52 protein-coding genes (2 of these 52 running past the window's edge) are annotated in these 56,400 nt (G+C 66.3%); 21 read left to right on the top strand and 31 right to left on the bottom strand.

The features are described from left to right. Together mgtA and J2T23_RS13525 are read left to right on the top strand one after the other, a co-directional pair. Positions 1 to 2,460: the 3' portion of a magnesium-translocating P-type ATPase gene (mgtA, locus tag J2T23_RS13530; RefSeq protein WP_307360703.1), read on the top strand. It extends 267 nt beyond the left edge of the window; the window shows 2,460 of its 2,727 coding nt (coding positions 268–2,727); its start codon lies beyond the left edge, outside the window; the stop codon is at positions 2,458 to 2,460. A 114-nt stretch (positions 2,461 to 2,574) separates the two neighbouring features. Beyond that, positions 2,575 to 4,254: a GAF domain-containing sensor histidine kinase gene (locus J2T23_RS13525; RefSeq protein WP_307360716.1), complete on the top strand. Its 1,680-nt coding sequence runs from the start codon at positions 2,575 to 2,577 to the stop codon at positions 4,252 to 4,254. Positions 4,255 to 4,267: 13 nt separating this feature from the next. On the opposite strand, the gene J2T23_RS13520 is transcribed toward J2T23_RS13525, so the two are convergent. The 3 genes from J2T23_RS13520 to J2T23_RS13510 form a co-directional block, all read right to left on the bottom strand. Beyond that, positions 4,268 to 4,954 carry a response regulator gene (locus tag J2T23_RS13520; protein WP_141161270.1) on the bottom strand — a complete coding sequence of 229 codons (687 nt, stop codon included), beginning with the start codon at positions 4,952 to 4,954 and terminating at the stop codon, positions 4,268 to 4,270. 75 nt (positions 4,955 to 5,029) lie between these two features. After that, a complete protein-coding gene (locus tag J2T23_RS13515) occupies positions 5,030 to 5,368 on the bottom strand; it encodes a hypothetical protein (protein WP_210418905.1) in 339 nt (112 codons plus the stop codon). 22 nt (positions 5,369 to 5,390) lie between these two features. Further along, on the bottom strand, positions 5,391 to 5,927 hold the full coding sequence (locus J2T23_RS13510; RefSeq protein ID WP_307360698.1) for a hypothetical protein: 537 nt from the start codon (positions 5,925 to 5,927) through the stop codon (positions 5,391 to 5,393). A 316-nt stretch (positions 5,928 to 6,243) separates the two neighbouring features. Here J2T23_RS13510 and J2T23_RS13505 point away from each other — a divergent pair, with 316 nt between their 5' ends. Further along, positions 6,244 to 6,948 (top strand): LiaF transmembrane domain-containing protein, encoded by a 705-nt coding sequence (locus J2T23_RS13505; protein WP_307360696.1) that lies wholly within the window; start codon positions 6,244 to 6,246, stop codon positions 6,946 to 6,948. Between the two features lie 84 nt (positions 6,949 to 7,032). Here J2T23_RS13505 and J2T23_RS13500 read toward each other — a convergent pair whose 3' ends face one another. Both J2T23_RS13500 and J2T23_RS13495 read right to left on the bottom strand, forming a co-directional pair. Continuing rightward, a complete protein-coding gene (locus J2T23_RS13500) occupies positions 7,033 to 7,803 on the bottom strand; it encodes an alpha/beta fold hydrolase (RefSeq protein WP_307360693.1) in 771 nt (256 codons plus the stop codon). 85 nt (positions 7,804 to 7,888) lie between these two features. Then, positions 7,889 to 8,281, bottom strand: a complete 393-nt coding sequence (locus J2T23_RS13495) for a TfoX/Sxy family protein (protein WP_141161268.1) — start codon at positions 8,279 to 8,281, stop codon at positions 7,889 to 7,891. Positions 8,282 to 8,515: 234 nt separating this feature from the next. Between J2T23_RS13495 and J2T23_RS13490 the strand changes: the two genes are divergently transcribed. The 6 genes from J2T23_RS13490 (at position 8,516) to J2T23_RS13465 (ending at position 12,745) form a co-directional block, all read left to right on the top strand. Next, on the top strand, positions 8,516 to 9,016 hold the full coding sequence (locus J2T23_RS13490) for a hypothetical protein (RefSeq protein ID WP_141180978.1): 501 nt from the start codon (positions 8,516 to 8,518) through the stop codon (positions 9,014 to 9,016). Positions 9,017 to 9,026: 10 nt separating this feature from the next. After that, positions 9,027 to 10,253 carry an Nramp family divalent metal transporter gene (locus tag J2T23_RS13485; protein WP_141180979.1) on the top strand — a complete coding sequence of 409 codons (1,227 nt, stop codon included), beginning with the start codon at positions 9,027 to 9,029 and terminating at the stop codon, positions 10,251 to 10,253. Then, the gene (locus J2T23_RS13480) at positions 10,250 to 10,660 is read left to right on the top strand and encodes a hypothetical protein (protein WP_141161265.1); all 411 of its coding nucleotides are present in this window, start codon (positions 10,250 to 10,252) and stop codon (positions 10,658 to 10,660) included. Before J2T23_RS13485 ends, J2T23_RS13480 begins: the two co-directional genes overlap by 4 nt. Further along, complete coding sequence (locus tag J2T23_RS13475; protein WP_141161264.1) at positions 10,647 to 10,994, top strand: PRC-barrel domain containing protein; 348 nt, start codon at positions 10,647 to 10,649, stop codon at positions 10,992 to 10,994. The genes J2T23_RS13480 and J2T23_RS13475 overlap by 14 nt, the downstream gene beginning before the upstream one ends. 202 nt (positions 10,995 to 11,196) lie before the next feature. Then, a complete protein-coding gene (locus J2T23_RS13470) occupies positions 11,197 to 11,400 on the top strand; it encodes a cold-shock protein (protein ID WP_015936345.1) in 204 nt (67 codons plus the stop codon). A 430-nt stretch (positions 11,401 to 11,830) separates the two neighbouring features. Next, on the top strand, positions 11,831 to 12,745 hold the full coding sequence (locus tag J2T23_RS13465; protein WP_307360686.1) for a plastocyanin/azurin family copper-binding protein: 915 nt from the start codon (positions 11,831 to 11,833) through the stop codon (positions 12,743 to 12,745). A gap of 79 nt (positions 12,746 to 12,824) precedes the next feature. On the opposite strand, the gene J2T23_RS13460 is transcribed toward J2T23_RS13465, so the two are convergent. Beyond that, entirely contained in the window at positions 12,825 to 13,436 is a 612-nt protein-coding gene (locus J2T23_RS13460; protein WP_307360683.1) for a gluconokinase, read from the bottom strand. After that, the gene (locus tag J2T23_RS13455; RefSeq protein ID WP_141161262.1) at positions 13,436 to 14,842 is read right to left on the bottom strand and encodes a GntT/GntP/DsdX family permease; all 1,407 of its coding nucleotides are present in this window, start codon (positions 14,840 to 14,842) and stop codon (positions 13,436 to 13,438) included. Before J2T23_RS13455 ends, J2T23_RS13460 begins: the two co-directional genes overlap by 1 nt. A 220-nt stretch (positions 14,843 to 15,062) precedes the next feature. Here J2T23_RS13455 and J2T23_RS13450 point away from each other — a divergent pair, with 220 nt between their 5' ends. Next, positions 15,063 to 15,926, top strand: coding sequence for an SDR family NAD(P)-dependent oxidoreductase (locus tag J2T23_RS13450; protein ID WP_141161656.1), 864 nt, complete (start codon positions 15,063 to 15,065; stop codon positions 15,924 to 15,926). Positions 15,927 to 15,939: 13 nt separating this feature from the next. Here the strand turns inward: J2T23_RS13450 and J2T23_RS13445 are convergent, their stop codons facing one another. The 4 genes from J2T23_RS13445 to J2T23_RS13430 all read right to left on the bottom strand — a co-directional run bounded on the left by J2T23_RS13445 (position 15,940) and on the right by J2T23_RS13430 (position 21,031). Beyond that, complete coding sequence (locus tag J2T23_RS13445) at positions 15,940 to 16,473, bottom strand: hypothetical protein (protein ID WP_307360677.1); 534 nt, start codon at positions 16,471 to 16,473, stop codon at positions 15,940 to 15,942. A gap of 245 nt (positions 16,474 to 16,718) precedes the next feature. After that, positions 16,719 to 18,404, bottom strand: coding sequence for a phospholipase C (locus J2T23_RS13440; protein ID WP_442439575.1), 1,686 nt, complete (start codon positions 18,402 to 18,404; stop codon positions 16,719 to 16,721). A gap of 65 nt (positions 18,405 to 18,469) precedes the next feature. Further along, the gene (locus J2T23_RS13435) at positions 18,470 to 19,489 is read right to left on the bottom strand and encodes a DUF6454 family protein (protein ID WP_141180984.1); all 1,020 of its coding nucleotides are present in this window, start codon (positions 19,487 to 19,489) and stop codon (positions 18,470 to 18,472) included. Between the two features lie 129 nt (positions 19,490 to 19,618). Then, positions 19,619 to 21,031 carry an aminotransferase-like domain-containing protein gene (locus tag J2T23_RS13430; RefSeq protein WP_141180985.1) on the bottom strand — a complete coding sequence of 471 codons (1,413 nt, stop codon included), beginning with the start codon at positions 21,029 to 21,031 and terminating at the stop codon, positions 19,619 to 19,621. Between J2T23_RS13430 and J2T23_RS13425 the strand changes: the two genes are divergently transcribed. Both J2T23_RS13425 and J2T23_RS13420 read left to right on the top strand, forming a co-directional pair. Continuing rightward, on the top strand, positions 21,030 to 21,956 hold the full coding sequence (locus tag J2T23_RS13425) for a DMT family transporter (protein WP_307360670.1): 927 nt from the start codon (positions 21,030 to 21,032) through the stop codon (positions 21,954 to 21,956). The genes J2T23_RS13430 and J2T23_RS13425 overlap by 2 nt on opposite strands. Positions 21,957 to 21,974: 18 nt before the next feature. Then, positions 21,975 to 22,595, top strand: coding sequence for an FMN-binding negative transcriptional regulator (locus J2T23_RS13420; RefSeq protein ID WP_141180987.1), 621 nt, complete (start codon positions 21,975 to 21,977; stop codon positions 22,593 to 22,595). A gap of 21 nt (positions 22,596 to 22,616) precedes the next feature. Here J2T23_RS13420 and rlmC read toward each other — a convergent pair whose 3' ends face one another. Then, a complete protein-coding gene (gene rlmC, locus J2T23_RS13415) occupies positions 22,617 to 23,744 on the bottom strand; it encodes a 23S rRNA (uracil(747)-C(5))-methyltransferase RlmC (RefSeq protein WP_307360668.1) in 1,128 nt (375 codons plus the stop codon). Between the two features lie 92 nt (positions 23,745 to 23,836). Then, positions 23,837 to 24,358, bottom strand: coding sequence for a hypothetical protein (locus tag J2T23_RS13410; RefSeq protein ID WP_307360666.1), 522 nt, complete (start codon positions 24,356 to 24,358; stop codon positions 23,837 to 23,839). 237 nt (positions 24,359 to 24,595) lie between these two features. Here J2T23_RS13410 and J2T23_RS13405 point away from each other — a divergent pair, with 237 nt between their 5' ends. Both J2T23_RS13405 and J2T23_RS13400 read left to right on the top strand, forming a co-directional pair. Further along, entirely contained in the window at positions 24,596 to 27,556 is a 2,961-nt protein-coding gene (locus tag J2T23_RS13405; RefSeq protein WP_141180990.1) for an AfsR/SARP family transcriptional regulator, read from the top strand. Between the two features lie 104 nt (positions 27,557 to 27,660). Continuing rightward, the gene (locus J2T23_RS13400) at positions 27,661 to 28,011 is read left to right on the top strand and encodes a DUF3846 domain-containing protein (protein WP_141180991.1); all 351 of its coding nucleotides are present in this window, start codon (positions 27,661 to 27,663) and stop codon (positions 28,009 to 28,011) included. On the opposite strand, the gene J2T23_RS13395 is transcribed toward J2T23_RS13400, so the two are convergent. After that, positions 28,008 to 28,562 (bottom strand): dihydrofolate reductase family protein, encoded by a 555-nt coding sequence (locus J2T23_RS13395; protein WP_141180992.1) that lies wholly within the window; start codon positions 28,560 to 28,562, stop codon positions 28,008 to 28,010. The genes J2T23_RS13400 and J2T23_RS13395 overlap by 4 nt on opposite strands. A gap of 220 nt (positions 28,563 to 28,782) precedes the next feature. Between J2T23_RS13395 and J2T23_RS13390 the strand changes: the two genes are divergently transcribed. Continuing rightward, complete coding sequence (locus J2T23_RS13390; RefSeq protein ID WP_246857381.1) at positions 28,783 to 29,148, top strand: hypothetical protein; 366 nt, start codon at positions 28,783 to 28,785, stop codon at positions 29,146 to 29,148. A gap of 18 nt (positions 29,149 to 29,166) precedes the next feature. Here J2T23_RS13390 and J2T23_RS13385 read toward each other — a convergent pair whose 3' ends face one another. Both J2T23_RS13385 and J2T23_RS13380 read right to left on the bottom strand, forming a co-directional pair. Beyond that, positions 29,167 to 31,335: a putative bifunctional diguanylate cyclase/phosphodiesterase gene (locus J2T23_RS13385; protein WP_307360662.1), complete on the bottom strand. Its 2,169-nt coding sequence runs from the start codon at positions 31,333 to 31,335 to the stop codon at positions 29,167 to 29,169. Between the two features lie 155 nt (positions 31,336 to 31,490). Next, positions 31,491 to 31,760, bottom strand: coding sequence for a GlsB/YeaQ/YmgE family stress response membrane protein (locus J2T23_RS13380; RefSeq protein WP_141161250.1), 270 nt, complete (start codon positions 31,758 to 31,760; stop codon positions 31,491 to 31,493). 198 nt (positions 31,761 to 31,958) lie between these two features. On the opposite strand from J2T23_RS13380, the gene J2T23_RS13375 reads away from it, so the two are divergent. Beyond that, a complete protein-coding gene (locus J2T23_RS13375; RefSeq protein ID WP_141161249.1) occupies positions 31,959 to 32,822 on the top strand; it encodes an HAD hydrolase family protein in 864 nt (287 codons plus the stop codon). Positions 32,823 to 32,844: 22 nt separating this feature from the next. Here the strand turns inward: J2T23_RS13375 and J2T23_RS13370 are convergent, their stop codons facing one another. Both J2T23_RS13370 and J2T23_RS13365 read right to left on the bottom strand, forming a co-directional pair. After that, complete coding sequence (locus J2T23_RS13370) at positions 32,845 to 34,212, bottom strand: UDP-glucose dehydrogenase family protein (RefSeq protein WP_307360659.1); 1,368 nt, start codon at positions 34,210 to 34,212, stop codon at positions 32,845 to 32,847. Next, positions 34,209 to 35,366 (bottom strand): glycosyltransferase family 4 protein, encoded by a 1,158-nt coding sequence (locus tag J2T23_RS13365; RefSeq protein WP_307360656.1) that lies wholly within the window; start codon positions 35,364 to 35,366, stop codon positions 34,209 to 34,211. The genes J2T23_RS13370 and J2T23_RS13365 overlap by 4 nt, the downstream gene beginning before the upstream one ends. A gap of 259 nt (positions 35,367 to 35,625) precedes the next feature. Here J2T23_RS13365 and J2T23_RS13360 point away from each other — a divergent pair, with 259 nt between their 5' ends. Continuing rightward, the gene (locus J2T23_RS13360; RefSeq protein ID WP_307360653.1) at positions 35,626 to 36,468 is read left to right on the top strand and encodes a PRC and DUF2382 domain-containing protein; all 843 of its coding nucleotides are present in this window, start codon (positions 35,626 to 35,628) and stop codon (positions 36,466 to 36,468) included. 440 nt (positions 36,469 to 36,908) lie between these two features. Next, on the top strand, positions 36,909 to 38,225 hold the full coding sequence (locus tag J2T23_RS13355; RefSeq protein ID WP_307360650.1) for a cell division protein PerM: 1,317 nt from the start codon (positions 36,909 to 36,911) through the stop codon (positions 38,223 to 38,225). 13 nt (positions 38,226 to 38,238) lie between these two features. Here the strand turns inward: J2T23_RS13355 and J2T23_RS13350 are convergent, their stop codons facing one another. Then, positions 38,239 to 38,670, bottom strand: a complete 432-nt coding sequence (locus J2T23_RS13350; protein ID WP_307360648.1) for a hypothetical protein — start codon at positions 38,668 to 38,670, stop codon at positions 38,239 to 38,241. 39 nt (positions 38,671 to 38,709) lie between these two features. Between J2T23_RS13350 and purN the strand changes: the two genes are divergently transcribed. Further along, on the top strand, positions 38,710 to 39,291 hold the full coding sequence (gene purN / locus J2T23_RS13345) for a phosphoribosylglycinamide formyltransferase (protein WP_307360645.1): 582 nt from the start codon (positions 38,710 to 38,712) through the stop codon (positions 39,289 to 39,291). Positions 39,292 to 39,427: 136 nt separating this feature from the next. On the opposite strand, the gene J2T23_RS13340 is transcribed toward purN, so the two are convergent. Continuing rightward, the gene (locus tag J2T23_RS13340) at positions 39,428 to 40,780 is read right to left on the bottom strand and encodes an MFS transporter (protein ID WP_307360642.1); all 1,353 of its coding nucleotides are present in this window, start codon (positions 40,778 to 40,780) and stop codon (positions 39,428 to 39,430) included. A 143-nt stretch (positions 40,781 to 40,923) separates the two neighbouring features. On the opposite strand from J2T23_RS13340, the gene purH reads away from it, so the two are divergent. Beyond that, on the top strand, positions 40,924 to 42,609 hold the full coding sequence (gene purH / locus J2T23_RS13335) for a bifunctional phosphoribosylaminoimidazolecarboxamide formyltransferase/IMP cyclohydrolase (protein ID WP_307360640.1): 1,686 nt from the start codon (positions 40,924 to 40,926) through the stop codon (positions 42,607 to 42,609). A 76-nt stretch (positions 42,610 to 42,685) separates the two neighbouring features. On the opposite strand, the gene J2T23_RS13330 is transcribed toward purH, so the two are convergent. After that, positions 42,686 to 42,856, bottom strand: a complete 171-nt coding sequence (locus tag J2T23_RS13330) for a hypothetical protein (protein ID WP_168225762.1) — start codon at positions 42,854 to 42,856, stop codon at positions 42,686 to 42,688. Next, a complete protein-coding gene (locus J2T23_RS13325; RefSeq protein WP_307360638.1) occupies positions 42,840 to 43,808 on the bottom strand; it encodes a trypsin-like serine peptidase in 969 nt (322 codons plus the stop codon). Before J2T23_RS13325 ends, J2T23_RS13330 begins: the two co-directional genes overlap by 17 nt. A 328-nt stretch (positions 43,809 to 44,136) precedes the next feature. Between J2T23_RS13325 and J2T23_RS13320 the strand changes: the two genes are divergently transcribed. Next, a complete protein-coding gene (locus J2T23_RS13320; RefSeq protein ID WP_141181001.1) occupies positions 44,137 to 46,356 on the top strand; it encodes an NADP-dependent isocitrate dehydrogenase in 2,220 nt (739 codons plus the stop codon). Positions 46,357 to 46,445: 89 nt separating this feature from the next. Here J2T23_RS13320 and J2T23_RS13315 read toward each other — a convergent pair whose 3' ends face one another. The 9 genes from J2T23_RS13315 to mmsB all read right to left on the bottom strand — a co-directional run. Beyond that, a complete protein-coding gene (locus J2T23_RS13315) occupies positions 46,446 to 46,955 on the bottom strand; it encodes a hypothetical protein (protein ID WP_307360636.1) in 510 nt (169 codons plus the stop codon). Continuing rightward, positions 46,952 to 48,160 (bottom strand): serine/threonine-protein kinase, encoded by a 1,209-nt coding sequence (locus J2T23_RS13310; protein ID WP_307360633.1) that lies wholly within the window; start codon positions 48,158 to 48,160, stop codon positions 46,952 to 46,954. Before J2T23_RS13310 ends, J2T23_RS13315 begins: the two co-directional genes overlap by 4 nt. A 285-nt stretch (positions 48,161 to 48,445) precedes the next feature. Next, entirely contained in the window at positions 48,446 to 49,702 is a 1,257-nt protein-coding gene (locus J2T23_RS13305; RefSeq protein WP_307360632.1) for a hypothetical protein, read from the bottom strand. A gap of 89 nt (positions 49,703 to 49,791) precedes the next feature. Then, the gene (locus J2T23_RS13300) at positions 49,792 to 50,649 is read right to left on the bottom strand and encodes a hypothetical protein (RefSeq protein ID WP_307360630.1); all 858 of its coding nucleotides are present in this window, start codon (positions 50,647 to 50,649) and stop codon (positions 49,792 to 49,794) included. Between the two features lie 277 nt (positions 50,650 to 50,926). Continuing rightward, a complete protein-coding gene (locus J2T23_RS13295; protein WP_307360629.1) occupies positions 50,927 to 51,997 on the bottom strand; it encodes a Gfo/Idh/MocA family protein in 1,071 nt (356 codons plus the stop codon). Positions 51,998 to 52,116: 119 nt separating this feature from the next. Continuing rightward, positions 52,117 to 52,824: an ABC transporter ATP-binding protein gene (locus J2T23_RS13290; RefSeq protein WP_141181007.1), complete on the bottom strand. Its 708-nt coding sequence runs from the start codon at positions 52,822 to 52,824 to the stop codon at positions 52,117 to 52,119. Between the two features lie 2 nt (positions 52,825 to 52,826). Then, the gene (locus J2T23_RS13285) at positions 52,827 to 54,266 is read right to left on the bottom strand and encodes an ABC transporter permease (RefSeq protein ID WP_307360625.1); all 1,440 of its coding nucleotides are present in this window, start codon (positions 54,264 to 54,266) and stop codon (positions 52,827 to 52,829) included. 199 nt (positions 54,267 to 54,465) lie between these two features. Continuing rightward, entirely contained in the window at positions 54,466 to 55,560 is a 1,095-nt protein-coding gene (locus tag J2T23_RS13280) for a substrate-binding domain-containing protein (protein WP_141161233.1), read from the bottom strand. A gap of 49 nt (positions 55,561 to 55,609) precedes the next feature. Continuing rightward, positions 55,610 to 56,400, bottom strand: partial view of a multiple monosaccharide ABC transporter permease gene (gene mmsB, locus J2T23_RS13275; protein WP_018761952.1) — the 3' portion only. Its footprint extends 493 nt past the window's final position; the window shows 791 of its 1,284 coding nt (coding positions 494–1,284); its start codon lies off the right edge, out of view — the gene reads right to left on this strand; its stop codon occupies positions 55,610 to 55,612.

Here is a 56,400-nt window from a genome sequence, read left to right as displayed (position 1 = left end):
GACGCCACCAATTCCATCGTCATCGGTGTGATCCTGCTGGCCAGCGTCGGCCTCGGCTTCACCAACGAATACCGCGCGGAACGCGCCTCCGAGGCCCTGCATGACCGCGTGACGCACCGTGCCGTGGCGCTCCGTGGGGGAAGCACCAGGGAAGTGGACGTTACCGCCCTGGTACCGGGCGACGTCGTGCATCTCTCCCTGGGTGCCATCATCCCGGCGGACATCCGGCTTCTGACCACCAACAACCTTCTCTGTGATGAAAGCATCCTCACCGGGGAGTCCCAGCCTGCGGCCAAGGAAGCTGCTCCCGTCGCTGCCGGTTCAGCACTGGGAGACCTCACCTCCTGCGTGTTCATGGGCACGGTGGTCCAGTCAGGCGGCTGCACCGGGGTGGTGGTTGCCACCGGCGGCCGTGCCGAATTCGGGCGCATCGCACTGGGCCTTGGCGAGAGGCAGCCGCAGACCGAGTTCCAGCTGGGACTCAAACGGTTCTCCTTCCTGCTGCTCCAGGTAGCAATGGTGCTCACCTCCCTGATCTTCGTGGCCAACCTGCTGCTGCAACGTCCGCTCATCGAATCCCTGCTGTTCTCGCTGGCCATTGCGGTCGGCATCACCCCGCAGTTGCTCCCCGCCGTGGTAAGCACCTCCCTGGCCACCGGCACCCGGCAGCTGGCCAAGCGGAAGGTGCTGGTCAAACGCCTGGTGTGCATCGAGGACCTGGGGGACATGGACATCCTGGTCACCGACAAGACCGGCACCCTGACGGAGGGCAGGATCAGCTTCACCGGTGCGCTGCCGGCTTCCCCGGAGACGTCCGACGACGGCCTGCTCACCCTGGGCCTGCTGGCCACCGAGACCGACTACAGGGATGCCAAAAATTCCCCGGCCGGGCAGAACCCGCTGGACGCCGCCCTGTGGGGCAGCCCCGGGGCGTCCGGTTTCGACCCCGGACGCTTCGAGCGGGTGGACCTTATCGGCTTCGACCACCAACGCCGCCGCACCACAGTGCTGGTCCGGGACAACGGCGGCCCCGCGCAGCTGGTCACCAAGGGCGCCCCGGAGGACATCCTGGCCCTCTGCGGACCCACCCCGCCTGCCGTGCAGGCCCTGCTGGACGAACAGTTCGACGCCGGCTCCCGTGTGGTTGCCGTCGCCACCCGCCCGGCCCCGGAGCTGGACAGGCTGACCCCGGCGGACGAGCGCAACCTGGCCCTGGCCGGTTTCCTCGTCTTCCTTGACCGCCCCAAAGCCAATGCCCGGCAGTCCCTGGACCTCCTGGAGGCACTGGGCATCTCGGTGAAGATCGCCACCGGGGACAACGCCAAGGTGGCGGAGAAGGTCTGCGCCGACCTGGACGTGGTCTCCGGCGGCACCCTCACCGGGGCCCAGGTTGAAGCCATGTCCGACGCCGACCTCGCCGCCGCCGCCAGGACGGCAACGATCTTCGCGCGCGTGTCGCCCGAACAAAAAGCACGCATCATCACCCTGCTGCGCCTCAGCGGCGGGTCCGTGGGCTTCATGGGTGACGGCGTCAACGACGCGCTGGCACTCCACAAGGCGGACATCGGCATCTCCGTCGATACCGCGACTGACGTTGCCAAGGACGCGGCCGACGTCGTCCTCCTGGACAAGGACCTGGGGGTCCTGGCGGAGGGCGTGATGGAGGGCCGGCGGATCTTCGCCAACACCATCAAATATGTACTGATGGGCACCTCCAGCAACTTCGGCAATATGTTCAGCGCGGCCGTGGCCTCGGTGGTGCTGAGTTTCCTGCCCATGCTGCCGGGCCAGATCCTGCTGAACAACCTGCTCTACGACTCCGGGCAGCTGGCCATTCCGGGGGACCGGGTGGACAAGGAGCAGTTGCGGGCGCCATCGCACTGGGACATTGCCTTCATCCGGCGGTTCATGCTGCTCTTCGGGCCGATCAGCTCTCTTTTCGACTTCGCTACGTTCGCGCTGATGCTGTTCGTGTTCACCGCCGCGCCGGGGGAGTTCCGCGCCGGCTGGTTCATTGAATCCATCGCCACCCAGACGCTGATCATCTTCGCCATCCGGACCCGGCGGGTCCCCTTCCTGCGGAGCCGGCCCTCAGCAGGCCTGATCGCCGCCTCGCTGGGAGTGGTGGCCGTGGGCATCTTCCTGCCGCTGTCACCGGTGGCCGCAGTGCTGGGCTTCGACCCCTTGCCGGTGCCGTTCTTCCTGGCCCTGCTGGGCATGGTGGTGGTGTACCTGGTGCTGGTGGAGGTGGCCAAGCAATGGTTCTTCGCACGTGACGCCCAGCAGCTGGCCGCCCCGCCGCCGCCCGTCCGGCGCCGCAAGGATACGCACCACATTGCCCGGCGGGCCTTCCGGTTCAGCATCCCCGTCAAGGTACCCCCGCTTTCGGTCCCTGCATCCCGGAAGAACCTGCTGGGGGGCAGAAGGGCACGGCGGGCGGGCCCCGTCCGTAACCTTTAGCGCGTGCAGTGCCGGGCGTTGTTAGCATGGGAAAGGAGACGCTGGGGGCTTTCAAATATCGGATCCGGGGTGATGCAGCCCGCCGTGGATGCGACCGATTTCGGAGCGTTTTTCATGTGGCGTGAACCTATAAGGCGACGGACCCGGGAACTCCTGCGGGAGTTCGTAGAGCGGGCTGATGATCTTGTCCGGGCACAGGAACACGTCGAGGGGCTGCTCGGCGCAGTTGTCTCCATGACGGAGGACCTGAGCCTGGAGGCAGTCCTGGACCGCTTGGTGCAGTCTGCCTGCGAACTGGTGGGGGCGCGGTACGGGGCCCTGGGCGTCATCGGCGACGACCAGCAGCTGAGCCACTTCATCACCGTGGGCATCGATGACGAAGGTGCCCGCGTGATCGGCGACCTGCCCACCGGGCATGGCGTGTTGGGCCAGCTGATCCGCGAACCCAAGCCGTTGCGGCTCCATGACCTGGGCGAGCACCCCATGGCGGTGGGCTTTCCTCCCAACCACCCGCCCATGGGCACCTTCCTGGGCGTCCCGGTCCGGGTCCGGAACGAGGTCTTCGGGAACCTTTACTTGACCGAAAAAATCGGTGGGCAGGATTTCACGGGGGAGGACGAGGACCTGGCGGTTGCCCTGGCGGCCGCCGCCGGTGTGGCCATCCAGAACGCAAAGCTGTTTGATGACAGCAGGCGCCGCCAGCGCTGGCTGGAAGCGGGCATGGAGGTCAGCGACCGCCTGAAGGACCAGCCGCGCTCGGACACCGAGAACCTGGACATGATCGCCGAACGCGCCCTGAACGCCTCTTCCTCGGTCCTGTCCCTGATCGCATCGGTGGGGCCCGACGGAACGATCAGGTGCCGGACCTCCGTGGGTGCCCAGTCGATGCCCGGCGGCCAGGAACTGCCCGCCGCCGCCATCCTGTCCGAAGTGCTGGAGACGGGGGAGTCCAAGGTCCTGACGGACCCGCTCCTGGTGTTCGATCCGACGTCGGCCGAGAAGCTGGGCCCGGTCCTGGTGGCCGCGCTGGGCAGCAACAGTGACGGCCACCGCGACAGCGTCCTGGTCCTGGCCCGGGGCGTTGGGGGCGTCCGGTATACGGACGTAGATGCTGAGCAAAGCGCAGTGTTTGCCTCCCGGATCGGGCTGACGCTGGACCTGCTCAAGGCGAACCAGTTGCGCGAAGAGCACGCCCTGTTCATCGACCGGGAACGGATCGCAGCGGACCTTCACGACCTGGTGATCCAGCGGCTCTTCGCTGCCGGGCTGAGTATCCAGGGACTGCGCCGCTACACCGCGGACCCGCCTGCCCATGAACGGCGCATCGCCGGGATCACCGCAGAACTGGATGACTGCATCCACCAGCTCCGGGACACCATCTACTCCCTGCAGGCCCGTGAACCCGACAAGGAACTCCTGAGCGGGCGCGTGCTGCGTGCCGTCCAGGAAGCAGCTAACGCTTCCGGTTTCCTCCCCAGGATCCAGTTCTCCGGGCCGGTGGACGACGCCGTAGGCGACGAGGTCGCCGCACAGTTGCTCCCGGTACTCCACGAAAGCGTCAGCAATGCCGTCAGGCATTCGGGATCAGAGGACATCGCCATCCTGCTCGCCGTCCAGGATAACGACGTGGTCCTCACGGTCCGCGATACCGGGCGCGGGTTCAAGGATCCGCAGCGGGTCAGCGGCCTGACCAACATGAGGAACCGGGCCACCCGCCTGGGGGGTGAGTGCATCATCGACAGCGTCCCCGGCAAAGGCACCAGTGTGACGTGGAGAGCGCCCGCTACCGGCTGACCGCCGTACTTGGTCAGTGCAGCAGTTCCCACGCCCGGGGGATGGGCGCGGGTATCAGGTGGACCCGCCGCCGGAAGCCGAGCTTCTGGAGCACGGCGGAAACGCTGGCGCCGACGACGGCCTCGGTCATGACCAGCTCCTGCCCGATCTGGTGGTTGCTCAGCCCGCGTGCCATGAGGGCGAGCACGCTCCGCTCCGTCCGTGTCATGGCTGTGAGCCACGGCGCGGAAGCGGTGGCGTAGAGGCTTTCGGCCACCCGCTCCCTGACCCCAGGACCCATGGGCTGTATGCCGGCGGCGGTGACGCGGAGGCAGTTGATCAAAGCGTCATGGTCTCCGATCCGCTTGAGCACATACCCTGACGCGCCCGCCAGGACCGCTGCGCGCACCGCATGCTGTTCGTCCCAGCCGGTAAGGATCAGGCACTTCACGTCCGGGTCGGTGGAGCGCAAATTCCGGCACACCTCGATGCCCGTGCCGTCCGGCAGCCTGTCGTCGAGCACCACGATGTCAGGCTGCAGGATGTGGATCAAGCGGCCCGCCTCCGCAGCCGATCCGCTTTCGCCAACAACATCGAATCCGGCGTGCTCGAGCAGGTCCGCCAGGCCACGGCGGACCATCTCGTGGTCATTGAGGACGAACACCCGGACGGGCAGGGCCGGGAACGCGGCCCCTCCAGTGGGGTCTGCAGGTGTGTTCATTAAGACGCTCTCATCGGTTCGACGCCCTCCCCGGCTGCCCTCTCCCTGCAGCCGCCCCTCTGGAAGGAACCACATTTATTCATCCAGCACTTGTGGCCGCCACTCCATGCCCGGCGCTGTGACGGTGGATTCCGGAGCCTCCCGGGGGATGCTGCAGACAACGCAGATGGTGTTGTGTTCCGGACCAGTCACCCATTGGTGGGACTCCTCCAGACGGTATTCATACCGTCCGCCGAGCTCCTGGAGCCGGTTCAGCGCCACGCTGGCATTTTCCCATGAACTCCAGAAGCCCACTAGCCCGCCGTCATCCCTGGAAATGGCGTTACACCCGCCGTCGCCCAGCCGGGCCGCGGCGCCCAGGCCTGCCGGGTAGTCACCGCCATACACCGCCCTGTATTCGTCCTCGGTTGCCATGTACTCACCACCCCGTCCCGGATCAGGCGGCCTTCTTTTGCGGTGCGAGGAATACCTCCAGCGCCTGGAGCGTGGCCACGGCATCATGGAACGCCGGGTTTTGGTGCGGGTGCAGGCGGTCCAGCAGGCCGGCGTTGTGCTGCAGGCGGCGCCGCGCGGTGCGGACGGCGCGGACGGCGAGGTCGAGGTCTTCCGGCCGCCGTGGCAGGGCGATGTTCATGCACTGGATCGACGCAAGGGCAACGGCCAGGACGTTCGCGTCGAGCTGCTGCCCGGCTGCGCGGTGGCCGCGCAGCCGGGAGGCAAATGCGTCCCAAATGTCCCGCGCTGCCGTCCGTGCCACCTCTGTCCGGGCCTGGTTCGCCGGCAGCCCCTGGTCCAGGAACTCCTGATAGAGGGAATCGAACCGGACGGCCAGCTCTTCGGCTTCCTTCCCGGACCCACCGGCAGGAGCTGATTCGGAGATGAAGTTGGAAGGGTGGAGCAGCATCGCGCGCCGTCGCGCCGCTTCTGCCTGCGGCAATCGGGCGGGACGGAACGTGAGGATGTGAGCGGACATGGCGGTCCTTTCAAAATCCAGGCGGCCGGATGCGGCTGCGCACCGGCGGGCATCCCAGCGGATGCCTCCGGCGGAAAGTCACTGGGGGTACGACGGGCTGCTCCCGCCCCGCACTGAGGGGACTTGGATGCTGCCCCCACCAGAATGCCAAGCGACCGCAGCCCGGCTATAGGGCTGAAGGTCCTGTTATCGCAGGGAGTCCCGCGACCAATCAGGGCGGACGGGGGCTTAGTGCCCTGTTGTGGGCTTTGGGGCCGCCCTAGCCTGAGATGGGCGGCGCGGTGCACGGCCGCATGCCGGAACCGGGAGGTGCACGGTGAAATCTGCAAACACCAGCGTCATCGCGGGCGTGATCCTCATTGCCCTGGGCGTGCTGTTGCTCCTTGACCGGCTGGGCGTCATGGACACCGCGGCATTCACGGCGCCGCTGATCTTCACGGCCGTGGGGGTTCTGTTCCTGTCCCTGTTCATCCGCCGCCGGGACAACTGGTGGGCGGCCATCCCCGGATCCGTGTTCCTAGGCCTGGCAGCGGTTGTCGCGGCCACCGAGCTCACAGGGGGTGCATGGGGGGCCGCTTTCCTGTTCCTTTTCATGGGTGCCGGATTCGTGGCCGTTTTCGTGCGCGAACGTACCAACTGGTGGGCACTGATACCTTCCGGCGTCATGTTTACGCTGGCGCTCATCGTGGGCCTCCCGCCGCAACTGCAAGGAACGCCTACCGCAGCCATCCTCTTCCTCGGCCTGGCCGCAACTTTCGGGCTGCTGTCAGTAGTCCCGGTCCACACCACGGACATCGCCGGCAGCCACGCGGAGCGGATGAGGTGGCCATTGATCCCGGCCGGCATCCTCGCCGTCATGGGGCTGATCTTCGTTCTCCAGGCAACGGCGCTGCTCATTCCGGTGGACGTTGCCTTCCCTGCGGTGATGATCCTCGCCGGCCTCGCCCTCATGGTGTACGCGTACCTGGCTCACCGCGACGGGCGGCAGAAGGCGCACCGCCCGGGACCGCGCGCAGGCTAGAGGACCCGCCCCGCCAGATGGCAGGTCCCGGCAGTCCCGGGCAAGCGCATTGCCGCCAAATGCCATCTCGCGGGTCAGTGCGGGCTAGGAAAGTGCCTGCGCCTCTGCCCGGTCCCAGTGCGTTCGCAGCAGCGCCGCGACCCGTTCGGGTTCCGCACGGTGCGGGGGATCGAAGTGGTGCCGTCCGGGAAATACCTCCAGCCGGTAATCGGCGAAGACGCGGGACAAGCGGGCGGCGTTGTCCCCCTGCTCATCCGGGCTGCTCATGCCGCCGAGGACAAAGAGCACCGGCTTTTCGAAGGCAGCCAGCCGGCTGCGGTCCAGGTCATATGTTTCGAACGCGTGCAGGAACGCGCTGATGCCCGCCGGCCGCTTGGCCATCCATGGCGGGGGTGGGCCGGGCGGCGGAGGCGGCAGGACGGCGTCGGGCTTCACCTGCAGCCGCATGAAGGATGCCATGAATTGCTCCGGCGGAAGGGCCGCCAGTTCACCGTACCGGTGCCACAGCCGCGTGTGCTCGGGGCTCCAGTCCCAGGCGCCCGCCCAGGCCGGCTCCAGCAGGGCCAGGCTCAGCAGCCGTTCCGGGTGCCGGGCTGTGAGCGCCAGGGCCGCTGCACCGCCACCCGAATAGCCCAGCAGGTGGAAGGCATCCCAGCCGCGGGCGTCCGCCTCGCGGAGCACGCCGTCTCCCTCTGTGTCCAGGCTCCAGCCAGGCGGTGGCGCGTCATCTCGGTAGAGCTCCAAGTCCTTGGCCACGGCATCAACGCTTTCTCCCAGGGCTCCCAGCAGCGCGCCATAGGCAGGACCGGCGGGCAGGACACTGCCGGGAAGCAGGATCACGCGGTACGGTTCCACGACAATGGCTCCTTCAGGCGGCCCGTCAGCCGCGCGCTGCCAGATGTGCTGGTTTCCTCCCGGGGTGTTGCCGGGGTGGACACGGCTACCCGCCCGTCCGGGGCGGCCGGGTAGCGCGGGCCTTGGGCTCCTTGGCCGGCAGGGAGCCGACGTAAGCCAGCGCCTTTTCGGCCCATGCCCGCGCCCGGGTTTCGTCGCCGTCGCCCTCTTCATTCCACACTTCGGGCAGGCCGGTGTACCCGCCCATCGGTCGCTCTGCGGGCCCAAACGGCACGGTCCGTTCGGAGGACTCCAGCACTTCCTTGTCCTCCCGGGAGAGCTTCACGCCAATGGTGGATCCGAACAGCCCGGCGAACATGTTGCCGTTGACGAACGCTCCCAGGTTGCCGAACATCGGCTTGACCACCACTCCGGGATGGTCGGGGACCACGCGGCGGAACCGCGCTTTTTCTTCCTCGGTTGCCTTGGGCATCTCCATGGCTTTGCCTCCCGTCGGCGGGGTTTGTCCGCAGGATCTGGATGCAGGATATGCCCGTTTGGCGGTGGGGTCGAGGGGCCGTTCACGGAGGTCCCCGGCAGGCAACAAATCCTGCTCTGAACAGGTCAAACTTCCCGGGCCGGTGCTATACCTGACCATAGGCAACTAATTGGAGCTGCCTGGCGAAGGGCGGATTCCGAGGACCCGGTCTTTCCCGGAAGGTTGGAGGCAACGGTGCTGGCAAATCCAGCTCCGGGGCCGGCCGGGCGCAGCACGCACCCGGGCCGGACGAACGTGGGCGCGCTGGCCCCCGCCGCGTCCGCCCTCCTCGGCGTGGCCCTCCTCACCGGCTGCAGCAGCGGCATCACCGAGTCGGTGTCCACGGCCGTCAAGGACAGCTCCTCCGCCGTCGCCACCGCCCGGATCGCCCTCCGCCAGGACATGGCCGGCAAGCTGACGCGTGCCGCCACCTCCACCACGCTTGACGACGGTCTCAAGGAACTCCAGTCCAGCCGCAGCACCGTCCTGAAGCTCTCCCCGGCCACCACGGTGGACCGCGGCACCCAGAGGCAGGCATTGGATGCGCTTGACCAGTGCGCCGCCGGCTTCGCCACGGCGCGTGCGGCGTTGGCAGCGGGCGACGGCGGCACCCCCTCCCTCGCGGACGGTGACAAAGCGCTCGCGGATGCCCAGGACGTCCTGAAGCAGCTCGAAAGCACGGTGGCGTCCCCGTGAAGGCCCACCCATGAAACGGCTCCTCCGCGTCGCACTCGGGATCCTCACCGCGATTGGCGGGTTCGTGGACATCGGAGACCTGGTAACCAACGCCGTCGTGGGCTCCCGCTTCGGCCTGTCCCTGGTGTGGGTGGTGGCCCTCGGCGTGCTGGGGATCTGCCTTTTCGCCAACATGTCCGGCCGGGTGGCTGCCGCGTCCGGCCGGGCCACGTTTGAGGTGATCCGCGAACGGCTCGGCGCCCGGGCCGGGCTGGCCAACCTGGCGGCGTCCTTCCTGATCAACCTCATGACCGTGACGGCGGAGATCGGCGGCGTTGCCCTGGCGCTCCAGCTGGCCAGCAGCGTCTACTACCTGCTCTGGATTCCGGTGGCGGCGCTGGCCGTGTGGCTGGTGGTATGGCGCGTCCGGTTCTCCATCATGGAGAACGTCACAGGCCTGCTGGGGCTGACCTTGGTCATCTTTGCGGTGGCACTGTTCCTGCTCAAGCCGGACTGGGGCTCGCTGGCCGGGCAACTCACTCCCGCGGTGCCGGAGCAGGAAACGGTGTGGACCTACAGCTACTACGCCATCGCCCTGTTCGGCGCCGCGATGACCCCGTACGAGGTGTTCTTCTTCTCCTCAGGCGCTGTGGAGGAGGGGTGGACGGTGAAGGACCTGCTCCAGGAGCGGATCAACGTCCTGGTCGGATTCCCGCTTGGCGGCTTGTTGTCCGTGTCCATAGCCGCGTGCGCCGCCGTCGTCCTGTTGCCCGCCGGCATATCGGTGACGTCGCTGTCCCAGGTGATCCTGCCTGTGGCGGAGGGCGCAGGAAAGATCGGCCTGGCGCTGGTCCTGCTGGGGATCGTGGCGGCGACTTTCGGCGCAGCCCTGGAAACCACGCTTTCCAGCGGCTACACCCTGGCCCAGTTCTTTGGCTGGTCCTGGGGCAAGTTCCGCCGCCCGGCGGAGGCCGCCCGCTTCCACCTGTCCATGATTGTGTGCCTGCTGGTGGGCATCGCGGTGCTGGCCACCGGGGTAGACCCCGTGCTGGTCACCGAGTACTCGGTGGTGTTTTCCGCCATTGCGCTGCCCTTGACCTACCTGCCCATCCTCATCGTGGCCAACGATCCGCAGTACATGCGCGAGCATGTGAACGGACGGGTGGTCAACGCGCTGGGCATGGTCTACCTGGTGATCATCCTGGTGGCCTCCATAGCCGCCATCCCCCTCATGATCGTGACAGGAGCTGGCGCATGACAGCCCAGCCTGGCCCGCTGCGTCCCGCGCCGAAAGTGGCCGGGCGGATCCTGGATGCGCAGCTGCACCTGCTGGACCGGCAGGTTTTGGACCACGACGGCGTTCCGGTCACCACCGTCGACGACCTCGAACTGGCAGGCCCTGCCGTGGATGATGCCATTGAGCCCGGAACACCCGCGCCTGTCCTTAGTGCGCTGCTGACCGGGCCGGTCCTGGGGACGCGCGTCTTCGGCGGCAGGCCGCCGTCGTCCCGGCTGATCCGCATTCCCTGGAAAGACGTGGCGGAGGTGGGCGTAGTGGTTCGGCTGGGCGTCAGCGGAGAGTCGCTGGATGCAGGCTGGGTGGAACGTTGGGTACGGGACAAGATCATTGCGCGCATCCCGGGAGGCCGCCATGATCCTCGGTGACCTGCTGGGCAATACCGTCCAGGATGCCGACGGCGGGTGGCTGGGCCGCGTGGCCGACGTCCGGTTTGCGTTGGACGGCACCGCGCACCAGCTGATGGCCGAGCCGCGGCTGCTGGGCCTGGTCATCAGCCCGCACAGCGCGGCATCTTTCCTGGGCTATGAACGGAACGGACTCACCCGGCCGTGGCTGCTGGCTCGAATGCTCCGGTGGCGGCACCGCGGCGCGTTCCTGGTGCTTTGGGAGGACATAGCGGTGGTAGGCGCAGGCTCCGTCCGGCTCCGTCCCGGGTACACCCGCTACAGCACGGCACTGCAGGATGCGGCGGAGGCGTGATCCGGACCCGGCAGGCATGCAATTAGGTATGCGTCAAATCTCCTGTAGTGTAGATCCTGTTGTTGTGTTTATGCAGTTGGTAGTTCAGGCAGTACGCGCGGTCGAAAGTCCGTGTTCTTCTGAAGTAGCGGTTTTTGAACACCCCACGCCGGAGGGCCCGAAAGTCGGGACGTTCCCTCCACCTTCACGAAGGACAAAATTAATGGCTACTGGTACCGTCAAATGGTTTAACGCTGAAAAGGGCTTCGGCTTCATCTCCCCGGACGACTCCTCGCAGGACGTGTTCGCGCACTACTCCGCGATCAACTCCTCCGGCTTCCGCTCCCTCGAAGAGAACCAGAAGGTTTCCTTCGACACCGAGCAGGGCCCCAAGGGTCCCCAGGCCACCAACATTCAGGCTCTCTAATTTCCTAGGGATCCGGGACCGTTAGGTTTCCAAGCAGGGCTTGCCGTTCATCGGCAGGCCCTGCTTTTTGTTAAACCGGCAATGGCATCCGGCTAATATTTCCTCCTCGACAAAGGACTGTTGAAGGAGCAATCTATTAGGTGCGTACGTACGCAGCGTGCCAATCCCACGCCTACGGCGGCGTTTGGAAAACTCCAATGACGCGGCACCAGATGGGGTGGTGCATGTCCGGCACGTAAGTCGGCCGGCACCAGCTGACCGCGCTCCCCGGCATCGGCAGCTGGCACCTTCACTCCGAAAACAGCGGCCCGTCCGGCCAGTTGTCCACTGCGTTGGACCGGCTGCAGCTGTTCATCGCCTCTGGCCGATGGCAGTTCGAGAAAGCATTCCTATGAAGAATAATCGGGGAATCAATCCAAGATTCAAGATATTGTCGTTCATCGTTGCATTCGCTGTTTCACTGCTGGCCTCCATGGCCGTCGCGGGACCGGCCTCGGCCGGCGAGGGGGGCCACCGGACCTGGCACGTGCAAGTGGGCTCTGAGTCCAGCGACCAGGAAATCCAGGGGATGGCGTTCCTTCCCTCGGAGATCTTCATCAACGAGCGGGACACCGTCATGTGGCACGCAAACGCTGCGGAGATCCACACGGTGACCTTCCTGGCGGCGGGCCAGCCGCTGACGGACTTCAATCCATTCGATCCCAATGAACTGGGACCAGTCGGTGGGGCTTCCTACGACGGGACGCACTATTACAACTCGGGCATCATGGCCAACGTGGACGTACCGGGCTTCCCGGCCGTCAAGGACTACAGCCTGACGTTCCCGCGCGAGGGTAACTTCACCTACTATTGCCTGGTCCACGGAAAGATGATGAAGGGTACCGTCCACGTGCGCGACCGTGGCACCGATTACCCCTACAACCAGGGTGACTACAACAGGGCATCCAGGGTACAGGCGCAGTCCATCATTCGTGACGGCGAACAGCTCGACGAGTCGCTGGCCGAGCAAGCAAGCAACCACAAGGTCATGGCGGGCGGTGACGACGGCGTGGCGATGGTCATGCGCTTCGTCCAGCCAACAGTGACGGTGCACCGTGGTGACTGGGTGACTTTCGCGAACACTGGCACGGGCGCTCCCCATACCGTCACTTTTGGCAACGAGCCGGCGAACATTTTCGCCCCGTCCGGCGACCCGACGGATTTCTCGGGCGGCGACCTCAGTTCGGGAATCCTGCTGCCGGGCGCGGTTTTTAAGGTGAAGTTCCAAACGGAGGGCACCTTCAAGTACATCTGCGCACTCCATGACTACATGGGCATGGTGGGCAAGGTGGTTGTCGTCGACTGAGAAATCTGGTTACGTGCCCGGCTGGAGCATTTGTTCCAGCCGGGCACGCCGGTGTTGCCGCCTGCCGGCGCGGACAGGCCTACGCGCCGGCGGTGTCCCCGGGCTGTCCTGCCGCGGATGACCGGCCGGGGTGGGGGTGGCCCAGTGCGCTTGAACCGGACGCCGGTGAGAGGCCCAGGCGCCTGACGACTTCTGCGGCTTCTTCGGCGGGAGTGCGCCCGACATCCACCACGATGGTGTTCTCGTCCGGCCCCGGCGGCTCAAGCGTGGCGATCTGCGAATCCAGCAGGGACGGGGGCATGTAGTGGTCCATCCGCGCCGTCAGCCGGCGGCCGATCTGTTCCTTGGAACCGGACAGGTGCACGAAGACGACGTTTTTCTCGCGGAGCCGGTCCCGATAGATCTTTTTCAAGGCCGAGCAGGTGATGATGCCGGGGATGCCGGCCATCGTGTGCTCGATGATCCACGAGGCAATCGTGTCCAGCCAGGGCCAGCGGTCCTCGTCCGTCAGCGGGATCCCGGAAGCCATCTTCGCCACGTTTTCGGCCGGGTGCAGGTCATCTCCTTCCTCCAGGTCCCAGCCGAGCTGGCCGGCCAGGATACCCGCCACCGTCGACTTGCCGGACCCGGATACGCCCATGATGACCAGGACCGGCTGCTGGACGGAGCCGGGAGTGATCGCGGCGTCCATCAAGGGATCACCACGGACAGGATCATGACCAGCGCGAACCCGACCACGGAGATGAGGGTTTCCATGACGGACCAGGTTTTGAAGGTCTGGCCAACGGTCAGGCCGAAGAGTTCCTTGACCAGCCAGAAGCCGGCATCGTTCACGTGGGAGAGGAACAGGGAACCGGCGCCCACAGCGAGGACCAGCAGGCCTGCGTGCCCGGGGGAGAGGCTTGCTGCGAGGGGCGCTACGATGCCTGCCGCCGTCACCGTTGCCACCGTGGCTGAACCGGTTGCGAGCCGGATAGCCACTGCGATGAGGAAGCCCAGGACCAGGACGGAGATATTGGCTCCGGTGGCCCATTTGGCAACCGCATCGCCCACTCCGGCGCCGATGAGGGTCTGCTTGAAACCGCCACCTGCGCCCACGATCAGGATCACGGCTGCGATGGGGCCGACGGAGGCGCCGATCTTGGCTCCGATTTTGGTGCCGGTGAAGCCGACGGCGTAGCCGAACGTCACCAGGGCCAGCAGGACCGCCAGGGTCATGGCAACCAACGGTTCACCGATGAAGTCGAAGAAGACGCGGGCCGCGCTTGGGTTCTTGGCGTTGGGGTCAACAATGTCCACCACGGCCTTGAGGAGCATCAGCACCACAGGGAAGACGATGGTCAGCAGGGTGATGAGGAATGTGGGCTGGCGCTTGACGTCGGGGTCGGCCTGGGTATGTTCGGTATCGATGCCGCCGGCCACCTTCGGGGCATCCACCGGGACCCAGCGCGCAGCGTAAATGGCGAACAGCGGGCCGCAGATGATGACCGTGGGAATGGCGATCAGGAGCCCTAGGGCCAGGGTGATGCCCAACGGGGCGTTCAGGCTGGAGATGGCCACGAGGGGGCCCGGGTGCGGCGGGACGAGGCCGTGCAGGACGGAGAGGCCGGCGAGGGCCGGGATGGCTACGCGCATCAGCTTCCGGCCCGACCGCTGGGCCACCAGGACGATGACCGGGAGCAGCAGCACGAGGCCGATTTCGAAGAACATCGGCAAACCGATGATGACGGCGACCAGGGCCATGGCCCAGGGGAGGACCTTCGGGGAGACTTTGCCGAGCAGGGTGTCCACGACGCGGTTGGCGCCGCCGGAATCTGCCAGGAGCTTGCCCAGCATGGCGCCGAGCGCGATCAGCAGGCCAACTTCTTTCAGCGTGCCCCCCACGCCGTCTTCGAAGTTGCTGATGACCTTCCCTAGTTCAACCCCGGACGCGAGGCCGACGAACGCCGATCCGAGGACCAGCGACAGGAAGGGATGGAGCTTGAGTTTTACGATCAGGAATACGATCAGCGCAATGCCGATGGCGGCGACTACGACCAGTTGGGTGTCGTGTCCGTTCCACGGCTCTGTGGCGGCGGGAAGGAGAAGGGATTGCATGTTGCTTCCTCGATATGGGGTAGGGCGGCCAACGAAACTGGTGGCTGCCGCAATAAGTATGACGTATGACACCCCAAAAGTGAATAAGTAGGACATTTGCTCCTGCCTGCAGGTGCGCCGGACTGCCCTTCCAACGTGCCGCGACGCCGCCGCGGGGCGGCGGGGAGGCCAGCGCACGGGAACACCTGCCGTCCCGCCGTCGTTATCCCCTTGGCGTGCCATGCCGGCGCGCCGCCGGCCAACCAAAGGACACCCCGTGACTGCTCCACGCACCATCGTGATTACCGGCGCCAGCGACGGCATCGGAGCCGCAGCCGCGCGGACGCTGGCCAGGGCGGGGGAGCAGGTGGTCGTGGTAGGCCGTTCCGCCGAGAAGACCCGCGCCCTGGCCGGGGACATCGGCGCCGACTACTACCTGGCCGATTTCGCCCAGCTGTCACAGGTCCGGGACCTTGCTGCGAAAATCAAGGACAAGTACCCGCGCATCGATGTCCTGGCGAATAACGCCGGCGGGATCATGGGCAAGCGGACGCTCACCGTGGACGGCAACGAGTCGACGTTCCAGGTCAACCACCTGGCGCCGTTCCTCCTGACCACCCTTCTCATGGACACCCTCACTGCCAGCAGCGCCAAGGTGATCAACACGTCCAGCGCCGCGAACAACTTCGGCAAACTGGACCTCTTCGACCTCAATGCCGAATACGGATACAGCACCAACCGCGCCTACGGCACGGGCAAGCTCGCCAACATCCTCTTCACTTCCGAACTGCACCGCCGCTTCCATGACCAGGGAATCACGACGGCGGCATTCCACCCGGGCGTGGTCCGCACCAACTTCGCAGCGGAGTCCGGGAGTCCGTGGCGGCACGCCTACACCACCTTGCTGAACCGCTTCATGCTGAGCCCGGACCAGGGGGCCGACACCATGCTCTGGCTCATCAACGGCACCGCAGGAACGGACTGGATCTCCGGCGCCTACTACGCCAAGCGGGCCCTGGCCAAGGCTTCCGCCCAGGCCTACGACGCCGAACTGGCGCGCGGGTTGTGGGAGAAGAGCGAAGAACTGGTCAAGGTCCGCGCCTGAGTCGCTGCGGGTCCTACCGCTCGCAGCCGACTCCGTCGTGGTCCGCGTCCAAGCCGTAGATATCGCGGCCAATGACCTGGACGGGCCCGCGCACATACGCGGGCCCGTTGCCGCTACCGCCGGCGCAGTCCACATCTGAAGCGATGGGCACGCACCCTGAGTAGTTGGGGTCGCAGCCCGGATTCGTCCCCGGCACGGGCTGGGCCGCCGGCGCGGGAGGGGCGGCGGCCTTGGCGGCCGCTTCCGCTGCGGCCTTTGCAGCGGCCGCGTCCTGGGCTGCCTTGGTTTCGGCGGCTTGCCGGGCTGCAGCCTCTGCAGCGGCTTTGTCTGCGGCATCCTTGTCCGCCGCAGCTTTGGCAGCAGCTGCCTTTTCTGCCGCTGCTTTCGCTGCCTGTTCGGCTGCTGCCTTGTCGGCGGCCGCTTTCGCGGCAGGAGTTGCCGTGGCGGTTTCACTGGCGGGGCCGGCAGCTAGGGACAGCGAAGCCTGGGTTGAGCAGCCGGCCAGCAGGAGGACGACGGCAGCCGCGGCCCCGACGCGCAAAGTCACCTGCCGGTGCCCTGCCGTGGCAGGCGCCTTGTCCCTTCGGTACGGGCGGAAAGGCAACGGACAGTTCCGGAAGGCAGGCATGCGTCCCCCAATGGCGTGTGCTGGATGCGGATGGCACGGCCAGCGTAGCTTCGCCTTCTGGCGGAGAACGGATTAAGCGCAAATCTTGAGCCATTAACGGAGGAAGCGCTGCCCGGCTCCTGCCGGGCAGCGCTTCCGCCGTTCATGCTGTGAAGAGGGTTATGTCATTGGCCCGCGGGGTGCCCGTTGTGGGTGATCGAGGCGACCGCGCCTGTCTGCTCGTTGAGCAGGACCTTGTCGTTGCGCTCGTGGTGGAAGTTGAACATTGCCTCCATTGACCCGGCGGTCGCATCGGCCGAGGAGTCGCCGACCTGTCCGGTGTGCCAGTTGTCCTCAATGAACTTCAGGATCGAGGCCTGGTCTGTTTCAGTGTGGTCCACGAAGTTCTTCTTCGCGAAGGGGGAGATGACCACCAGCGGCTGGCGGGGGCCGGGTCCGCAGCGGTCGGCGTAGCCGCCGGCCACGGGGACGCCGTTCGCTGCGGCGTTCTGGCACCATGCGGCGTCGTCGGGGCTGTTGGAGGCGTTCTTCACCTTGGCGGCGACGTGGTCGTACCAGCCATCGGAATCGTCGTAGGCGAGGACGATGGCGGTGTCCTCCCAGTTCTTGGACTGCTGGATCTCGTTGACTGTCTTGGTGACGAAGTTCTGCTCATCGACCGGGTCCGAGTAGGCGGCGTGGCCGTCCTGGAAGTTGGAGGCCTTCAGGAAGGACACGGCAGGCATATTGTCGCTGTTGACCACCTTGCTGAAGTCGGTCAGGTCGTACTGGTGGTTGGCCTGGCCGTTGTGGCCGATTTCTGCGTCGTTCGCCGGGGCGAGATGGTGGGGGTTGGCGGTGGAGGCGTAGTACTGGAAGGGCTGGTGGTGCGGGTTGTAGTCCGTGCTGGAGACGCCGGCTACGTTGTTGTGGGTGCCCTTGCAGGCCGCCGGGGTAGTGGCAGTTGCCGCTGTGGTGGGCGCGAAGCCGCCCTGGAACCAGCCCCAGGACACGCCCTGGTCGTTGAGCAGGTCGCCGATGTTCTTGCCGGTCATGCCGGCCAGGTTGTTGGCCTTGGCGTGGCTGTTGTTGGAGCAGTCGTCGTAGACCGGGTCCGGGTCATTGATCATGGTGCCGACGCCGTTGGCGTCCGGGACACGGACCGTGTAGTCGCTGGCGGTGGGCTTCACCGGCTGGCCGGCGGCGGTGAATTCCTTCACGCCGTGGGTCTGGCCGGAGACCAGGTTCAGCGCGCCAGGGGTTGAGGGGCCGAAAACGGTGCTGAAGTGGTTGTCGCTCATGGCATAGTTCTGGGCGTAGTTCCAGATCCCGCTGACCGTGTTGCCGTCGTAATAGTCCATCGTCAGCCCGGGGCGCCCGTACTGGTTCGGTGCACAGGCGTCCTTGCTGGTGAACTCCACGAATTTATCCATCAGGCCGCCGTTGTACGCCTTCTGCTCGGCCGTGTACTCATGGTCCTGGTCGCAGGTGACAGCCTGCATTGGGGACAGCCGCGCCGGCTGGACGGAGTTGGGGTTGTTCGGGGCCAGCAGGCCAGCGCTGGCGAGGGTGTTGATGTCCTTGGGGGTGTCCTCGGATGCCTTGAAGGCAGCCGCTGCGGTGCCGGTACCCTGTTGGGTTTCGCCAGGAGCGTTGGCCGCGTTGGGGTAGGTGGCGAAGTAGTGGTCAAAGGAGACATTTTCCTGGAAGAGCACCACCACATGCTTGATCGGCGTGGCGGTGTTGCCCTGAGCCGTAACGGCAGTCGCGGGTGCGGCGCTGAAGCCGACGAGTCCGGCCGTCAGGGCTGAAGCGGCGAGTGCTGCCGCGCCGGTGGCGGCTGCAATTCTTTTTCGGGTGGGGGGTGCCATGGATGGCATGGGGTATCCAATCGTTTCAGGTGATGCGGGCGCCGCGGGGAGCGGCGGGTCTGGGGCTATTTGGCCGGGGTGACGTCGGCTTCGTAGGTGAGGATTTCCGTGCCGTTGCCTTCTTCACCGTTGTCCGGGGCCACCGTCATGCTGAGGTGGTTGCCGTCGGCGGTCATTTTGAACGGGTTGCGGGTGGCCACGTGCCCGGCGGTGGACCACTGCTGGAACGGGACCTCGCGGGTCACCTCATGGGACTTCAGGTCGATCATCGCCATGCCACCCAGTTCATAGGTAGCTGCTGTGCCCCCGGCGGAGGGAGTCTGCGGGAGGTTGGTCACTCCGGCGCAGAGCATCTTCGCATTGGGTACGTACTGGCAGTCCTGGTAATCGATGAAGTAGTTCGGGTTTTCCCACGTGGACAATTGCTTGCCCTGCAGGTCCCACTCCGCGAACCGCCGGGAGCCCCAGGTGTTGCCCACCAAGTGTCCGGTCTGCTTGTCCAGGACAATGCCGCCGAAGTGGTCCTTGACTTCGAACTGCTTGTGCACGTCCAGGGTCTGCGCATCAACCTTGTAGATGATGGCGCTGCTGTCCGGCCGGTACTGGGCCACCGGCACCCACACGTTGGTGCCGTCAAAGTCGATGCCACCGGGGTGGTACATGTCGCCCTCGCCAAGGGTGATGTCCTTTTGCAGGTTGCCGGCCTTGTCCATGACGAACAGATGTCCGATGCCCTTGCCGGGCGTGCGGTCGTAGCCGCCCTGCGGAGTGGGGTACTTGGCGGTGGGTTCGAGGATCTGCACGGCCGAGAGGAAGATGTGGTCCTGGCTGTAGGCGATTCCCTCTGTGTGGTAGGTGGGGAAGTTCAGTTTCAGCTTGGACGTCTGCTGCCAGGCGGTGTTGCGGTTGACGGCGTCGAACGCGTTGGCCAGTTCCGTGGAGGTTTCATGGTGGGTTCCGGCGGCTGGGCTGGTGCCCTGCTCCGGGACATTGGCCTGCGCCGCGGCAGCGCCGGCAGCCGCGCAGGCGGCAACTATCAGCGACGCGGCCAGGGTCAGGGCGCGCCGGTTTGGTGTGGAGCTCATGGAGGGGGCCTCTTAAGGTTGGGGTCTCAACAGGAGCTCTCAAGTTACTAATGGGTAATGAACCGGGAGTGGCGGCCCGGTGAACGACGGCTGGCGCCGGGCTAACGGGTTGGCGCGCGGGGCCGGTGCCTAGCCGCTGTTCCGGGCCATGGCCTCGCCAATGATCCGGGCGCCTTCGGGATAGGCGCCCGGGTTCGGGCCGGAATAGTTAAGGCGGATGAACGCTCCGGCGGACTCGGCCGGGAACCACTCGGTGCCGGCGGCGATGATCACTCCGGCGTCCTCGCAGTCGCGCGCCAGCCTGGGAAGGTCGGTGGTGTCCGGGAGGCGCACCCACAGGTTGAGCCCGCCTTTGGGCAGGTTGTCGATGTGTGCCTGCGGGACGTGTTCCCGGATGCTGGTGGCCAGCAGGTCGCGGCGGGACTGGAGCTGCTGGCGGAGGCTCCGCAGGTGGGTCTGCCATCCTGGTTGCGTGACCACGTCCAGTGCCGCAGCCTGCAGGAGTCCGCTGACATACATGGACTCGGCGGCGCGGTGGCCCAGGATGCGTTCGCGCGCCGGCCCGCGCACGATCACGGCGGCAATGCGGATGGCCGTTGACACGCTCTTGGTCAAGGATCTGATGTAGACCACGTGGCCGGAATCATCGCGCGTGGCCAACGGAAGGGGGTTTGAAGTGATGCCGAAGTCGTGGGCCCAGTCGTCCTCCACCAGGAACGCGCCGTGCCGGTGGGCAACGTCCAGGATCTCGTCGCCACGGCCCGGCGCCCACTGCCCGCCCGTGGGGTTGGAATAGTTGGGCTGCACGTAGAACGCCCGCGCTCCAGTCTCCGTAAAGGCGCGGTCAACGTCGGCGGGGTCCGGGCCGTCCGGCCCGGTGGGCACCGGGACCAGCCGCACCCCGGTCTGGGCGGCGGCGAGTATGGCGCCCCAGTACGACGGCGATTCGATGAGCAGCGGCTGCCCGGCGCCCACCAGGGCCCGGAAAATGGAGCTGAGTCCGCTTTGGCTGCCCGGCAGCACGATCACGTCACTGGGCGTTGGTGGCGTGGTCCCGGCCGGGGTTGCCGAGCCGAGCTCCTGGGCGAACCACTGCTGCAGTTCGGGCATGCCGGCGGCAGGTGGCCGGGACAGCGCGGCGTCGCCGCGGGCAGCGCGGGCCAGTGCGGACCGGACCAGCCGCTCCGGCAACAGCTCCCGGTCCGGGTAGCCGGAGTGGAACCAGATGGCCTCGGCGGGGACCGTCCGCATGGTGCCCGACGACGGCGGAAGCGGCGCTGAGGGAGAACGCAGCGCCGCGGTCTGCCAGCCGTAGTCCGACGGGCGGGCGGTGCGTACGGCGCGGACGAACGTCCCGACGCCGGGCCGGCTGTCGATCAGGCCCTGCGAAGCCAGTGCCTGCAGGGCTTTCTGGACCGTCACCGGGCTCGCGTGGTACTCGGCCACCAGTTGCCGGGTGGAGGGCAGTTTCGCTCCCGGGGCCGCTTCCGCAACCCACTGCCGGAGTGCCGCCACGATCCGTGAACTGCTATCGTTGGTCATGAGAGAACATAGTAGCGCTACTGTGCTGGAGAGCCCAGTGATACTGCCCCGGCGGTCTTCCGGGATCTGGTGGGGCCTGATGGGTGTCGCGGCCTTCTCCTTCACGGTTCCCTTCACCAAGGTGGCCGTCGCCGGCCTGCCGCCGTTGTTCATCGGTTCCGGCCGTGCAGTGGCGGCCGCCGTCCTTGCCGCCACAGCGCTCGCGATCACCCGGCAGCGGCTGCCGCGCCCACGCACCTGGCTGCGCCTTGCGCTCGTGGCCGGCGGCGTCGTCGCAGGCTTTCCTTTGCTTACGTCCTACGCACTTACTGCGGTGCCGGCCGGACACAGTGCCGTGGTCATTGCGCTCCTGCCCGCCGCCACGGCCACTGCCGCGGTGCTGAGGACGGGGGAGCGGCCAACGGCGGCCTTCTGGGCCGTGACTGTACTCGGCTCGTTGGCAGCGGTTGGCTTCGCCTTCCTGCAGGCGGGCGGTATCGGCCACCTGCACTGGGCGGACCTCCTGCTGCTCGGGGCCGTGGCCTGCGCCGCCGTCGGATATGCGGAGGGTGGCCTGCTGGCCAGGGAACTCGGCTCGTGGCAGACCATCGCCTGGGCGCTGGTCCTCGCCGCGCCGGCCATGCTGGTCCTGGCCGCGGCCTCCGTCCAGGGCCAGCCGCCGTCGGCCGGTCCAATCCAGTGGGCGGCGTTCGGCTACCTTGCCGTGGTGAGCATGTTCCTTGGCTTCTTCGCCTGGTACCGGGGGCTGGCGATCGGCCCTATGGCACAGGTGAGCCAGATCCAGCTGCTTCAGCCCATCCTGAGTATCTGCTGGGCCGCGCTCCTGCTGGGGGAGGCACTGACGTGGACCACCGCCATCGGCGCCCTTGCCGTCACCCTCTGTGCCGCAGCGGCCGTCCGCGTCCGGCTCAAGCCAACCGCCTGACCACCTGAAAGGACTCCCATGTACATTCCTTCCCATTTCGCCGCCGAACCCGACGCCGTCCGGAACCTGTTGGCGCACCCCGGCGCTGCCAACCTGGTGACCATGACCGACGGCGGCCTGCTGGCAACGCTGCTGCCCTTCGCGTTCAATCCGCAGGTGGGGGAGCACGGTGCCCTCCAGGCGCACATGGCCCGGAACAACCCGCAGTGGTCCACTGCGCCTACAGGTGAAGCGCTGGCCATCATCCAGGGCCCGGACGACTACGTTTCTCCGTCGTGGTATGCCTCCAAAGCCGAACACGGCCGGGTGGTCCCCACCTGGAACTACAGCACGGCGCACGTCTACGGGGAGCTGGTGGTCCATGACGATGCCGGCTGGCTGGCACGGCACGTCCGGCACCTGACGGCCTTGCATGAGGGCGGCCGGCAGGATCCGTGGGCCGTTGACGACGCTCCGGGGAAATTCGTCGCCGGGCAGCTGCGCGCGATCGTGGGCGTGGAGCTGGTGGTCAGCCGGATCGAGGCGAAGGAGAAACTGAGCCAGAACCGCTCCGCAGCCGACGCCGCGGGGGTGGCGGCAGGCCTCCGGTCGATCGGGCGCGAAGCCGGTGCGGCCGCCGTCGAACGCGTCCGCACCTGAGCCCGGGGCTACCGGACGGCGCTAGGCCGTCCGTTCCAGCAGCACCATGACCTCGTAGTGCGTGGTCTGCGGGAACATGTCCAGGACACGGGCACGCCGGGCGGTAAAGGAAGGGAGCGCGGCCAGGTCACGGGCCAGCGACTGGGCGTTGCAGCTGGAGTACACCACGTGCTGCACGTCCGAGGACTCCAGCCAGCCGCACAACTCCTTGCCGATGCCGCGCCGCGGCGGGTTCACGATCACCAGGTCCGGTGACCGCTCCGCCGCGAGGGCGAACGCGGTGGCGTCGCCGGCCTGGAACTCCATGCCTGCCAGGCCAGCCTCGTCACTGCTGAGCCGGGCCGAGACGATCGCCTCGCTGCTGGTCTCGATGCCGGTGACTGTACGGGACGGTGCAGCGCTGTGCAGGGCGAAACCGCCCACGCCGCAGTACAGGTCCCACACCGAGGCCGGCGCCAGCTCGTTGACCCACTCCCGCCCCTGCCGGTACAGGGCCGCGGCCATGCCGGTGTTGGTCTGGAAGAAGCTCTGCGGCCGCAGGTGCAGGTTGATGTCGTTGACCCGCATCTCCAGAGTGGACTGCTCCGTCAGCAGGATCTCGCGGTCGCCTTCGAGCACGGCCTTGTGCTCCGGGAGCAGGTTGACGGAGACCACCTTTACCTGCGGCAGGTCGGCCAGGAGGTCGGCGAGGTGCTTCCGGATCCGTGGCAGGGTCTGCTCCGAACGGAGGACCAGGCGGAGCATCACCGCGCCCGTCGGGGATTCGGTGATGATGACGTGCTTGAGCTCCCCGGTGCGTTTCGGAACGTCGTAGGGGGTCAGGCGGAGCCGGCGGATGTAGGTGGCCAGCACCGGGAAGACGGCGCGCAGGCCGGGGGAGCAGACGCCGCACTTGCGCAGGTCCACGCCGTGCCCGTCGGCGTCGAGGATGCCGATGGTGGGGTTCTGTGCCGTCCCGCCGATCACCATCTTGGCTTTGTTGCGGAAGCCGGACTCCTGGCTGGCCACGGGCTCCAGCCACTCCAGTTCCGTGTGTCCGGCGAGGAGGGTCTGGCAGTGCAGCTGCTTGCCGGCCAGCTGTTCGCCGTACGGCCTGCCCATGTGGGTGCAGGAGCGGCAGGTGCCGGCATCAAAGTAGGAACAGCGCATGACTGCACAAGTTTACCCGGTCGCCTTCCCGGCCAGGACGGGAAGGTGCGACGACGGCACTTGGGGAAGTGCCGGCGTCGTCCGTTGTGCCATCACTTAAGGGCGTCGCAAACGTCAAGTGCCCTGCCCGTTGTGCTCACCAAGGTGAAAATGCCTGCTTCGATCGTGTACACGATCTTGCCGGTGTACTGGGTTGTGGTCGGGCCTGCGGGAACATCGGTGGGGTACATGATCAGCCCGTTGTGCCCAGTGGCCGTGACCGTTATGGTCCCGTCAGGGTTGAACTTGGTACTAGTGACGGAGCCATCCGTCCTGATGCTGATGGATTTTCCCGCGACAGGGTTTACAGGATCCGGGCCGTAGTTGGTGTAGGTATTCAACGTTCCCTTTCCGGCCTCAAGCAGCCTGACCTGGTTTCCATTCTTGTCAAAGAATTTCTTGACCACCAGATTGCCATCGCTCCGGGACAGGCCAAGGGCGAAGCCAGGACATCCTAGGCCGGGATCCAGGATGACGTCTGGAGGCACGTCGGCAGTCGCTGCCGGCACGGGGATCACAATTGCCGCCGCGGCAAGGGTGGCCGGGACCAGCGTGCGCATCATCGTCGATTTCATCGGAGTTCCTCTCATTTTTGCGGATGGGCACTGCAACCATCCCGCATGGGACTTAAGCGATCCTTAATTGGCTTGCGGGCTCTGGACCGGGGCCAGCACCGGGAGCATGATTGGGGTTGATGTGGCGCGCGTCATCCGCGTCGCCACGGGCAGGCGCTGGGGCCGCTGGTCGGTTGGTCCGCCGGGGCTGGACGAATTCGTATCCGGTCCGGACGGCTGCTCGTGAGGGGCTGTGCGATGGGTGCACTGCGGATAGGGGCCCTCGGGCCGCTGGATGTCATTGCCGGCGGATCGCCCGTTGTGGTCAAAGGCGGCAAGCAGCGGATCGTCCTGGCATGCCTTGCCCTCAGGGCGAACTCCGTGGTGACTGCCGACTTCCTGGCAGATGTTTTATGGGGCGATCACCCGCCGGCGCGTCCGGGGCCGCAGATGCAGGTGTACTTGGCGAATCTGCGGGGCCTGCTGGAACCGGGCAGGCCGCCCGGCGTGGGAGCACGCCATTTGCTCAGCCGTCCCGGTGGCTACAGCCTGGTGGTCGGGGAAGACGAACTTGACCTGCTCCAGTTCCGCTGGTTGGTAGCTCTCGGCCAGAACGCAGCCCTGGAAGGAAACCTGCCCGGCGCTGCCACCTGCTTCCGCCAGGCTGTCCGACTGTTCAGAGGGAGCCCGTTCCCGGACCTTGCCGACATCCAGGCCTTCAGAGCCGAACTGGACCAGCTCGAGGAAATGAAGCTGGACACCTACCAAAACCTGGCAGACATCGAGCTTGCCCGCGGCCGCCACTCCTTGCTGACGGGGGACCTCCAGCGCCTGGTAACCAACCACCCCTACCGCGAAAAGCTGTGGGAATCATTGGCCCTCGCCCTTTACCGCGACGGCCGGCAGGCGGATGCGCTCGCAGCGTGCAGGTCCGCCAGAAAGGTGATGGTTCAGGATCTGGGTATCGAACCGTCAGAGCGGCTGAAGGAGCTCGAAATCCTGGTCCTGCAGCAGGACCAGTCCTTGGACGCCCCGGCCGTCGGTTTCCTGCGGCAGGCAGAGAAGGTCAACAGTGTGCCTCCTGCTGTCACGCCGATGCTCGGACGGGACTCGGAGTTTGAGGAGGTCTGTTCGCTCTATAAACAAGAGGGCTGCAGATTGGTTACGGTCACAGGACCCGGTGGAACAGGAAAGACACGGCTTGCCCTGGCCGTCGCCTCCCATATCGGCGAAACGATGGACGACGGCGTGGGCTGGGTGAGCATGGCAACGTTGACCCACCCGGAGCAGGTCCCTGCAGCCATTGCCTCCAGCCTGGGCCTTGGGGATTTTGGCGCGGACGAACCGCTCAAGATGGCTTCCCGGTTCCTGCGGCAACGACGGCTCCTGCTGGTGCTCGACAACTTCGAGCACTTGGAGAAGGCATGGCCGGTTGTGCTGGACCTGTTGACCGGGGCTCCGGAGCTGCGCATTCTGGCTACCAGCAGGAGGCGCCTGGGACTGCGCGCCGAATATGAATTCGAGCTGCCGCCGCTCGCATTGCCTCCGCTTGACCACATCCTCCCGCCTGACGTGCTTCGCGAGGTTCCTGCCGTCAAGTTGTTCCTTGCACGCGGCCGCGCTGTCCGCAGGCACTTCGGGGTTGACGAAAGCAACGCCTCATTACTCACCAGAGTCTGCCACCGGGTAGACGGCCTGCCGCTTGCCATTGAGCTGGCAGCCGCACAACTCCGCCATCACAGCCTGGAGGAGTTGCTCGGCGAGCTCGAACAAGGGCTCACATCGCTTCCCGGGGCTTTCCGGGACCTTCCCGGAAGGCAACAGACAATAACAGCGACCATCGCTTGGAGCTACCGCTTGCTAGGCAAAGGCGAACAGGAGCTCTTCGACCACCTTGGGGTCTTTGCTGCCAACCCGACCACGACTGCCGTCCGCAGCATCTGCTGTTGTGTGGCTGATTCGGGAGAGGCGGAGGATGCCGCCCTTGGTGTCCTCCTTAGCCACAGCCTGGTCCGCTGTTACACAGACACGGATGGCAACGAACGTGTCGGTGTCCTTCATTCCATCCGTGAGTTTGCCCGGCAGCGCCTGCTGGCGCGCGCGGACGCAGATGCTGTCTACCGCCGCCATGCCAGCTACTACCTGCAACTGGCGGAGACACTGGCTCCAGCGCTCTGGGGGTACGGCCAGATAAGCGCGTTCCGCGAACTGAAGGCTGATACGGCGGAGTTCCGCTCAGCCTTGCTGTGGGCTACCGGTCAACGGGGATCTGACGAGGTGGCGCTGGGCCTGATAGGACACCTGTGGCATTACTGGGAGCTCACGGGGAACGTGTTGGAACAGTATCGAGAAGCAGTGAAACTGGTGGAGCGCGCACCGGACGTACCTCCGGCTGTGCTTGCGCCAGCACTAAGCGGGGCCGCCACTCTGTCCTGGATTGTGGGCCGGTACGACCAGGCGGCAACTTTACATCACCGGGCAGCCGAGACGTTTCGCGAGGCAGGAAACCAGCAGGGCGTCGCCTGGTCCCTTATGTGCCTTTCGGTCCAGGCAGCGCAGAGCGAAGACCTCGTCCTGGCGGAACGGCTGGCTTTGGAAGCACTTACCACGCCCGGAAGAGGTTACCGGACCCGGGTCAGCGCCCTGATCGTCCTGTCACGGGTGGCCTATCACAACGGCCGATATGACGCCGCTTTGGAATTGGCGCAGGAGTGTGCCCGCCTGGCGCGGCCCCTTGGCGATGGTTGGTTATGGGGTGTCGTTTTGACCAACCTCGCTGAAAGCCTGGAACAGGCCGGCGAGTTGGATGCCGCTGAGCGGCATCTGCAGGAGGCGGTGTCGGCTGCCTTTGACCTCGGGGCGTACGGCAGCCTCGCGGCGTTCCTTGAGTCGCTGGCAGGGATCTGCGTCAAAAAACACCGTCCTGACCCGGCTATCCGGATGTTGTCGGCGACTGACGCGTACCGCTCTGACAGGGGTGTGCCGCTTGAGCCGGCCGAACGCCGTCGGATTGAGTCGTTCATCGCGCAGGCGCGGGCAGAGGCAGGCCCGGTTAGATTCGGGCTTGCCTGGGCGGCTGGGCGGGCTTTGACTCTCGCCCAAGCTGTGGCCGAAGCAGCCGACCTGCCGCAGGACCAAGATGACATCCGGCCGGTCGAAGGCCGGACGGAGATCCAAGCGGTTGCCGCGGACTACCACCCGTCCACGCCGTGGTCCTGACATGCCGTGCCATAACAGTCCAAAGCTGCAAATGCCCACTCTCGGGAAAGCCGGCGGGAACACTGCCGTCTCCCCAGGTGTTAAGACCTATGGAGAGACGAACGATGAACACCAGAACTTACACCGCACTCGTAGTACCGGCCAGCACGTCCGAGCCCATCCGCATCGAGCGGGTGGAGGCGGACCCGCAGGCTTTGGAGGCCTTGGTGGGCGGCCCGCTCGAATCGGTGATCCGCGGTGACTGGCATGTCTACCTCAACGCGGAAAGCGTCACCATGCTCCTGCCGGTCAACTTCCGGGCCGGCCAGCTGATGCATGAATGCGGGCTGGACCTCGACGGGATCCGCGGCACCGCAGTCTTCCTGGGCCGCGGGGAACACAGTGCCGAGGCAGACATCCCCGACCACCTGGAGCGACTCGTGGAGGAGCTTTTCGGGGCGCCGCTGGCCGCCTAATCGTTGGCGCGCACCCCATAGGTGCTCAGCACGTTGCCCTTGCTGGTGGTGGACTGGTCCTGCAGTACCAGGCGGGTCAACGGGTCGCCGTCCTCGAACAGCCGGCGGCCGCTGCCGGCAATCACCGGGTGGGTCATCAGCTGCAGCGAGTCCAGTAGCCCGGCGAACAGCAGCTGCCTCACCACCGAGATGCTCCCGCACACGGCGATTTCGCCGCCGTCGCGCTCTTTCAGGCCCGCAACGAAATCCTCAAGCGGTGCATCCATGAGATGCGAGTTTTCCCATTCCAGAGGCCCCGTCAGCGTCCGCGAGGCGACGAACTTCTCCACGGGGTTGATGAACGCTGCGAAGTCCTGGTCTTGCGGGGCGGTAGGCCAGTACCCAGCCCACTCCTGGTAGCTGACCCGGCCCAGGACCACTGTGTCCACGGTGTTGATCATCCTGGTCAGGCCCTCGCCGAGCTCTGCGTCAAAGCTGTCGAACTGGAACTTGAACGGTTCGGACACCACACCGTCCACGGAGTGGAACAGGCCGGCGGTGACTTTGCGCATGGGAGCCTCCAAATAATAAGCGGTCAGGCATTACGGTATGCGGCGGGACGCGTTCCGGGAAGGGAAGGCCCTGTGTTCAGCCCCGCAAATCGTACGACGGCGGCCTGCAGCGTTAGCTTCATCACTCGCCGTGTCGTCTTGCGCAGTTTCCTGCCCGCCGGGCCCCATACTGGTCATTGAACGGCTTTCGCCGTCCCCCCGGCCAGGCAGGAGGAAGTGCATGGAAACCCTGAAAAAAGTCGTGACCAACCAGTATTTCCCTGCCGGCGCCGTGCTGACGGCCGTCCTGCTGTTCTGGGTGGTTGCCATGCTGGGCGGACTGTCCCTGCTCAACAACAACCAGCCGCCACTTACCACCCTGACGTGGATGCTTTTCGTCTATGCCGCCGCCGTGCTGACCCCACTCGCAGGGCTCTTCGCCGCCGTCGACCTGGTCCGCCGCTGGCGCCGCAACCGCGCTGCTGCCACCACCACCGGGACGGGCTCCCCGTCCGCCGCCGGCGAAGCACCGCACCCCGCGCAGCCCCAGAACTCCCACCCCGCGCCCGCAAATTCGCAGCGTCCCGGCCGCCAGGAAGCAGCCTAGGCCGACGAGCAGCCCCGGCTACCTGCCCTTCAGTGCATGGAGGGCCTCTTCTGCGTGACTCAACGCCTGGCCCAGCCGGTCACCGGGCTCCGGCAGTGAGAACAGATACCCCTGCAGCGAATCGCACTCCAGCGCCGTCAGGTAGTCCGCCTGTGCGGCCGTTTCTATCCCTTCCGCCGTAACCGTCAGGCCCAGGCTGTGCGCCATGTTGATCATGGAACTGAGGATCGGCAGCCGCTCGTTCCCCGTCCGCACCATGGACACGAAGGTCTTGTCGATCTTGACGGTGTCCACGGGCAGGTCCTGCAGCCGGCCCAGCGACGAATAACCGGTGCCGAAATCGTCCAGCGCTACCCGGGCACCCGCATCCCGCAGCGCGCTGAGCTGCTGGATCAGGCTGCAGTCGGCGTCGAAAAACACGCTCTCGGTAACCTCCACCACGAGTTGATACGGTGCCACGCCGCTGGCCTCGGCAAGCTTCAGGACTCCCTCGGCGAAGTCCGGTTCCTGCAGCTGCACGCCGGAGACATTCACGGCCAGGGACCGCGACGGATCCTCACTGAGCCACCGTGCCAGCTGCACCATTCCGGTGGCCATCACTTCGGCCCCGATCTCACCAATCAGTCCGGTGCGCTCGGCGAGCGGGATGAAGATCGACGGCGGCACCCGCTCGCCGCCCCGGTCCCACCTGGCCAGTGCCTCCAGCTGGACCACCTGCCCCATTCGGTGGGAGACGATCGGCTGGAAGTCAACGGTTATCTCGCCGCGCGGAACGGCCAGCTGCAGTCCACTCTCCATGTGTGTCCGCTGCACCAGCGCCTGCATCATGTCCGGGTGGAAGCGCAGGAACCGGTTCTTGCCGGCAGCCTTGGCCGCATACATCGCAATGTCTGCGTGACGCAGGAGCTCGGAAGGGCCCATGCTGTCCTGGCCCAGGGAAGCCACCCCCAGGCTCAGGCTGGGACGAAGGACGGTGCCGCTGATGGTCACCGGCACATGGAGGCAGCGCACAATGCAGGCCGCGATGGCATCAGCGTCGGGGCAAGCCGTCAGGAGCACCACGAACTCGTCGCCGCCCAGCCGGGCCACGACGTCGGCCGTCGGGACGCAACCGCGGAGCCTGCGCGCCACTTCGATGAGCATGTCGTCACCGGCCTGGTGGCCCAGGATGTCGTTGACTTCCTTGAAGTCATCCAGGTCAAGGAGCAGGACATCCACCGTCTTCAGCCGCGGTTCCTGCAGCGATTCGGCCAAGGCATCGTTGAACACCGCACGGTTGGCAAGTCCCGTCAGCGGGTCCTGGAAGGCCATGGCACGCAACTTCTCCGCCTGGACTGCGAGGTCCATCATGGCCCGGTGGGCCTGCTCCTGCGCCTTCCGCCGCGGCGTAACATCGCGGAAGCTCCACACCCGGCCCACAATGTTCTCGCCGACACGTTGCGGGCGAGAATAACGCTCGAAGGTCCGGCCGTCCCGGAATTCCACAACGTCGTGGCTTTCCGCCGCGGGGTCCTCCTGAAGTTCGCCCAGCCTGGCGGTGAAAGCTACAGGGTCAGCCACTTGCTCCATGATGAGCTGCAGCACTGGTTCCCCGGTTTCGCCGTCCATGAGCTCGGGCGGAATGCCCCACATGGTGAGGAACTGGTCGTTGAATCCGGCGACGGTGCCGTCGGTCCCGATGACCAGGATGCCGTCTGCGGTTGATTCAAGGGTGGCCGTCAACAGCGACATTGCCTCGCGGAGGTTGGTGTCGGCTGCCTTGCGGTGTGCCGTCCCGCGGATGGAGAGCAGCAGCCGGGCGATTGGCGGCCCGCTCCCGTCTGGGCCGTCCCCGGGCCCCTGCGGGTCCTGGTGGGGGAGGGGCGCGGCGGCAAGTTCCACCGGGAACTCGGTCCCGTCCCGCCCCAGCGCGATGATTTCCTGCGGAGGCGGAAGCTCTTCCGGCAGGGTGAGGAGCTGGCGCAGCAGAAGGGCCACTTCGCCGTGGAAGCCCGTTCCGATAAGCATCCGGTAATCCAGGCCGGAGAAGGCTTCCTGCGGCAGTCCGAACAACCTGGCGGCCGCGGCATTCGCCGCCAGGACGGTCCCGTCCGCAGCAAGGGCGAAAAGTGCGTCCGGACTTGCATCCATGACCGCGCCAAAAGTTTGCAGTGCCACATTGTTGTCACGGCCCAGAAAACCGGTCATCACACCACCCCTTCGCCATCATAAAGGCAGGAGGGGAAAATTGGGCGGCTCCCGGCGGGTTCATATTGAGTCCGCACCACCGTGTGGCGGGACGTAAAAAGCGCCGTCCTCCTGGTGGAGTCCGGCGCCTGTTACTGATGGTTTTGTGGAAGCAGCTACACCCGGCGGCCGCTGCGGTTGGTGACGGCGCCGTAGATCAGCAGCACGATGATCGAGCCGAGGATAGCCAGCAGCCAGGTCCTGAGGTCGAAGAACTCCGCCAGGCCGCCGCCGAAGATCAACGATCCGATCCAGCCGCCCAGGATGGCACCGACAACACCAAGGACCATGGTGACCACCCAGCCCCCGCCCTGGCGGCCCGGCAGGATGGCCTTTGCAATGGCTCCAGCAATCAGGCCCAAAATAAGAAATCCGATAATGCCCATGTTGCCACTCCTTGTCAGTAAGTTGTGCCGGGCCCCCATTTCCGGTTCCCTCATTCAATCAGCAGGCTTACTACTCTGCAAGACCCCCAATATCACAGGATGACTATCAGTTTGGTCCTGACGTGGGACAATCCCGTGCCGTCCGTAAACTGCTGCCGATAGGATTTGGGTGTCCCTGCCTTTGTTGAAGGAGCTCGCATGTCCAGCCAGACCCAGCGTCCGCGGGCCATATTCCTTGACATCGACGGCACCTACGCCGACCACGGCCTGGCTCCCGAGGCGCACGTCGACGCCGTCCGGACCGCCCGCAAGCTCGGCCACCGGGTGTTCGTCTGCACCGGGCGTCCACTCTCCATGGTCCCAGGGCACATCCTGGACGCCGGCTTCGACGGCACCATTACCGGAGCTGGTGCCAGGGTGGAGGTGGGCGGTGAAGTCCTCAGGGACGCCCGCTTTGAACCTCGGCTCGCGGCGCGCCTCGTCGAAACGCTCGATGCCCACGGTGCCGCCTACATCCTGGAAGCGCCGGAGGCACTGCACGGCCGCACAGGCGTGGACCGCCGGCTCCGGGAGGTCCTCGGGCCCATCTTTGCCGGCCGCCCCCAGCATGACGGCATCCTCAGCACGGATGTCGATCCGCTGGAGGACATCCTGGGACCGATGCAGTACAGCGACGATCTCCGCGCCACCTCCTACGCCAAAATCTCCTGCTTCGACTCACCGGTGCCGCTGACCCGCCTGCTGGCGGACTTCGGCCCCGGGGTGGGGCTGATCCCCAGCTCGCTGTCGGCGCTGGGGGACCGGGCCGGGGAGATCTTCATGGCCGGCACCCACAAAGCCGTCGGCATCCAGGTTGTGGAAGCCCGGCTCGGCCTGGACCGGGCGGACATCGTGGCCATCGGCGACAGCGCCAACGACATCGAAATGCTTGAGTACGCGGCCGTTGGCATCGCGGTGGAAGGTGGCCATCCCGCAGTGCTTGCCGTGGCGGACCGGATCACCGCCCCGCCCGCCGGCAACGGCGTGGCGCTGGCGTTCCGGGAGCTGGGACTGCTGGGCTAGCTGCCCTCACCGAAGCCGGCCTTCAACGCACCGCGGCCGCCGTCACGGCGCCGGAGGACGTTCCGAGTCCGCGGACCACCCAGCCCTGTTCCTGCCAGGCCGCCGCATCCAGCACGTTGCGCGCGTCCAGGACCACCCGACGTCGTACCTGTTGCCCGGCAGCAGCGGGACACAGTTGCCGGTACTCATCCCACTCCGTGAGGAGCAGCACCAGCTCGGCATCCTGGAGCGCCCGCGCAGCGGAGGCCTCGAACCGAAGCCGCGGGTAGCGGCGCCAGGCAAGATTGACCGCTTTGGGGTCGGTGACGGTGACGTGCGCCCCGGCAGCGGCCAGCCGGTCCGCAACATCCAGGGCGGGGGAGTCGCGGATATCGTCGGTGTCGGGCTTGAAGGATGCGCCCAGTACGGTGATGGATCGCCCGGCGGGGGTTCCGCCGCACAACTCTGCAGCGAGTCCCACCGTGCGCTCCCGCTGGCCCAGGTTCACCGCATCCACCAGCCGCATCCACTGCTCCACCGCAGGTACTCCCAGGGTGGCGGCCTGGGCGCGGAAGCTGCGGATGTCCTTCGGCAGGCAGCCGCCGCCGAAACCGAGCCCGGCGTGCAGGTACCGGCTGCCGATCCGCGGGTCCAGCCCCATTGCCCCGCTGAGCTCCGTGACGTCGGCGCCTGCGGCGTCGCACAGTTCGGCCACGGCGTTGATGAAGCTCACCTTCGTGGCCAGGTACGCGTTCGCGGCAGACTTGATGAGTTCAGCCGTGGCGAAATTGCAGACGAGCCGCGGGATTCCGGCAGCCAGCAGCGGCTCATAGACGGCGTCCAGGGCCGCAGTCACCCCCGTCGGTGCCCCGGTGTGGGGGTTGAAGGCGGCGGGGCGGCCGCCTTCAACGCCGTAGACCAGCCGGTCCGGAACCAGTGAGTCCTTGACGGCGGTGCCCTGCCGCAGGAATTCGGGATTCCAGCCGAGCAGCACGTCCGGCCGCCGTGCGAGGATCTCCCGGAGCATGTCCACCGTGCCGACGGGCACCGTGGATTTGCCCACGACGACGGCGCCCGCCGCCAGGTGCGGCAGCAGCCCTTCCAGGGCTGATACCAGGAAGGTAAGGTCGGCGGCGTCGGACGTCTTGTCCTGCGGCGTCCCCACGCACAGGAAGTGCACCTGGGCAGTGCGCGCCTCGGCCGGATCCGTGGAGAAGCGCAGCCGTCCGGTGGCGCGGCCGTGCGCCAGGAGCTCGTCAAGCCCCGGTTCATGGAACGGTGCGGTTCCCTGTGCCAGCTGGGCCGCCTTGCCGGGATCCACGTCGATGCCCACAACGCTGTGGCCCATGGATGCAAGGGTTGCCGCGTGGACAGCGCCGAGGTACCCACAGCCGATCACGGATATCTTCATGATGTTGCTCCTGCCTTTGAAGCCTTCCGCGGCGGTGCGGGGACTGCCGCAATGACGTCCGTATAGTGCTGTACCAGTTCCGTGCAAAGCGCCGGCCAGGTCCTCTCCTGGACCGAGGCGTGGGCCGCGGCTGCGAAGGCGCGGCGTTTGGCGTCGTCGCCCATCAGGTCCTGCACCCGGGCGCGCATGGCGGACAGGTCACCCGGTTCGTAGAGCCAGCCGGTGCGTGAATTCTCCACCAGGTCCAGTGGTCCGCCCCGGCCCGTGGCCACCACCGCAACACCTGACGCCATGGCCTCCTGGATGGTCTGGCAGAAGGTTTCGAACTCACCCGGATGGACGAACAGGTCGAAGGATGCCACCGTCCGCGCCAGGTCCTCACCGCCCAGGAAGCCGGTGAATACCGCCTGGGGGAGGGCCGCCTCAAGGGCTGCCCGTTGGGGGCCGTCGCCCACCACCACCAGCCTGGTGTTGGGAATGCCGGCGAGGGCGGCAAGGTCTTCCACCTGCTTTTCGATGGCCAGCCTGCCCACGTACCCGATGATGCGTTCACCGTCCGGGGCAACCGAAGCCCGCCACCCGTCGTCGCGCTTTTCCGGCGAAAACCGGGCGGTGTCCACCCCGCGGCGCCACATCCGTACCCGCGGGATGCCCCGCCCGCGCAACTGGTTCAGCGCGAACGTGGAGGGCACAAGGGTGCGTGAGGCCAGCAGGTGGATGTTCTCCACCCTGTTCCAGGCCCAGTTTTCAAGGAAGGGAACGCCGTACCTGGCCGCATAGCTGGGAACTTCGGTCTGGTAGACCGCCACCGTGGGGATTCCGAGCTGGTGTGCCGCCTGCGCTGCGCGCCAGCCCAGGACGAACGGCGAGGCGAGATGCACAACGTCCGGCGCGTACTCGGCAAGGATTCGCTTGACCCGGTACACACCTCCCAGTGCCACCCGTACATTCGTGTAGCCGGCCAGCGGGACTGCCGGCAGCCGGTGGACTTCCGCCCCTTTGACCTGGCCCGGCTCGGCTCCCTCCTGCGCTGACGGGGCGATGACCAGTACGTCGTCACCACGCTCCTGGAGGTGATCCAGGACCCGAAGGATTGAATGGGTAACGCCGTTCATCAACGGCAGGAATGATTCGGCGACGATTGCGATCCTCACCCCTTCACCGTGCGCGCCGTCCTTGAAATGGCGGGGGAAAAAGCGTTACCCGGAGGAGAAGGCCGGGTGAACAGCTGCCCCGGCCGCCAAGAAAATTACTAAGTAGGCTTGGCATTTGATGCTAAGCATGCTTACGGTAGTGGGGCAGTCAGCGCAGAGCCTCAAGCAGCCGGGGCGGAAGCCGGATGACGGGAGAATGCCCCGGTCCGGACCATCCACTGCTGGCAGACCTAGTGCAACGACAATCCAAGGAGACGTCATGCTCAACAGGGAAAACCTTGAAAACCTGCTCACCAAGGGCGGCCACGTAGTCGGCTCCGACGGCACGAAAATCGGTTCGATCGGCCAGCTGTATGCAGACGACGACACGGGCGAACCCACCTGGGTCACCGTTAAGACCGGCCTCTTCGGTACGTCCGAATCCTTCGTGCCGGTTGAGGGCGCGCACAACCAGGGCGAGGACCTGGTGGTGCCCTTCACCAAGGAGCACGTCAACGACGCACCCCGCGTTGATGCCGACGGACACCTCACCCCCGAGGAAGAGGACCGGCTGTACACGTACTACGACCGCGGCGCACGGACGTACACCGAGGCCACCCGTGACACCGCCGGCGACGTCGACCTCCAGGGCGATGCAGACCTGAATGCCGGGACCCCCACGGCCGGGATCACTTCCGCCGCGGACACCCACACTCGCGGGACCGTGGGCCACGATACCTCCGGCCCCACCACGGACGACGCCATGACCCGCTCCGAGGAACAGCTGCACGTGGGCAAGGAGCGTGAGACCACAGGCCGGGCCCGCCTGCGCAAGTACGTCACCACCGAGAATGTCACCAAGACCATCCCGGTGGAGCGTGAAGAAGTCCGGGTGGAGCGCGAGCCCATCACGGACGCCAACCGCGGCTCCGCGCTGGACGGCCCGGGCATCAGCGAGGAAGAGCACGAGGTGGTCCTGCATGAGGAACGCCCCGTGGTGGAGAAAGAGACTGTTCCCGTGGAACGGGTCCGGCTGGACAAAGAGACAGTCCATGACGACGTCACGGTCAACGAGGAAGTCCGCAAGGAAAACATCGAAACGGACGGCGACACGCGTCGCTGATCGGACCGGGGAACTCTGTCCCCGCCAAGTCCGCAGGGCCGGCTGGCTGGAGCGGCGGGCCTGATTCGGTGAACGGCGCCGGGAGCCTGGTTGGAGGCTCCCGGCGCCGCACCGTTTAAAGCGCTGGTGCAGCCGCGCTGAAAGCGGCAACTGCACCAGCCAGTAGGACGAATATCTTCAGAACTTACGGTTCATCTCTCATTCGCGGCTCCTGTTTTCCCGGTTGACGGTATCCGGGCAAGCGGCTGGTCGGGTTCACGCCCACGGCCAGCAGAAATCGCAGGATGCCCCTGCGGGCAGGCGGGTGTTGGTTTCTAACAATTTTACGGCGGGGCAGGGCAAAAAGCGCCGGACAGCCGGGCATTTGGATATTGATCGGTGGCGCCCGCGAGCCTGTCGTTCGCGGACGCGGCGCACCCGGCGTGACACCATGGAACACGATGAAACTGCGCGCTGATCAGACCGGAGACCGTGGCCTTCCCATGCCGTTGTGGCTGCAGGGTGCCCTTGAAGCGGCGCAGGCGGCCATCATCTCGGCGCTGGTGGTCGTGGCGCCCATCGTGGCAGTCTGGGCCACCGCGGGTTTCCAGAACGGGCAGTTCGAGGTGCTGGCACGCCTGGCAGGGCAGTCCTGGCTCCTGGTCCACGGGGTGCCGCTGGAGCTTGCCGGCGCAGGACCGGCGACCGCCACCCACGGCGGATCCGGCACGCTGAGCCTGATTCCCCTGGGCCTGACCCTGATCCCGTTCCTCCTGGCGTGGCGCGCAGGCCGGAGGCTCGCACGGGCCTCCTATACGGACCAGTTGTGGCAGGCCCTGCTGGGCTCGTGGGCAGTCTATGCGGCGTTCGGTGCGGCCACCGGGTTCGTCTGCCGCAGCAGCGACGTTGTCATCAACCTTTGGTACGCCATACTGGTTCCCCTGGTCCCGTTCGGCCTCGGCATGGTGGTCGGTGCACGAAGGGAAGCAGGGTCCTGGAGCCGGCTCATCGGCGTCGACGCGGTGGACTGGATCTCCCGCACCAGCCAGCATTCCCGATGGGCCGGATCCTACTTCGCCTCCGCGGCGAAGGCAGGCTTTGTCGCCGTCGCATCCGCCCTTACCCTGGCCGCTGCGCTGCTGGCGGTCGATCTGTTCATCCACTGGAACCTGGTGGTGTCCGTGTATGAAGCGCTCGACGCCGGCCCGGTGGGAGGCGCCGCCCTCACCATCGCGCAGCTGGGCTTCCTGCCCAACCTTGTGGTCTTCGCGCTTGCGTGGACGTCAGGAGCCGGCTTTGCCCTGGGGGCCGGATCCCAGGCAGGTGCGCTGGGCACCGCAGTCGGGCCGCTCCCATCCATTCCTGTCCTGGCCGCCATCCCGTCAGGATCCCTGGACTACGCCGTCGTCGCCCTGCTAGTTCCCGTGCTGGCGGGCGTCATGGCGGGGTGGTGGTTCCTGCGGGAGGGGGAAAACCACTTTGACGAGTGGCTCGCCATCAAGGTCCACGCCCGCTGGTTCACCGCCACCGTCTCCACCCTTGTCCTCGGGGTGCTCGCGGGGCTGGCCGCCGGGCTGCTGGTGATGGGCCTGGCCTGGATTGCGCGGGGGTCAGCAGGACTGGGGCGCCTGACCGCAATCGGTCCTGACCCGCTGTGGACGGCCCTATGGGTGGCTGCGGAGGTGGCCGCCGGCGTGGTCATTGGCTACGCGGCAGGACCCTGGCTGGAAAGGGAGAAGGCCGGGGCGGCCGATCGCGAAGGGGAACTGGTCCACTAGGACCGCCCCGGGGCTAGGGAATCCTGGCGGGCAGGACGTCCTGGAGCTGCACCATGCACGCCTGGGTGGCCCGGTCCGTCAGCGCCCGGCCCAGGCAGGCCTGGTACTCGCGCACCTGGTCAAACAGGACCAAGGTGGTGACGATCAGCAGCACCATCACGGCTGCCACCACCAGCCCGGAAATGGTGCCCACAAGGACCAGCCTGGATTCCTTCAACCGGATGGACCGGACCAGCAGGACTATGCCCAGGACCAGGCTCGCCAAGGTGAGCAGGCTTGTCAGCCACAGGTAGCCCACGTCCAGCTGGTACACGAAGAACGCGCCGAGTACCGTCACCACGAACGTCCTGAACAGGGTGTGGGTCTTGGCGAGGGAGGCTTTCGCTGCCTCGCTGAGCGGGGGCCTGGCCTGCTGCCGCCCGGCCCGGCCCGGTTCGCTGTTCATGTTTTCCAGCGTACGCGAGCCTGCACCTAAGCTGGACCAATGCGTATCGTCGTCCTCGTCTCCGGCACCGGGTCCAACCTCCAGGCAGTTATCGACGCCGTCAAAGCGGGGGAGCTCGATGTGGAAATCGCGGCGGTGGGCGCCGACCGCGAAGGAACCTACGGCGTCGAACGCTCCGCTGCCGCCGGCATCCCCACCTTTGTGGTGGACTTCAAGGCCTACCCGGACCGTACCGACTGGAACGCCGCGCTGGCCAGGGCCGTCGCCGCCTACTCGCCGGACGTTGTGGTGTCCTCCGGGTTCATGCGGATTGTCAGCCCCGATTTCATCGACGCGTTCAACGGCAGGTACCTCAACACACACCCCGCGCTGCTCCCTGCTTTTCCAGGCGCCCACGGCGTCCGCGACGCCATGGCCTACGGCGTCAAGGTCACCGGTTGCACCGTGCACTGGGCCGACGCCGGCGTGGACACCGGCCCCATCATTGCCCAGGAAGCTGTGGCCATCGAGGACGCGGACACCGAGGAAACCCTGCACGAACGCATCAAGGTGGTGGAGCGCCGGCTCCTGGTTTCCACGTTGGCCGCCCTCGCCGCGGACCCGGAATATTCCGCCGCGTAGGCCGCCGTCGACGCGCACTCTCCTTTTCGATGCGCACTCTCCTTTTCGACGCACATATGCCGTTTTCGCGGCGTACATACTGTGCGCGCAGGGGAACATGCGCGTCAAAAATGAATAAGGGCGTCGCGACAAACGGCTACTGCAGGCGGGCCCGGCGGGTTTCCGGGGAGAAGAACGCCATCCACAGCACGGAGGCCAGCACCAGGGCGCCGGCCAGGGCGAAGGAAGTGGCCAGCCCGAGTTCCGGCCAGAAGTAGTTGGCGAAGACCAGCGGTCCAAACCCTGCACCCAGCCGGGAAAATGTGGACGCCCAACCGAACCCGGTGCCCCGCAATTCCGTGGGATAGAGCTCGGACACGTAGGCGTAGAGCACCGGAATGGCTACCTGCACCACGAACCCGAACACCAGCAGCCAGAACACCGCGGCCGTGGGGATGTCCACCACGAATGCCACGATCACCAGGGTCAGCGCGGACAACGGACCGGTGATGGCAAGGATCCACTTGCGCCCCACCCGCTCCACCAGGAGGGCGGCCACCACCACGCCCAGGAAGCCGACGGCGGCCATGGACGCCGTGGTGACGAACGCTTTGTACTCGGCGAAGCCGGCACCGATGAGGATCCTGGGCATCCACGTCAGGGACAGGTAGTACACCAGCAGGATGCTGAAGAACAGGGACCAGGCGGCGGCGGTGATCTTCCAGTTGAACTGCCATACCGAACGCAGCTGGGTCCAGGCGCTGCCGGCGGAAAGCCGTGGGACATCCCGGGCGTCGGGAAGGCTGTACGCGCGCGGTTCCGCCCCGGTGGCCTCCACCAGGCCGTCAATGATTTTGGCCGCTTCTTCCCTGCGGCCCTTCCGGATCAGGAACAGTGGAGACTCCGGCACGCTCCGCCGGATCCAGAAGACCAGCAGGGCGGGCAGCACCATCACCAGCATGGTCAGGCGCCAGTCGCCGTAGAGGGCCACCAGGCCGGCCGAGACGAACCCGGCGAGAGCCGCGCCTACCGGCCACCAGCCGTCCATGGCAGTGAGCACCTTGCCGCGCTGTTTCCGCGGGGTGAACTCGCCCACCAGTGCGTAATCCACGGGGATGCAGCCGCCCAGACCAAACCCGGCCATGAACCGGAACACGCAGAACCAGACGAAATCGGGGGCGAACGCACCGAGGACAGTGAACACGGAGAAGAGCAGCAGCGTGGCGGTGAATGCCTTCTTCCGCCCCAAGGTGTCCGCAATGGTTCCCCAGATGAAGGCACCCAGCGCCATGCCGATCAGGTTCGCCGTGCCTACCCAGGCCGCTTCCCCTGCGGACAGCGACCAGTGCTTGGACAGCAGCGGAATCAGGATGCCGTTCAGGGTTACATCCCAGGCGTCGAACATGAATCCGAGGCCCCCGATCAGGAAGATCCTGCCCTGGACTTTCCATCGCCAGGGCAGTTCCTGGACCACCTGTTCGCCGCTGGGCACAGTGGTGTAAGTATTCATCGCCGCCTCCTGCTGAAGACTCTATCCGGGCCCGCGGAAGTTCACACTCCGGAGCCCACAGGGGGTAACCGTTGCCTTCGCGATAAACTGGCCGTATCCCCACCAACCGCGGCCCTGTTCCGCGAGATAAGACGGAGACATTTGTGAGCTTCACGCAGCATGAGCGCGTATCCATTGACCGTGTACCCATCCGCCGGGCTCTGATCTCGGTTTACGACAAAACCGGTCTGGAGGAGCTCGCCTCGGGCCTGCACGCAGCGGGCGTGAAGCTCGTCTCCACGGGCTCCACGGCCAAGAAGATCGCCGCCGCGGGTATTCCCGTGCAGGAGGTTGAGGAAGTCACCGGTTCGCCCGAGATGCTGGACGGCCGCGTCAAGACCCTGCACCCGCGCGTCCACGGTGGCATCCTGGCGGACCGCCGCGTCCCGGCGCACATGGAAACCCTCGCCAGCATGGACATCGAAGCCTTCGACCTGGTGGTGGTGAACCTCTACCCGTTCGTGGAAACCGTCAAGTCCGGTGCCGCGCAGGACGACGTCGTGGAGCAGATCGATATCGGCGGCCCCGCCATGGTCCGGTCGGCCGCGAAGAACCACGCCGCCGTCGCCATCGTGGTGGACCCGTCCTTCTACGGCCAGGTGGTGGAGGCCGCAGCGGAAGGCGGCTTCGACCTGAAAACCCGCCGCCGCCTCGCCGCCAAGGCCTTCGCCCACACCGCCGCCTACGACAATGCAGTGGCCACCTGGACCGCCAGCCAGTTCCTGGACGAGGACGGCGACGGCGTCATCGACTGGCCTGCCTACGCCGGCCTGTCCCTGGAGCGCTCCGAGGTCCTCCGCTACGGCGAGAACCCGCACCAGCAGGCGGCCCTGTATGTGGACAAGGCCGCCCCGGTGGGCATCGCCCAGGCGGACCAGCTGCACGGCAAGGCCATGAGCTACAACAACTTCGTTGACGCCGACGCCGCCCTGCGCGCCGCCTACGACTTCAGCGAGCCCGCCGTCGCCGTCATCAAGCACGCCAACCCGTGCGGCGTCGCCGTCGGCTCCAAGGACGCCGCGGACCCCATCGCCGAGGCCCATGCCAAAGCACACGCCTGCGATCCCGTCTCCGCCTTCGGCGGCGTCATCGCAGCGAACCGCACGGTGACCGCCGGCATGGCCAACACCGTCAAGAACATCTTCACCGAGGTGGTCATCGCACCCGGCTTCGAGCCTGAGGCGGTGGAAATCCTCTCCAAGAAGAAGAACATCCGCCTGCTGGCCCTGCCCGAGGGATATGGCCGGTACCCCACGGAGTTCCGCCAGGTCTCCGGCGGCATGCTGGTCCAGGTCAGCGACAAGGTGGACGCCGACGGCGACAACCCCGCCAACTGGACCCTCGCCGCCGGTGAGGCCGCGGATGAGAAGACCCTCGCGGACCTCGCCTTCGCCTGGACTGCGTGCCGGGCCGCGAAGTCGAACGCCATCCTCATTGCCGACAACGGCGCTGCCGTGGGCATCGGCATGGGCCAGGTCAACAGGCTCGATTCCTGCCGCCTCGCGGTGGAGCGGGCCAACACGCTGGGCGTCACGGTGGAGTCCGACGTCGACGGTGCCGGCGGGGCCTCCAACGCGGATGCGAGCGGCGCACCTGAGCGTGCCCGCGGTGCCGTGGCCGCCTCGGACGCGTTCTTCCCGTTCGCCGACGGCCTGCAGATCCTGATCGACGCCGGTGTCCGCGCCGTGGTGCAGCCGGGCGGTTCTGTCCGGGACGAGGAAGTCATCGCAGCAGCGAACGCTGCGGGCATCACCATGTACTTCACGGGAGCCCGCCACTTCTTCCACTAATACCCACCGCCGGGTTTCAACAGACGACGGCGCCCGTCCCCTGCATAGGGGACGGGCGCCGTCGTTGTGTTTCGGCTTAGTCCTGGCCGGCAGGAGGTTCGGGCTCCGGAAGCTGAATCTCCCGGGGCTTCGCCGCCGCCATTCGCTCGTCTGTCCAGTACTCGAGGACTTCCTCGGGCGACTGGTTCAAGTCCACGTGGCTGACGGGGTCCTGGTCCGGTGCGGGTTCTTTAGGATTTCGCGGCATTGGTGTACGTCGTCTCGATAACGGAGCCCCAGTATGGGCCGTACATCACTGCGGAGCCGTTGTAGCCGTAGCTGTTGATGGAGTTCTGCAGGCCATCGGGACCGTTGCCGATGAACCACGGACCACCGGAGGAACCGCCGGTCATGTCGCAGGGAATGCCCTGGGTGTTGAACTGGGGGTTGTTGGAATCATTTGACGCCGTCCCGGTGCAGCTCTTGAGGGTCTCCCCGTTGAAGGGCGCCGCTGCCGGGTAGCCGTACGACGTGTAGGTCAGGCCCCGTGCCTGGTTGAAGGCAGTGCCGGAGCCGCCGACGACGTCGGTCAGCTTCCGCCCCTTGGCATCAGGGTTCATCACGGCGAAGCCGGTGTCATACGTCATGTCGCCGTTGGAAGCCCACTGGGTGGGGGCATACAGGGCTTTGGCGGTCCATTTGCCGTAAGGGGCTGCCCCGTTGTCATACGCGGGGACGAAGACGAAGTTGGTGGCGTACGCGCCCGGGCCTTCATTCACGCAGTGGCCGGCCGTTGCCACAGTGCTGCGGTTGGTCGAGGTGACGGCGTTGCCGGAGCACACATAGTTCGTTCCGCCGAGCGTGAAGAAGACCTTGCCGATGTGGGAGACGGGGTTCGCGCTCTGGGCAAGCGTGGGTTTGCCCTTGGTGGCCTTGGTGGAGGACGGCTTGCTTTTTTCCACCAGGGCAGGGTTTGAACGGTTGCCGCGTTCCAGGGCCTTGTCGGCCAGCGTGTCACCAGGAACAGCGCCCTGCATCCGCTCGGGAGTCCAGTAATCGGCTGCAGCCCCGGCGTCGAGCGTGACGCTGGCCACCGACGGCGCTTCGTTACCGTCCGACGGCGCCGGGGCGGCGGAGGCGCCACCGGCAGCAGTGAGTGTGAGCATGGCGGCCGCCGAAAGAGTCAGGAGGCCGGAAGCCAGAGACCTGGTGCGTGTCATTGTTGTCCTGTCTGGAAGGGGGGTGGGCCCTGGGGCGGGAGTGACGTAGCGAACTTATCGTCACCGGGCAAGTTTGTACACAGTAGTGAGGTATCAATAGCTGCCGGTCACCCTTTTCCCCGCCCCACCCGCACCGTATGCAGAACGTTGGCCCCGGCACCCGGGCCCAGTGCCGTCGTCGGCCGTTCTCCATCGCTGTAATCCTGCTCACCGCCGGGGTAACGCTGGGACCCGGGTACGGTTCAAAGCCGGGTCCTCAGGTAAGTTGTACATGGTGAAATAGACCGATTTTTCACAACCAAGCCGACCCACAGGGAGACGCCCGCGCATGTCCAAGATTATCTACACCCACACCGACGAAGCGCCGATGCTGGCTACCTATTCGTTCCTGCCCATCATCGAGGCGTTCGCTTCGACAGCAGGTGTGGAGGTGGAGACCCGCGACATTTCGCTCGCCGGCCGCATCATCGCCGTCTTCGGTGACTACCTGACCCCCGAGCAGCAGATCGGTGACGCCCTTGCTGAACTCGGTGAGCTGGCGAAGACGCCGGAAGCCAACATCATCAAACTGCCCAACATCAGCGCGTCCATCCCGCAGCTGAAGGCCGCCATTGCAGAGCTGCAGGGCCAGGGCTACGCGTTGCCGGATTACCCGGACAACCCCTCCTCGGACGAGGAGACCGCCATCCGCTCGCGCTACGACAAGATCAAGGGCTCCGCCGTGAACCCGGTCCTGCGCGAAGGCAACTCGGACCGCCGCGCTCCGCTGTCCGTCAAGAACTACGCCCGCCAGAACCCGCACTCCATGGGCGCCTGGACCGCGGACTCCAAGACCAACGTGGCCACCATGGGCCAGGACGACTTCCGCTCCAACGAGAAGTCCGTGGTCATCGAGGCCGACGGCACCATCGCCATCCAGCTGGTCCGCGAGGACGGCTCGGTCAAGGTCCTGAAGAAGGCGTTCCCCGTCCTGGCCGGTGAAGTAATCGACGGAACCGTGATGCGCGCCGCCGCACTGGACGAGTTCCTCAAGGCCCAGGTTGCCCGCGCCAAGGAAGAGGGCGTGCTGTTCTCCGCCCACCTGAAGGCCACCATGATGAAGGTCTCGGACCCCATCATCTTCGGCCACGTGGTGAAGGCATACTTCTCCGAGCTGTTTGAGACCTACGGCAAGCAGCTTTCCGCCGCCGGCATCAGCCCCAACAACGGTCTCGCAGCCATCCTGAGCAGCCTCGAGGACCTGCCGGCGGATGTCCGCGAGGGCGTGCAGAGCCTGATCAAGAAGGGCCTGGAAGACGGACCCGCGCTGGCCATGGTGGACTCCGACAAGGGCATCACCAGCCTGAACGTGCCCTCCGACATCATTGTGGACGCCTCCATGCCGGCCATGATCCGCACCTCCGGCCACATGTGGGGCCCGGACGGCAAGGAAGCCGACACCCTCGCCGTTCTGCCGGACAGCTCCTACGCCGGCATCTACCAGGTGGTCATCGACGACTGCCGCGCCAACGGCGCCTACGACCCCACCACCATGGGCACCGTCCCGAACGTGGGCCTCATGGCGCAGGCCGCTGAGGAATACGGCAGCCACGATAAGACGTTCGAAATCCAGGAAGCCGGCAAGGTGCAGATCGTTGACGGCAACGGCAACGTCCTGCTGGAACACGAAGTTTCCGTCGGTGACATCTGGCGTGCCTGCCAGACCAAGGACGCACCCATCCGCGACTGGGTCAAGCTGGCCGTCACCCGCGCCCGCGCCTCGCAGACCCCCGCCGTGTTCTGGCTGGATGAGGAGCGTGCACACGACGCCAACCTCATCGCCAAGGTCAACGAGTACCTGAAGGACCACGACACCGAGGGCCTGGACCTGCAGATCATGTCGCCGGTCAAGGCCACCGCCTTCACCCTCGAGCGCATCCGCAAGGGCGAGGACACCATCTCCGTCACGGGCAACGTGCTCCGCGACTACCTCACGGACCTGTTCCCCATCCTGGAACTGGGCACCAGCGCCAAGATGCTCTCGGTTGTTCCGCTGATGAACGGAGGCGGACTCTTCGAGACCGGCGCCGGCGGATCCGCCCCCAAGCACGTCCAGCAGCTGCTGAAGGAAAACCACCTGCGCTGGGACAGCCTGGGTGAGTTCCTGGCCCTGGCCGTGAGCTTCGAGCACCTGGCCACCACCACCGGCAACGCACGCGCACAGGTCCTGGCCGACACCCTGGACCGCGCCACCGGCACGTTCCTGCTGGAGAACAAGTCCCCGAGCCGCCGCGCCGGCGAGCTGGACAACCGTGGCAGCCACTACTTCCTGGCCCGCTACTGGGCAGAGGAACTGGCCAAGCAGACCGACGACGCCGACCTGGCCGCCGCGTTCAGCACGGTCGCCAACGAACTTTCCTCCAAGGAGGAAACCATCGTGGGCGAGCTGGCCGAGGTCCAGGGCTCACCCGTGGACATCGGAGGCTACTACCGCCCGGATGATGCCAAGGCTTCATCCGTGATGCGTCCTTCCGCCACGCTGAACAAGGTCATCGCCAGCCTGGCCTAGCACCTGCCGTTCCGGCAGAAAGAAGCGGTGCTCCGGTTTTTCACCGGAGCACCGCTTCTTTTTTGCTTTGCTGCCTGCTGGAGGCGGACCTAGTTCTTGCCCTTGCCCTTGTCGCTGTTGTTCTGCCCTGCATCCTTGCCGTTGCCCGAAGAGTTTCCTTGCGCCGGTGCCGGCGCGGGGGCTGGCTGCGAGGCGGGGCCAGGCGCGGGTGAAGAAGCCTGTGCTGCCTGGCTGGCTGCGATCCGGGCGTCTTCGGCAGCTTTCCCGGCCGCTGCCTGCGCGCTGATGGCTTCGTTGAGGTCTGCCCGGACAGCCGTCGCCACGGTGGTGATGCTGCGGCGCCTCTCCTCGGAAACCTGGCCCTTGGCCTGGGCCGCGGAAAGGTCCGCCTCCAAACCCTCGAGTGCCTTCAGCGCGGCTGCGGGATCGTTTTGGGACGACGCCTGGGTTACTTCAAGTACCCGTGCCTGGAGCTGGGTTGCGGCCTCGCGCTGCAGCCCGGCCCCGGGCGCGGCGCAGGCACTGAGCAGGGCCGCCGCCAGCGCAGCCGCGGCGCAGGCCAGCAGCAGCCGGGCCGCCGGGGCCTGCCTCAGGATCACGGCGCCACGCTCTTCTGGAGTTCCTGCAGATGGTCACCCAGGACGCCGGTCACGGTGGGATAAGGGACGACGTCGGCCGGGCGGGCGGAGATGCTCATCAGCACCGCAGCGGCGGCTGCGGCAACCACCAGGACACCCACCACCACGGCCAGCCAGATACGCCGGCTCCGGGTGAGGCGCGGCTTTGCAGCGGACTTGCCAGCCTCTGTTCCGGGGGCAGGATCTGTAGTCCTGGGTGCCGCCGCGGCCTCCCGAACGTCTTCCACCGATTCCTCTGCGGTAATGGAGGGAGGGTGGAAGGGCATGGCCGGCAGTACACGAGTTGTTTCCGGCGCCAGTTCTCCCGGCGTCGACGCGGGGGAGACCAGCGCCTGGCGCAGCGCCGATTCAATGTCAGCGGCGGCCGGCCGTTCCAGCGGCTCGATGGCGGTCATGGAACGGATCAGGCCGGCCCATTCGGAGGGGACGTCGTCGGGAATTTCCGGGGCCCGGTGGAGCCGGGCAACCGCCGACTCCACGGCACTGCCGGGGTATTCCACGGTGCCTTTGATGCATTCGAGCAGCACCAGTCCCAAAGAATAAATGTCCGTGGCCGACGACAAGGGTTTGCCCAGGGCCTGCTCCGGGCTGAGGTAGGCGGCGGTGCCAACCATGGTTCCCGTAGCCGTAAGCCGGGTGGAATCCACAATCCTCGCGATGCCGAAATCCGTGAGCTTGGGCCGAATCGGCTCACCGGGCCGGATCTGGACCAGGAGGATGTTGCCCGGTTTGATGTCGCGGTGGATGATGCCCAGCCCGTGCACGTAGGCCAGGGCATCGGCGATGCCGGCGCCGATGACGGCCAGTTCCTCCAACGGAACCGTGCTGTGGCGGATGCGGCTGCGAAGGTCCTGGCCCTCCACCAGTTCCATGGTCAGGAACGGCCGGGGCTCATCCGGAATACGGTCATCGATGCCCGCATCGAAAAGTGTCACCAAGCCCGGGTGGTTGAGCGTTGCCAGGAGCTGGATTTCGGCTTCCTGCCGCTTGAGCTCGTCCGCGTCCGGGGCCTGAGGGGCGAAGAGCTTCAAAGCCACATCGCGGCCCAGGTTTTCGTCCCGCGCACAGTACACCGACGACATTCCGCCACGGCCTACGACCTCACCCAAACGGTAACGACCGCCGACCACTTCATTCTTGATGGAGCTAGGCGATTCCGCCACCATGACCGTTCCTCCCGGTGCGCTGCGGCACTGTCGTACCTCAAATTATACGGGCGGTGGGGCGGAACCGGCGATTGACCTAGGCTTTCGCCGTCGGGCACGCCGACGGCCCGGCGGCGATTTTCGAACACATTCGCCGCCGGACCATCGGCTACAAGGACATGTGTGCTGATGACATGTTTTATGCAGGTAATTCGTTTCGGGCTTGCTGACCTCCTTCCGCCAGCCCGCTGCGTGCTGCCGCTTCAGGCGCACAGGTGCGGGCACGTATCTTTCTGTGGTTGGCCGCTACGAAACCTTGCGCCTGCGGAGCACCAGGATCCCGGCGGCCAGGAGCAGCAGGGCCAGGGGAACCAGCGATCCGTCCCAGCCCGTGTTGGCGAGGGCCGCGTGGGCCCCGGTGGCGGTACCGGCCGCCGGGTTGCCATTGGTGGTGGCAGCCCGTGGCGCCGTCACAGGGGCGATTGCCCCGCTGACTGCGCTGGAACCGGCCGGTGCTGCCGTGAAGCCGTCGACGCCTGTGGTCCCGGATCCGTCGGTGGGGTCATCGCTCGTGGTGCCGTTGCCGGTGCTGTTGTCCGTGCCGGGGTCAGGGGTGCCAGTGTCACCGGTGGTGCCGTCACCCGGGGCGGTGGTACCCGGATCCGAGGTCCCCGGAGTGACCGTGGTGTTGTCACCGCTGAGCCCGATCCCCAGGTCAATGCTGAGATCGGCGACAGCATCGGGGCCGCCGTTGCCTGCGGTTCCGGCGCCTACACCTGCACCAAGGTCCACGTTGGCGTCGGTGGCGAGGTCCGCCGTGGTTCCGGTGCCGGTTGCGGGGTCGGTGGTTGTGACGTTGCCGAGGCCGAGATTGAGGTCCGCTGCGGCGGCCAGGGCGGGGGTGCCGTTGGTTGCGGGGTCGGTGGTTGTGACGTTGCCGAGTCCGAGATTGAGGTCGGCTGCGGCGGCCAGGGCGGGGGTGCCGTTGGTTGCGGGGTCGGTGGTTGTGACGTTGCCGAGTCCGAGATTGAGGTCGGCTGCGGCGGTCAGGTCGGGGGTGCCGTTGGTTGCGGGGTCGGTGGTTGTGACGTTGCCGAGTCCGAGATTGAGGTCGGCTGCGGCGGTCAGGTCGGTGGTGCCGTTGGTTGCGGGGTCGGTGGTTGTGACGTTGCCGAGTCCGAGATTGACGTCTGCTGCGGCGGCCAGGTCGGTGGTGCCGTTGGTTGAGGGATCTGTGGCAGCCACAGCCCCCAGCCCCAGGTTGACGTCCGCTGCGGCTGCCAGGTCGGTGGCGCCGGTGGTAGCGGGATCAGTGGCGGCCACAGTCCCCAGCCCCAGGTTGACATCCACTGCGGCGGCGACACCTGTTGATCCGGCCGGCGTTGGGTCACCCAGCAGGCCCAACGACGTCGAGTCAGCGGGTGCCGCCGCCGAGATGAGGGCGGAGGCGGAGAGGTCCGTCCCGCTGGTGGCGTCCGCCGCATTGGCGGTGGCGCAGCCGAAGGCCAGGAGGCCGCCGGCAAAGAGGGTGCTCAGCAGCCCCCTGCGAAGTGTGCAGTTCATGGTGTTTACTCCTGGAATAGTTGAGTGTCCGGGGGCTGGACAGCCGCCCGTAGAGCCGCGTGCTGCCCGTGGGAGGCAGGGGGCATCAACTAGTCAGGAGAAGAGCCGGGGTCGAATGACACCGGCGAGGGGATGTGCCCGGGGGACCGTTCGGCGCGGACAGCGCCAGCCCCTTCAAAGTCGAAGTAGATGGGGTTGAGCCATGCGGCGGCTGCTGACGTGCCGCCTGATGAACCGCTGCTGCCTGTGCCGGGCGCCGGGGCTGCGGGAGCCTGGGCAGGAACGGGCAACGGGTCGACGGCCAGCGGCTGCTCCGCTATGGAGCCGAGGGTCTCGAAGACCCCAGCGTGCGGGAATGCCGTGTTGGCCAGGGTGCCTGCGTCCGAGGCCGTGGACGGCGCCTCAACCGCCTGGCCGGATTCTGTGGCCGTATCCGTGGCATCCGGAGCTTCTTCCACGGCTGAGGGCTGGTCCCCCGCGGGAGCAGGGGCCAGTACGCCAGGAACGTCCACCTGAACGTCATCCAAGGGCGGGGCGGGCAACGAAACAGCGCCGTTCAGAAGATCTGAAACCGGTTGGAGCGCCGGCTCAAGGACCGGAAGAGCCTCTGCTGCAGGGGCTGTAAGTTCCCGGGCCACACCCGCTGCCACGGTGTCGGCCACCTCAACAAGGGGAGCGGAAACCCCGGAAACAGTTCCGGCCGGAACCACCTGGTCCACCACGGGAACGGCGGCAATCAGGTTGTCCGTCAGGCCGGAAACAGGCGTTACGACAGGCTGCAGCAGCCCAGGGGACGCGGCCGGGCCGTCCGCTGAGCCGGCAGGAACCGGTGAAACCGTGGCCGCAAGATCCTGGCCCAGGGAGGACACCGAACTGGTGTGGGCGCCGAGCGGGGAGGAGGAATCAGGACCTGTGTCGGCGGTTGCAGGCGTTGAGGAAAGGGTCAACCATGTGGCTGCTGCCGCTCCGGCAAGAAGTACCGGTCGCAGGGCACGCCATGGCGAACTACTACGAGCCATGCGTACCACCCCCCAGTGACCGGCGCAATCGATGCTGCCTAAATGCTAAGACTGCTTATCGCCTGAAGTCCAGCATTCAGTCAAGGGAAATTACTAATACCTGCAATGGATGCAGAAACTGCCAATGGAAAAAGCGGATATTCAGGGCCTTTATTGTCGGGCAAAAGCTGCCTGTCGCCGTCGTATCCAACCTTTGGCGGTCCCGCTAGTGCCTGTCGTTGGGGTAGGTCACTCCGAGTTGCGCGCGGACACCGTCGAAGAGGCGCATGGTGTTCAAGGTGTCTTCGAGGGGCATGACCGGGCTTTCGGTCAGCCCCTGCTGGACACACCTCATCACCTCGCGGAGCTCGTAGGCGTAGCCCTTTCCCACGACGTCGAAGCTTTCCGTGCGGCGGTCCTCCCACCCCTTGGCGATGACCAGTTCGCTGGGATTGTTGATGGAACCCACGCTCTGCAGGAAGCCCAGGCCGCCGGCCACCGTGGCAGTGCGGGGTCCGTGGGCCAGCAGGGAGGAGGTGAGCTGGACCTGGGCGGCGTGGCCGTAGCCAAGGCTCAGGGCGTTCTGTGCATCGACGCCGTCGTCGTTGACGAAGCCCGTGGCGCTGACGGTCTGCGGGAAGCCAAGCGTGCCCAGCGCCCAGAGCAGCGGGTAGACGGACAGATCCAGCAGTGCACCCCCGCCGTCCTTCCGCGCCCACAACCTGGCCGTGGGGGAGTAGGGTGCCGGGAATCCCAGATCTGCGGTGACCCAGTGGATATCGCCCAGCTCGCCGGACGCCGCAATCTCGAAAGCGCGCTGCATCGACGGCAGGAACCGGCTCCAGACCGCCTCCATCAGGAAAAGCTTCCGGCTGCGCGCAACCTCGATGAGCTCGGCCGCTTCCCGGGCGTTGATCGTGAAGGTCTTCTCGCACAGGACGTGCTTGCCCGCGTTCAGTGCGGCCAGGACCATCCCGTGGTGCTGCGCATGCGGCGTGGCGACGTAGACAACGTCCACCGCGTCATCGGCGAGCAGCCGCTGGTAGCCGGGCACCCCGCCGTCGTCCCCGTAGGCCTTTGCGAAGTCGTACGCCACAGCAAAAGCATCCGCGGTGTCCTGCGCCCTTGAACTGACCGCATAGAGCTCGGCATCTTCAAGCAGTGCCAGATCCTGGGAGACGGCGCGGGCGATGCTGCCCGTTGCGATGATTCCCCAGCGCAGGGGAGTCCCGGTGGCGGTCCGGGGATCCCGGTCAGGCTGCGTGGAAAGCCATGGTGTGGCGATGGGAGCGCTCATAGCAGCCATCCTGTCACAGCGGCACCGCAGGAGTGGAGAACCTGCGGCGGGTGGTAGTTCAAAGAAAAGGGGGCCAAGGGCTGGAGCGCAAGCCCCTGCCCTTGGCCCTCTTCCGTGGGTCAGGCGCTGGCGGCGACGGCGGTCCGTCCCCGGACCGGCTCTTCCGTCAGCTTGCCCTGCTGCAGCCGGAACCGGCGGTCGGTCTTGTTTGCCAGGACCCTGTCGTGGGTGACCACCAGGATGGTGGTGTTGTGATCGCGGCTCAGCGAGCTGAGGAGTTCGATGATGTGGTCACCCGTCTGCTCATCCAGGTTGCCGGTGGGCTCGTCCGCCAGGATCAGCTTCGGCTCGTTGGCCAAGGCGCGGGCAATGGCCACGCGCTGCTGCTCGCCGCCGGAGAGCCTGTTGATCCGCCGGTCGTGCTTGGACGGATCAAGCTGCACCTGTTCCAGCAGTCCTTTGGCCCGCTCCAGCCTGTCGGACTTCCGTTTTCCGGCGAATTCCATGGGCAGCATGACATTGTCTACGGCGGACAGGTTGGGGATCAGGTTGAACTGCTGGAATACGAACCCGATGTCCCGGCGCCGGTATTCCGTCAGCTTGCTGTCCGGCAGATTGGCCAGGCTAACGCCGTTGACGACGACGTCCCCGCTGGTGGGCTTGTCCAGCGCACCAAGGAGGGACAGCAGGGTGCTTTTGCCGCTTCCGCTCTTGCCCACGATCGAGGCGAGGGTGCCCTGTTCCAGGACGAAGCTGACATCGTTGACCGGCTTGATGGTGCGGTCACCGGAGTTGAAGGTGCGGACCAGGTTCTTGACTTCAATCATGGCTATTCTCCTCGCAGGACTTCGATGGGACGGATGCGCGCGGTAAGCAGCGCGGGGATCAGGGCGCCGATGATGGCGACGCCGAATACGGCAGCGATTCCGCCGGCGATCACCTCCGGGGACGCGCTCGCGGTGACCGAGTTCAGCAGCTGGGAGGCGCCGCCGAAGGGTCCGCCCTGGGTGCCGCGGACGCTTACCCCACCCGCGGCGGCCGGGAAGTTGCGGCCGGCGGTGGCCGTGGAGTTACTGCTGATCAGGGCCGAGGCGATGCCGCCGCTGGCGAAGGATGCGATCGCTGCCCCCACTGCGCTGCCCAGGGCCGCGAGGACCAGCGCTTCGAGGACGAACTGCAGGCCGATGGTGCGGTTGGGTGCGCCAATGGCCTTCAGGACACCGATTTCGCGGCGGCGCTCGCGGACCAGCATCACCATGATGAGCAGGATGATCAGCCCGGCGGTGCCCAGCGCGGCGACAAAGGCGATGAAGGAGATGTTCTTGACGCTGTCAAGGGAGCTGACTGCGGTCTGCAGGTTCTGTCCCTGGGTAACGTCCGCCTTGCCGGTGCCGAGCGCGGCCTGCAGGGCAGCCTTGGCGGTGGCGACGTTATCCATTGAATTGACCGTGACGATCATGCTGGACAGCTCACCGGGCGTCCCCGCGAGTGTTTGGGCCGTGGGGAGTGTGACGTAAACAGCGTTGTTGCCAAAGGCCGTTCCGGCGTCGAACAGTCCGGTCACCGTGTAGGCCTGGTCATTGATGGTGAAGCTGGAGCCGACGGAGAGGCCGTTCTTCTCCGCCAGGGTGGTTCCCAGCAGAGCCCCGGTGGAGGCTGCCGAGTAGTCGCCCAGTCCGGTGCCCTGGGTAATGTTCAGGGCTTTGCCGGTGGTGTCCACCTCGGCGCCGATGCCCGTGGCGGTGATCGGCAGCGAGCGGACGGGCTGCTGGGTGGTGCCGGTGGACCCGGTGGTTCCATTGGCCTGCTGGTTGCGGTTGCCCAGGGTGCCGGCATCCACCGCAGCGGTGAGGCTGGTGGTCAGGGTGGCCGCAGCCTGGCCACCGGGGCCGCCCTGTCCGGTCTGGCCGCCCGGCCCGGCCTGGCCGGTCCCGCCTGCGGCCGCCTGTGCCGCGTCTGCCTCCGCGTTCCTCAGCCTCAGGGAGGAGGTCCCGACGACGGCGCTGACGTTCGGCACGCCGGCGGCGGTGGCTGCCTGGTCGGCTGTGAGGGGTTCACCGCCGCCCTCGAAGCCTTGCCCTCCGGCGGGGTTGACGGTCAGGACGGTGCCGACGGAGGCGTTGAGCTCCTGCACCTTCGCTCCGACCGCCTGGTTCGCCACCAGCATGGCCAGGGCCAGGCCAATGGCGACGGCCAGCACCGCTACGACTGCTGCGGTGCGGACCTTGTTTCTGAAGGCATTGCCTACGCTTCGGGCAAGGACGCTCACGTTACTCCTAGGACTCAGGTGCCGGCGCGTGGGGCCGGCTTCGCATCAACCCTCGCCGGGCATCCTGTGCGGGAATCCGGCCACACCTGTGCCTGGCCTGTGAAGGGTGTTGCTGCTGGGGCAGGACGCAGGAAAGCCCGGTCCTTTTGAAGGACCGGGCTTTCCGTTCGCCGGCGGGAGCCGGCTTTGCCTGTCGGTATTACTTAGTGATCGGGCCGAGTACGGGATCGTCCGTGTAGGCGGTCTTTACGTTGGCGGAGGTCACGATGACTGGCTCCAGCAGGTAGGCGGGAACCACCTTGTTGCCGTTGTTGTAGGACTTGTCGTCGTTGACCTCGGGCTTCTTGCCGGCCTGCAGGTCCTTGACCATGGTGATGGCGTGCTCAACCAGCTTGCGGGTGTCCTTGTTGATGGTGGAGTACTGCTCGCCTGCCATGATCGACTTGACCGACTCAACCTCGGAGTCCTGGCCGGTGACAACCGGGATCGGCTTGCCGGCAGCCTTGACCGAGGTCAGGATCGCGCGGGCCAGGGTGTCGTTCGGGGAGAGGACGCCGTCCACGTTGGCGGTGGTGTAGCTGCCGCTGAGCAGGGTGTCCATGCGGCGCTGGGCGTTTTCAGCCTTCCAGCCCTGGGTCACGGCCTGCTCGAAGCTGTTCTGCCCGGAGACGACCTTCAGGGTGCCGTCGTCGATCTTGGGCTTCAGGACGCTCATGGCACCGTTGAAGAACACCTTGGCGTTGGCGTCGTCGGGGGACCCGGCGAACAGTTCGATGTTGTAAGGGCCAGCCGGCTTCTTGGCCTTGAGTCCGTCCAGCAGGGCCTGGCCCTGGAGAACGCCGACCTTGAAGTTGTCGTAGGCCACGTAGTAGTCCACGTTGGCGGTGTTCAGCAGGAGGCGGTCGTAGGCGATGATGGTGGCGCCTGCGTCTTTGGCCTGCTTGAGCTGGGTACCCAGCTGGGAACCGTCGATGGCGCCTACGATGATGACCTTGGCGCCCTTGGTAACCATGGCGCTGATCTGGTTCTGCTGCTCCGAAACGCCGCCGTTGGCGAACTGGACGTCAGCCTTGAACCCTGCGCCGTTCAGGCCGTCGTTGAACAGCTTCTCGGCCAGCACCCAGTTCTCACTGGTCTTCTGCGGAAGCGCGACGCCGATGGAGGAGTTCTGGTCGAATCCCGCGGCACCGCTGCTGGAACCACCGGAGGGTTCCGAGCGTCCACAGCCCGTCAGCGCCAGTGCTGCGATGGCAGCAACCGCTGCGGCCTTCCCTGCTTTACCAAACATTCGCATTGTTGGTTCTCTTTCTTTGTGTGATGGAACAGTATTCAGGCTGCAAACTTCAGGCTTCCCTGGCGATCGCTTCCTTGGTGGAGGTGGTTTCGTCAGGCTGGATGGGGCCGCTGGGGCCGGCGGTGTTCCGGTTCATGTTCCGGGTCAACATGCCGATAATGGACCGCTTGCCCTGCGACTTGTTGTAGACGTCGAAAGCGACGGCGATCAGGAGGACCAGCCCCTTGATGATCTGGGTGAGGTCGGCGCCGACACCCAGGAGCTGCAGGCCGTTGTTGAGCACTGCCATGACCAGGCCACCAATGATGGAGCCGACCACGGTACCCACGCCGCCGGTCACTGCCGCGCCGCCGATGAAGACTGCAGCGATGGCGTCCAGCTCCCAACCCACGCCGTCAAAGGGGCCGGACGCGGTGGAGCGGCCCACGAAGATCATGCCGGCCAGGCCGGCCAGGATGGACATGTTCATCATGACCAGGAAGTTGACCTTCTTGGACTGGACACCGGAAAGCTCTGCTGCGTGGCGGTTGCCACCGACAGCGTAGACGTGGCGGCCAACGACCGTGCGCGAGGAGATGAAGCCGTAGATCAGGACCAGCACGGCCAGGATCAGGCCGGGGATGGGGAACGAGGTCCCGGGTCGGCCAGTTGCGAACAGGTACGTGGCGTAAAGGATGGCGGCGCAGATCAGCACCAGTTTCACCACGGTCACCCACATCTCGGGGACGCCTGCGCCGAGCGCCTTGGCGCGTGCCCTGGCGCGGAGTTCGCCCACGACGACGAAAACAGCAACGGCGATGCCCATCAGGAGTGTCAGGTTGTTGAACCCGGTGTCCGGTC

It is taken from the genome of Pseudarthrobacter niigatensis (assembly GCF_030812615.1).
GTDB lineage: Bacteria > Actinomycetota > Actinomycetes > Actinomycetales > Micrococcaceae > Arthrobacter > Arthrobacter niigatensis.
Note: the sequence above shows the minus strand (reverse complement) of the source record. Positions and strands in the feature narration are given on the sequence as shown.

Bases quoted from the DNA above. Each gene is read 5' to 3' on its own strand.
- J2T23_RS13485 (WP_141180979.1), top strand. From the start codon at position 9,027: ATGAAACGGCTCCTCCGCGTCGCACTCGGGATCCTCACCGCGATTGGC.
- J2T23_RS13440 (WP_442439575.1), bottom strand. From the start codon at position 18,404: ATGGCACCCCCCACCCGAAAAAGAATTGCAGCCGCCACCGGCGCGGCA.
- J2T23_RS13435 (WP_141180984.1), bottom strand. From the start codon at position 19,489: ATGAGCTCCACACCAAACCGGCGCGCCCTGACCCTGGCCGCGTCGCTG.
- J2T23_RS13510 (WP_307360698.1), bottom strand. From the start codon at position 5,927: ATGTCCGCTCACATCCTCACGTTCCGTCCCGCCCGATTGCCGCAGGCA.
- rlmC (WP_307360668.1), bottom strand. From the start codon at position 23,744: ATGCGCTGTTCCTACTTTGATGCCGGCACCTGCCGCTCCTGCACCCAC.
- J2T23_RS13330 (WP_168225762.1), bottom strand. From the start codon at position 42,856: ATGCCGCGAAATCCTAAAGAACCCGCACCGGACCAGGACCCCGTCAGC.
- J2T23_RS13280 (WP_141161233.1), bottom strand. From the start codon at position 55,560: ATGCGAATGTTTGGTAAAGCAGGGAAGGCCGCAGCGGTTGCTGCCATC.
- J2T23_RS13385 (WP_307360662.1), bottom strand. From the start codon at position 31,335: ATGACCGGTTTTCTGGGCCGTGACAACAATGTGGCACTGCAAACTTTT.
- J2T23_RS13340 (WP_307360642.1), bottom strand. From the start codon at position 40,780: ATGAATACTTACACCACTGTGCCCAGCGGCGAACAGGTGGTCCAGGAA.
- purN (WP_307360645.1), top strand. From the start codon at position 38,710: ATGCGTATCGTCGTCCTCGTCTCCGGCACCGGGTCCAACCTCCAGGCA.
- J2T23_RS13410 (WP_307360666.1), bottom strand. From the start codon at position 24,358: ATGAAATCGACGATGATGCGCACGCTGGTCCCGGCCACCCTTGCCGCG.
- J2T23_RS13320 (WP_141181001.1), top strand. From the start codon at position 44,137: ATGTCCAAGATTATCTACACCCACACCGACGAAGCGCCGATGCTGGCT.
- J2T23_RS13390 (WP_246857381.1), top strand. From the start codon at position 28,783: ATGGAAACCCTGAAAAAAGTCGTGACCAACCAGTATTTCCCTGCCGGC.
- J2T23_RS13525 (WP_307360716.1), top strand. From the start codon at position 2,575: ATGTGGCGTGAACCTATAAGGCGACGGACCCGGGAACTCCTGCGGGAG.
- J2T23_RS13375 (WP_141161249.1), top strand. From the start codon at position 31,959: ATGTCCAGCCAGACCCAGCGTCCGCGGGCCATATTCCTTGACATCGAC.
- J2T23_RS13495 (WP_141161268.1), bottom strand. From the start codon at position 8,281: ATGGAGATGCCCAAGGCAACCGAGGAAGAAAAAGCGCGGTTCCGCCGC.
- J2T23_RS13475 (WP_141161264.1), top strand. From the start codon at position 10,647: ATGATCCTCGGTGACCTGCTGGGCAATACCGTCCAGGATGCCGACGGC.
- J2T23_RS13355 (WP_307360650.1), top strand. From the start codon at position 36,909: ATGAAACTGCGCGCTGATCAGACCGGAGACCGTGGCCTTCCCATGCCG.
- J2T23_RS13370 (WP_307360659.1), bottom strand. From the start codon at position 34,212: ATGAAGATATCCGTGATCGGCTGTGGGTACCTCGGCGCTGTCCACGCG.
- J2T23_RS13400 (WP_141180991.1), top strand. From the start codon at position 27,661: ATGAACACCAGAACTTACACCGCACTCGTAGTACCGGCCAGCACGTCC.
- J2T23_RS13460 (WP_307360683.1), bottom strand. From the start codon at position 13,436: ATGGACGCCGCGATCACTCCCGGCTCCGTCCAGCAGCCGGTCCTGGTC.
- J2T23_RS13350 (WP_307360648.1), bottom strand. From the start codon at position 38,670: ATGAACAGCGAACCGGGCCGGGCCGGGCGGCAGCAGGCCAGGCCCCCG.
- J2T23_RS13430 (WP_141180985.1), bottom strand. From the start codon at position 21,031: ATGACCAACGATAGCAGTTCACGGATCGTGGCGGCACTCCGGCAGTGG.
- J2T23_RS13360 (WP_307360653.1), top strand. From the start codon at position 35,626: ATGCTCAACAGGGAAAACCTTGAAAACCTGCTCACCAAGGGCGGCCAC.
- J2T23_RS13305 (WP_307360632.1), bottom strand. From the start codon at position 49,702: ATGAACTGCACACTTCGCAGGGGGCTGCTGAGCACCCTCTTTGCCGGC.
- J2T23_RS13470 (WP_015936345.1), top strand. From the start codon at position 11,197: ATGGCTACTGGTACCGTCAAATGGTTTAACGCTGAAAAGGGCTTCGGC.
- J2T23_RS13380 (WP_141161250.1), bottom strand. From the start codon at position 31,760: ATGGGCATTATCGGATTTCTTATTTTGGGCCTGATTGCTGGAGCCATT.
- J2T23_RS13480 (WP_141161265.1), top strand. From the start codon at position 10,250: ATGACAGCCCAGCCTGGCCCGCTGCGTCCCGCGCCGAAAGTGGCCGGG.
- J2T23_RS13420 (WP_141180987.1), top strand. From the start codon at position 21,975: ATGTACATTCCTTCCCATTTCGCCGCCGAACCCGACGCCGTCCGGAAC.
- J2T23_RS13520 (WP_141161270.1), bottom strand. From the start codon at position 4,954: ATGAACACACCTGCAGACCCCACTGGAGGGGCCGCGTTCCCGGCCCTG.
- J2T23_RS13325 (WP_307360638.1), bottom strand. From the start codon at position 43,808: ATGACACGCACCAGGTCTCTGGCTTCCGGCCTCCTGACTCTTTCGGCG.
- J2T23_RS13515 (WP_210418905.1), bottom strand. From the start codon at position 5,368: ATGGCAACCGAGGACGAATACAGGGCGGTGTATGGCGGTGACTACCCG.
- J2T23_RS13310 (WP_307360633.1), bottom strand. From the start codon at position 48,160: ATGGTGGCGGAATCGCCTAGCTCCATCAAGAATGAAGTGGTCGGCGGT.
- J2T23_RS13455 (WP_141161262.1), bottom strand. From the start codon at position 14,842: ATGCAATCCCTTCTCCTTCCCGCCGCCACAGAGCCGTGGAACGGACAC.
- J2T23_RS13450 (WP_141161656.1), top strand. From the start codon at position 15,063: ATGCCGGCGCGCCGCCGGCCAACCAAAGGACACCCCGTGACTGCTCCA.
- J2T23_RS13295 (WP_307360629.1), bottom strand. From the start codon at position 51,997: ATGAGCGCTCCCATCGCCACACCATGGCTTTCCACGCAGCCTGACCGG.
- J2T23_RS13395 (WP_141180992.1), bottom strand. From the start codon at position 28,562: ATGCGCAAAGTCACCGCCGGCCTGTTCCACTCCGTGGACGGTGTGGTG.
- J2T23_RS13290 (WP_141181007.1), bottom strand. From the start codon at position 52,824: ATGATTGAAGTCAAGAACCTGGTCCGCACCTTCAACTCCGGTGACCGC.
- J2T23_RS13425 (WP_307360670.1), top strand. From the start codon at position 21,030: ATGAGAGAACATAGTAGCGCTACTGTGCTGGAGAGCCCAGTGATACTG.
- J2T23_RS13405 (WP_141180990.1), top strand. From the start codon at position 24,596: ATGGGTGCACTGCGGATAGGGGCCCTCGGGCCGCTGGATGTCATTGCC.